A 56,659-nucleotide genomic window follows, 5' to 3' on the forward strand; every position below is an offset into this window, starting at 1 on the left:
AGGGGTGAGGTGGAGGCCGGCGGCGGTGGCGGCTTCGGCGAGGACGGTGTCGAGCATGGCGGGGGTGAGGCGGCCGGTGAAGGTGTTCTGCTGGCTGACGTGGTAGCTGCCGAACAGTTCGAGGCGGTGGCGGCCGGGGCGGGCGGGTTCGATCGAGTAGTGGACGCCGTGGCCGAATTTGGGGCGGGGGCGGGGGACCTGCCAGCCGGCCGCGGTGAGGGCGGGCATGAGTGCCTGCCAGCCCCAGGCGCCGAGGACGACGACGGAACGGACTGTGGGGGAAAGCAATTCGAGTTCGTTGATCAGCCAGTGCCGGCAGCGGTCGCGTTCGTCGATGGTGGGTTTGTTGTCCGGGGGCGCGCAGTGCACGGGGGAGGTGACGCGGGTGCCGATCAGCCGGAGGCCGTCGTCGCGGCGGGTGGCGGTGGGCTGGGTGGCGGCGCCGATGGTGTAGAGGGAGGCGAAGAGTACGTCGCCGCTGCGGTCGCCGGTGAACATCCGGCCGGTGCGGTTTCCGCCGTGGGCGGCCGGGGCGAGGCCGACCAGTAGCATGGCGGCGTCGGCGGGCCCGAAACCGGTCACCGGGCGGCCCCAGTAGGTTTCGTCGCGGAAGGCGGCGCGCTTCTCGCGGGCGACCTGTTCGCGCCAGGCGACCAGTCGCGGGCAGGCGCGGCAGTCGGTGAGCGCGGTGTCCATGGCGTCGAGGTCGGGGTAGTCGGCCGACGCGGTTGCGGCGGTGTTGGGCGTTTCGCCGTGGGCGGTGCGACGCACCATCGGTCCTCCGTTCGGTCGGGGCCCCTGCGAGTCTGCCCTTTCTGCGGTTGTGTCACACCTACCGCTGTCGATAGCTGTCTGTTTGCGAGACTCGGCACGCCGTCCGGTACATGCTGATTCGTGCCTTGTGGGCGATTCGTTCGATCCGGCGCGAGGTGTTCGCGGCGGCGAGGAGAGTCGCCGATTTTCGGGATGGGGGCGGCTGTCGGTCGAAAAGCCGACAGGTCGCTGGAACCGGACCGGTCGGATGATCAGCTGTCCCGGCAGCAGACGTGCAGGTCCGTAGCTTTCGATGTTGATAGCATGGCGTTTCCGGCCGGACGGTCCGCCGCAGCACCGGTTGCGCGGCCCGACGCGATCACATCGAGAGAGTTCTTGCATGCAGTTCGAAATCGTCGAGCGGGACGAGACGTGGGTCGCCGGGCTACCGGTGCGCAGTCCGAAACGTGCGCTCGGAGAACTGCGCGACCGGGATCTCGAGGCGGCCTGGGCCGCGGTGCTGCATCAGGAATTGGGCGGCCCGCTGGCCTCCTCGTACACCGATTACGCCCCCGATCTGGGTACCTTCAACACGCAGATCGTCGGCTACGAATGCACCTCGTTCGACCGGGTGACCCGCGGGCATATCGTGTCCCGTCTGCCCGCCGGCGCCTATGCGCGTTTCTCCGCGGTCGGCAATTTTCCGCAGATCATGACCGACCTGTGGACTCAGATCGCCTATGCCGAGGAACACAACCAGATCAAACGCACCTTCACCGGGGATTTCGAATGCTATCCGCACGCGTACAAGATCGATTTGTACCTGGCGGTAGACCCCCGATGACGTATTCGATCGTGGTCCGCGACGCGGCCATCTACGGCGGCCTGGTGGTGCCGCGGGTCCGGCCGAGTTTCAAGGTCAGCAACAGTGAGCTGATCGAATTCCTGCGTGACCGGCTGCGTGATCGCGAGATCGGCGGCCCGCTGTACACCGTTTACGTGCCGGATCCGGCCGGAAATTACAACGTGCTGGTCAGCTACGAATATCACGCACCCAAAGAGGTCCCGGTCGGTGATGTGATGATTCGTGTCCCGAAGGGCGTATATGCCCGATTCGAACCCAACGGTGATTATCACGATCCGGTCGAGGATGTCTGGGCTCAGGTCGACGACGCCACCGCGTCGGCCGAGATCACCCGCGCGTACCGCGAGGAGATCGAGGTGTGGCGTGGTCCCGACCGGTTGGAGTTGTTCATCTCGATTCTGGTGTGATATTCGATTGCCAATGGGTAACCAAATGTGAACCGGGCGGTCTTTTTGTTCTGTGTGGTGCAGGACACCGACTGGATGACCTCGATCGATACCGCGCGCCACGCTCGGGTTTCGGAAGATTTGCCGGACGTCTGGTCAATTTCGGAGGGATGACGGATACTTCCCTAGGTGGCCATACCCGACACCGGCGGTATCGCGTGCCGAGCGGAGGTGGCCGAAAGATCGCGCCGCGCCGCGCAGCAACAGAGTAGGAACCGTATGACTGGGCTGGATGTCGCACCGGAGGCGCTGCGTCGATATGGCTGCTGACCACCCTGTGCGACCCCGCCGTACGGCCCTCGTGCCGGCCCTCGGCGAATTCTCCGCCGCACCTCTCCGCGAACTCGCCGCGATTTCATCGCAATACGTCGATACACTAACGTCGGTTCAGGGCGGATTCATCGATGCTCGGGGCGTGGACGTCCTTCCCTTGACATGCCGTGGATAGCGCGATCGGAGACAAGGTGCCTCGGCGAACGCTCGACTCGTTGGTGACCCAGGTCGCCGCGGAGTTGATGGGTGTCGACGCCACGACGATGGTGGCGGCGACCGAACGAGTGCTGGCCAAACTGGTCGACTACTTCGACGTCGATTTCAGTTTCGTCCGCCATACCGACCGGGAACGGCGGGCGACGGTGCTGGTCGCCGAATGGCCGCCGCGCCAGGGCGTGCCCGACCCCGACCCACTGCGTGTGGTGTATTTCGAACAGGCCGATTCGGTGTTCCGCGCCGTCGAGCACGCCACCGAACCGATGATCGCCCGCCCCACCCCGGAATTCTCCGATTATCAGGAGACGATTCGCCGTTCCGGACTGACCGACGTGACGACAGCGACGGTTCCGCTGATGTCGCGCGGTGAGCCGACCGGATTACTCGGATTCATGAAACAGGGCGACCGGCAGTGGAGCACCCGGGAAATCAACGTCCTGAAGGCGATCGCGGCGCTGCTGGCGCAATTGCAGGCCCGGGTGGTGGCCGAGGAACGGCTGCGCTACATCGCCCTGCACGACGACCTCACCGGATTGGCCAACCGTCGCGCCCTGCTCGAACATATGGAGGAGCGATTGCGTCCGGGCAGTTCGGGGCCGGTCGCCGCCTTCTTCCTCGATCTCGACCGGCTCAAGGCGCTCAACGATTTCCTTGGGCATACCGCCGGTGACAATTTCATCCGCACCCTGTCGTCGCGACTGAAGGAACATCTCGATCCGAACGACATGATCGCGCGGCTGGGTGGCGACGAATTCGTCATCGTTCCGGCCAAACCCGTGGATCCGGTCGCGGCGGAACTCGAGGCCACCAGGATTCAGCAGTTGATCACCCGCCGGGTGTCGGTCGGCGGGGAAACGGTGAGTCGCGGCGCGAGTGTCGGTGTGGCGCTGGGTATGCCGGGAGAGACCACCGTCGCCGATCTGCTGCGCCGGGCCGACCATGCGCTGTTGTCGGCGAAATCCGGTGGCGGCAACGGCGTCGCGGTGTTCACCGATGCCATGCGCGCGCAGTTCGAACTGCAGGACGACGTCGAGCTGAATCTGCGCGGCGCGGTCTCCGACGGTTCGCTGCTGCTGCACTATCAGCCCGAGGTGGATCTGCGGACCGGGCGCATCGTGGCGCTGGAGGCGTTGGTGCGCTGGCAGCATCCCACCCGCGGACTGCTGCCGCCCGGTGCGTTCGTCGGGGTGGCTGAGGCGACGAATCTGGCCGGCGAACTCGGTCGCTGGGTATTGCGCACGGCCCTGGCGCAATTCGCGAAATGGCGGCGCGCCGGGCTGGCCTCGAACGTGGTGATCCGGATCAATGTCTCGCCGGTGCAGTTGGTGAGCCTGGACTTCGTGGAATGTGTCGAGGATGTGCTGCGCCGGCACGGAATCGACGGCAGTTCGGTGTGTCTGGAGATCACCGAACACGTCGTGGTCTCGGATCTGACCCGCACGCAGGTGACCTTGCGCGGACTCAAGCGCATGGGTGTGCAGATCGCGATCGACGATTTCGGCACCGGCTACAGTTCGCTGTCGCATCTCAAGGCCCTGCCGGTGGACGCGGTGAAGATCGACCGCGGTTTCGTGCAGCGGCTCGGCGCCAGCACCGACGATCTGGCGATCGTGAAATCGATTGTGGGGCTTGCCGGTTCGTTCGGTCTCGGGGTGGTCGGCGAAGGGGTGGAGACGGCGGTGGCCGCACGCACCCTGGTCGGGCTGGGCTGCTACCGGGCGCAGGGCTTCCTCATCGCGCGGCCGATGCCCGCCGACGAGGCCGAACCGCATCTGGTGGAGGGGCGGATCCCGCTCGACCTGGAACTCCCGCGGGTTTCCCGTGGGGCGCATCGGATCTGATTTTCCGGGTATGGCCGTCGCCGAATCCGTGGGTTCGCCATGGCTCCTGGTGGAAACGCTCGGGCCCGCGAGTGCGCCGACGATCGTCGCCGACGGGCCTCGCATCCGGGAATGGACGAGTCTTTCGCGCGCCGGACGTTCCCTCGGGGCGGGTGCCTCCGCGCTGGCAGCCGCCGCCGTCGAGTCAGCAGCAGCGGCCGTTCCGTCCGGCTCGGTGGAGTCGGCGGACGGCCGGATCGTCCTCTCCGAGGGCGGCTGGACCGCGATCGCGGTGCCGGTCTTCTGCTCGTTCGGGACAGTGCACGGGGTGCAGGTATGGGTGGGTGGCGCGGGACAGCAGCCGCCGCCCCGGCGCGCGGTCGCGGCATGGGACTGGGATTCCGGTACCGAACTCGCCCACCACGGCCCCGGCCTGGAGGAACTCGCCTTCGCCCGCGCCCCCGAATACGTGAGGGTGGTGCGCACGCCGCCGGAGGTGTTCGGGCGGATGGTGCGCTTCGACGAGCGGATGGGCTACACCGCGGTGGTGGCGGGCACCGACCCGGCCGGTCGCTGGCAGGGGGAACTGGCGATTCGCGGTGACGACGAGATCGTGCGCAACTTCCAGCTGGTCATCCGGGTGCATCGCGAGGATCCGCATCTGGCCGTCTCGACCCGGACCGCGCATGTCACCCGCGCGCTGTTGCACGAGATCACCGACGTCAGCCCGCCACGTCCGGATACCGATCTGGCGATCACCCGGGCGGTGTCGCGGTCGCCGGATGCCGGTGTGGGGTTCGTCGAATTGGCGATGGGGCTGGTGTACGAGTGGGCCAGTCCGCCGCCACCGCCGCTGGAACGCTGGAGCACCGAACGGCCGATCGTGCATCCCGATGATCAGCGGGATTACCGGGCGGCGTTCGCGGCCGTCTTCGCTGATGAGATCGATTCGCCGGCAAGGGAATTCGTATTTCGCATCCGATTCGCACACTCGGACTGGACCGTGGTGCGGGCGCAATTGTCGAGGCTCGGTTCGGAGCGCGCGCACGGCATGATCCGGGTCGTAGCGGCCGGCTGAGCTGCGCGCGCCCGCATACCGAACGTCGCGGTACCGAACTCCACCCGCGCCGGGAGCCGGGAAGACCGAGGACGCGGCATTGGTTCAGGCTTTCGCGAGCATTCATCCCGTGTTCGTCCCGCCGGTTCGCGGGACGGGGACGATCAGCGCGTGCGCATCGCTCAGCTGGCGAACTTCTACGGGCCGCGTTCGGGCGGACTTCGCACGGCGCTGCATCACCTCGGCGCCGGATATGTGGCGGCCGGGCACGAAGTGGTGCTGATCGTGCCGGGCGCGCGCCGAGGCGAGGAAGTGCTACCGAACGGGGTGATGCGGATGACCGTGCCGGCAGTGGGGATTCCGTGGACGGGCGGATATCGCGCGGCCGATCCGCGCCGCGTCGCCGATCTGCTGGCGGGGCTGGCGCCGGATGCGCTCGAGGTGTCGGACCGGCTGACGCTGCGCGGTTTCGGACGGTGGGCCCGCCGCCGGGACATCGCGTCGGTGATGATCTCGCACGAGCGTCTCGACCGGTTGCTCGGCCAGGTGCTGCCCACCTCGGTCGCCCGCCGAGCCGCCGATGTGGCCAACCGTCGCACGGCCGCCGATTACGACATGGTCGTCTGCACGACCGCGTTCGCCCGTGCGGAATTCGACCGGATCGACGCCCCGAATGTCGCGCTCGTCCCGTTGGGGGTGGATCTGGAGCTGTTCGCGCCGCATCGTCACGATCGGGCCCTGCGGGCGCGGCTCGGCGGTTCGCATCTGGTGGTGCACTGCGGGCGGCTGTCGGTGGAGAAGCGAGTCGATCGCAGTATCGAGGCGGTGGATCATCTGCGCCGGGGCGGGGTGAACGTGCGCCTGGTGGTCGCGGGGGACGGCCCGCGCCGCGACGCGCTGGTCCGGCAGGCGCGCAGTGTGGCGGCGTTGCCCGACGGGCGTCCCGGCGTCCATTTCACCGGATTCATCGACGACCGAACACATTTGGCGACCCTGCTGGCCAGTGCCGACATCTCCCTCGCGCCCGGTCCGCACGAAACCTTCGGACTGGCGGCGCTCGAGGCGCTGGCCGCCGGCACCCCGGTGGTGGCGAGTCGTTCCTCGGCGCTGGCCGACATCGTGACCGCCGAATGCGGTGCCGTGGCCGCCGATCACCCGTCCGCCTTCGCCGAGGCCGTCACCGATGTGCTGGCCCGCCCGGCGGCGCAGCGACGGCGTGCGGCGCGCTCGCGGGCCGAACAATTCCCGTGGCCGGTCGCGGTCGCCGGGATGCTGTCGGTATTGCGCGGATCGTCGTAGCCGAGACGTGCCCGTGCGGCCCGGTACGGATGCGGTGTGTCGGGGAACACGTATGCTCCAGGGCGACGGAGATAGTCAGTCCGGATGCCGGCCCAGCACCGACATCACACCGCAGAGCATTCGAGGAACGGCGTGCGTGATCGCTTGAAGTCCGTGAGCGGCAAGAAGACTCTGGTCACCGGCGCGGCCAACGGAATCGGTCGGGCGACCGCGATTGCCGCCGCCGCGCAGGGGGCCGAACTCGTCCTGACCGATATCGACGCCGCCGGGCTCGCGGAGACCGTCGAGGAGATCGGGCGCACCGGCGGCAAGGTGCTGGAATCGCGGGCGCTCGACATCAGCGATTACGAGGCGGTCGCCGCCTTCGCGCGGGATGTGCACGCTCGCCACGACAGCCTGGACGTGGTGATGAACGTGGCCGGCATCTCGGCCTGGGGCACCGTCGAGAATCTCGAGCACCGGCACTGGCGCTCGATGGTCGATGTGAACCTGATGGGCCCGATCCACGTCATCGAGAGCTTCGTGCCGGAGATGGTGCGGGCCGGGCGCGGCGGCGCGCTGGTCAACGTGTCCTCGGCGGCGGGGCTGCTGGCCTTTCCCTGGCATGCGGCCTACAGCGCGAGCAAATACGGGTTGCGCGGCGTATCGGAGGTGCTGCGCTTCGACCTGGCCCGGCACGGGATCACGGTGCATCTGGTGGTGCCGGGCGCGGTGAACACCCACCTGGTGCAGACCGTCGAGATCGCCGGTGTGGACCGCGACGATCCGCGAATCCAACGGTATGTGAAGCGTTTCCAGTCGCACGCCGCCTCGCCCGACCAGGCCGCGCGAGCCATCTTCCGGGGCATCGAGAAGAATCGCTTTCTCGTCTACACCTCGTTCGACGTGCGGTTCGGGTATTGGTGGGCGCGAAAGTTCGCCTGGCCCTACGAGTTCACGATGCGCCGCGCCAACGACCAGTTCAATCGCTTCCTGCGCTGAGCTCGGCGAAATTCACCCGCACATCTTCTCGGCGCACGCCGTCACATCGGCATCCGTGAGGTTTTCGCGGCCCGCCGCGGTGGAGTTTTCGCGGCCCGCCGCGGTGACGTTTTCGCGGCCCGCCGCAGTCGGTTCCTCGCATCCCTCGGCCCGCGTGCAGTCGATGCTCACATCGAGCGTGCGCGCGCCGGGGCCCTCGTCGCCGAGCCGGTCGTGATAGTTGACGATGCGGCAGCTGCCCAGTGACAGACAGCCACAGCCGATGCAGTCGGTGAGGCTGTTGCGCAATCGGGTGAGCTGTTCGATCCGCTGATCGAGATCGGTGCGCCACGTTACCGACAATCGTTCCCAATCCTTCCGATTGGGAGTACGCCCCTCCGGTAAGGTGTCGAGAGCCTTGCGAATTTCGCTGAGCGGAATTCCGACGCGCTGCGAGATCCGGATGAATGCCACCCGGCGCAGCGTTTCCCGGGAGTAGCGGCGCTGGTTTCCGCTGGTGCGGCGGCTGGCGATCAGGCCCTCGCGTTCGTAGAAATGCAGTGCCGACACCGCGACGCCGCTGCGTTCCGACAGTTGGCCGGGGGTGAGCTCCTTGGCTTGCCACGTCGTATGCTGCATACCTCAACGATACTTCAGGTTCTGAGTGGCCGGGCGAGAACCGGGAACTTCGCCGCCGCGCAGCGGCGACAGCGTCCGGCGCCGGATACGGCGTGGTCGGCGAACAATTTCGTGCCAACCCGGCGGGAGCCCATTACGGTCGGGATATGGGAACAGAGGCTGTGCCCCCGGCGCGACCGTTTTCCGTGACGACCGAGGTCGGGACGCTGCGCGCGGTACTGCTGCATCGCCCGGGCGATGAGCTGCGCCGACTCACGCCGCGCAACAACGATCAACTGTTGTTCGACGCCATTCCCTGGGTGGAGCGGGCCCAGCAGGAGCACGAGATCTTCGCCGATGTGCTGCGCGGTCGCGGTGTCGAGGTGCTGTTGCTCGCCGATCTGCTGACCGAGACGCTGGCGGTCAGCGGCGCCGGACGCAGTATGGGCATCACCGCGGCCGTCGACGCCCGCCGCATCGGCTACGCCCTGGCCGAGGAACTGAAGACCTATCTGCGCGCGGTGCCCGCGCCGGATCTGGCGCGAATCCTCATGGCCGGCATGACCTTCGACGAATTGCCGTTCGAACCGGACGCCGCCTCACTGGTGCGGCGGATGCACCACGGCACCGATTTCGTCATCGAACCGCTGCCGAATCTGCTGTTCACCCGCGACTCCTCGTTCTGGGTGGGGCCCAAGGTGGCTATCACCTCCCTCGCGCTGCCGGCCCGCGCCCGCGAAACCTCGCTCACCGACCTGGTATACGCGTTCCATCCGCGATTCCTCGGCGTGCGCCGGGCCTACGAATCGCACACCGCGCCGATGGAAGGCGGTGACGTGCTACTGCTTTCGCCCGGCGTGGTCGCGATCGGGGTAGGGGAGCGCACCTCCCCGGCGGGTGCGGAAGCGCTGGCGCGCAGTCTCTTCGACGATGCGCTGGCCCACACCGTGCTGGTGGTGCCGATCGCGCAGAACCGGGCCACCATGCATCTGGACACCGTGTGCACCATGGTCGACCGCGATGCGGTGGTGATGTACCCGGGTGTGCAGAATTCGTTGCGCGCGTTCACCATCCGGTCCGACGGCGATTCGGTGCGGATGAGCGGTCCGGATCCGTTCCTGCCCGCCGCGGCCGAGGCGATGGGTATCGACAAACTCCGGGTCATCGACACCGGGCTGGACGGGGTGACCGCCGAACGGGAACAGTGGGACGACGGCAACAACACCCTCGCACTGGCGCCCGGGGTCGTGGTGGCCTATGAACGCAACGAGAATACGAATACACGGCTGGCCGATGCGGGCATCGAGGTGCTGACCATTCCGGGATCCGAACTGGGTTCCGGGCGTGGCGGGCCTCGCTGCCTGTCCTGCCCGCTGTCGCGTGACGAGGTGTGAAAACCGATGCTGGATATCCCGGTCGACCATCAATCGACGGTCCCGCCGTACGAACAACTGCGGCTGGGCATCGTCGCCCGGGTGCAATCCGGCGAACTCACCGCCGGAACCAAGATTCCGACGGTGCGCGCGCTGGCCGTTCGGCTCGGCTTGGCGCCGAACACCGTCGCGCGCGCCTACCGCGAACTCGAACAGGACGGTGTGCTCGAGACCCGGGGGCGGCTCGGGTCGTTCATCGCCTCCTCCGGTGATCCGACTCGCGACGCGGCCGGGCGCGCGGCCACGGAATACGTTGCGGCGGTACGCCGATTGGGGCTCGACGACGAGGCGGCGCTGCGCTACGTGCGGGCGGCGCTGGGCGAGACCCCCTAGCCGCATCGAACCTCAGCGCCAGCTGGGTAGCCAGAGGTGGTCGTGCCAATTGGACGGCGTGATCGGCAGGGCGGTGAGAATGGGCCACAGCCAGATGAAGTTGGCGATCACCAGACCCAGATACAGGCACACCAGAAGTAGTCCGAGACTTCGGCGTTCGCCGGCCAGCGCGAACCACCGCCCCGACCGGGCCCGCACCAGCGGCGCGGGGCCGAGGATATCGCCGAGCGTCAGGGCCAGGCCCATCGCGAGGAACGGCGCCATCGGGACCGCGTAGAAGTAGTACATCTGCCGGTCCAGATCCGCGAACCACGGCAGCAGCCCGGCGCCGTAGCCGACCAGCATCGCCGCGTACCGCCAGTCGCGGCGGGTGGCGGTGCGCCACACCGCCCAGGCGAGCATCGGCAGCGACAGCCACCACATCGCCGGCGTGCCGATCAGCATCACGGCCTTCACACAGACCGCCTGCCCACATCCGGTGACACCGTTGTCGGCGTAGTAGTACAGCATCGGGCGCAGGCCCATCGGCCACGACCACGGCTTGGATTCCCACGGGTGATGGTTACCGGCCGAATTGGTCAGGCTCTGATGAAATTTCAGCGATTCGGCCTGGTTGTGCCACAGCGAACGCAACGCGTCCGGAATCCACGACCAGGTGCCGCCGGCGCCGACGGCATTGCCCACCGAATAGCGGTCGTAACCGTCCTCGCTGGCGAACCAGCCCCAATAGGTGGCCAGGTAGACCAGCAGCGGAATCGCCACCAGCGCATACAGAGCCGGACCGATATCGCGGACCGCCGTGCCGGCCCAGGGGCGCGGCACCCCGTAGGCCTTGCGCGCGGCCACATCGAAACACACCGTCATCAGCCCGAAGAACAGGATGAAATACAGGCCCGACCATTTCGTTCCGCACGACAGCCCCAGCAGCAGACCCGCCCCGAACCGCCACCACCGCACCCCCAGTCGCGGGCCGAACACGCTGAGCGCTATCCGGCCTTCGGCGTCGGCCCGGGCGAGGCGGGCCCGCACCTCGTCGCGATCGACGATCAGGCAACCGAAGGCGCCGACGACGAAGACCGCCTGGAAGATGTCGAGCATGCCGATGCGCGAGGAGACGAAGGTCAGGCCGTCGGCGATCAACAGCACACCCGCGATCGCGCCGATCAGGGTGGAACGGGTCATCCGGCGGGTGATGCGGATGACCAGCAGGATCAGCAGCGATCCGAAGATCGCCGCGGTGAATCGCCAGCCCCAGCTGGTGTATCCGAACAGCGCCTCACCCAGCGCGATCATCTGCTTACCGACCGGCGGATGGACCACCAGCCCGTAGGCCGGATTGTCCTCGACCCCGCCGCCGGTGAGCACCTGCCAGGCCTGCGGTGCGTAGTGCTTCTCGTCGAAGACCGGGGTGCCGGCGTCGGTCGGGTAGTTCAGCATGGTGAACCGGGTGACCGCGGCGACCACCGTCAGGAATAGCGTGACCAGCCAGCCCCGGGCCCGGTCGGTCGGCCCGAAATCGGGTGCGGGGCGCAGCGGCGCCGGACTGGACAAGGCCGGGCCCGCGCCGATCGCCGGTCGCGTATCGGTCAGCTGGGTCACGCTCCGATCGTATGCGGTGTGCGGCGGTGGGCTGCGCGGCGGTGAGCCGACCTGCGGACTCGGGCGCGGTCCGCCCCCAGGGGTAGCGTTTGCCCGGACCGGGCGCGGGTGCGCGGTGGTGGCCGGTCGGATGGGTCGGCCGGCGGTGGAAAGGACGGCGATGGGCGAGCACGGCGGGCGGTTGGTGCTGGCGGCGACGCCGATGGGCGATATCGGTGATGCGTCGCAGCGGTTGCGCGACGCCCTCGCGAGCGCGGACGTCGTGGCCGCCGAGGACACGCGCCGGACCCGGGCGCTGGCCAAGGCGCTCGAGGTGGAGATCACCGGGCGGGTGGTGAGCTTCTACGATCATGTGGAGGCCGCGCGAATTCCGTTGCTACTGGACGAGATCGAATCCGGAAAGACTGTGCTGCTGGTCACCGATGCCGGGATGCCCTCGGTCAGCGACCCCGGTTACCGGATGGTCGCGGCATGTATCGAGCGGGACCTGCCGGTGACCTGTCTGCCCGGTCCCTCGGCCGTCACCACCGCCCTGGCCCTGTCCGGACTGCCGATGGAACGGTTCTGCTTCGACGGCTTCGCCCCGCGCAAGTCCGGGCAGCGCAAGCAGTGGTTCGCGACCCTGGTCACCGAGCCGCGCGCCGTGGTGTTCTTCGAGGCCCCGCACCGGCTCGCCGACTGTCTGGCCGATGCGGCGGAGGTCCTCGGCCCCGGACGCCGGGCCGCGGTGTGCCGGGAGCTGACCAAGACCTACGAGGAGGTCGTGCGCGGCGGACTCGGTGAGCTGGCGGCATGGGCCGTCGAGGGCGCGCGCGGAGAGATCACGGTGGTGGTCGAAGGGGCGCAACCGGTTTCGGCCGACCCCGTCGATCTGGTGGACGAGGTGGAGGAGCTGGTCGCCGACGGAATTCGTCTCAAGGACGCGTGCGCACAGGTCGCCGCGCGTGCGGGCGGGGTGTCGCGCCGCGAACTCTACGATGCGGTCCTGGCCGCCCGCGCGGAATAGTCCCGGGTCGCCCGGTCGCCGCGGTTGGGTGGCACCGTCGCCGCCGTGCCCGGCGCGGAAACAGAAGCCTCGCTCGCTACGCGTGCACCGGTGCCGGCGCCAACCCCAGCGCGGCGTTGGCGAATTCGATGAAGGTGGGGGCTAATTCGGGTACGCGCTGTGCGCCGTCGCGCACCAGGACACGGCGGGTGCGCTCGCCGATTGCATCGGGCACCAGCGCGATCAGCTCGTCCGACAGTTCCGGTATCGCAGGGTCGGCGGCGCGGGCCTTGTCGTGATATTTCCGGTACATGGTCGCGAACCGGTCCAGCGCCATGTCCCGGAAGTCGGTGCTCGCTTCGCCGACCAACAGAGATTCCACCAGGATCAGCCGCGCGAAGTCCGGTTCGGACGCGATCACCGCGCAGAACGTGGTGATCACGGTGGCGATGCGGCAGCGCGGATCGGCATCCCGGGGCAGTTGTGCCAGTTCGTCGACGATCCGGGCGCGGATCATCTCCATACCCGTGTGGACAGCCTCGACGAAGCAATGCTCTTTGTTGCCGAAGTGTTCGTAGAAGGTGCTTCGCGATACGTGGGCACGGGCGACGATATCGGTGAGTGTCGTCGCGGAAAAGCCACGGGCGCCGACACATTCGACCATCGCGCCGATGAGCCGGCCCCGGGGGGTGCCGAGCGCGTGGGCGCGAACGCTGCGGTGGCGCTCGGCGAAATCCACATCCATAACCGGCTCCGGTCGCCTGCTTCTACTTCGGTTCGATGTACTTCGGGAACACCGGTTCCGGCGCGGGTAGGGCCAATCCGGCCTCGATCGGCGTCGCGAGATCGGCGAAGGTGCGCGCGGTCTGACCGAGCTGATCGAGAATCCGCCCGGCCGAACCCGGGATCACCGGCTGCACCAGGATCGACACGATCCGCAGCACCTCGAGGGTCACGTACAGCACGGTCGCCTCGCGGGCCACATCCTCGGGCGTGCCCGACTTGGCCAGCGCCCACGGCTGCTGCGCGGAGAAGTACTTGTTCGTCTCGCCGAGAGTCAGCCAGATCGCCTCGAGCGCCAGATGCAGCTGCTGCCCGTCGAATTCGGTGCGGCAGCGCTCCAGCAGGCCGTTCGCGCGATCGAGCAGTTCCCGATCGGCCTCGGTGAATTCGCCGGGAGTCGGTACGGCGGAATCGAAATCGCGCGCCACCATCTTCAGGCTGCGCTGCACCAGATTGCCGTATTCGTTGGCCAGGTCGGTGTTGATCCGCCCGACGATGGCGTCGTGACTGTAGGAACCGTCCTGGCCGTAGGAGATCTCACGCAACAGGAAGAACCGCACCGCGTCGAGACCGTACTGGTCGACCAGCGCCAGCGGATCCACCACGTTGCCGACCGACTTCGACATCTTCTCGCCCTTGTTGAACAAGAAGCCGTGCACGAAAACGCGTTTCGGCAATTCGATACCCGCCGACATCAGGAATGCCGGCCAGTAGACGGTGTGGAAGCGGGTGATGTCCTTGCCGATGATGTGCACATTCGCCGGCCAGAACCGCTGGAAGGCCGCCGAATCGGTATTCGGGAATCCGACACCGGTCAGATAGTTGGTGAGCGCGTCCACCCACACGTACATCACATGCGCCGGATCACCGGGCACCGGCACACCCCAGTCGAAGGTGGTGCGCGAAATCGACAGATCCTTCAGACCGGCCTTCACATAGCTGACGATTTCGTTGCGCCGGGTCGCGGGCAGGATGAAATCCGGTGTGTTCTCGTACAGTTCGAGCAGCCGGTCCTGATATTTCGACAACCGGAAGAAGTAGTTCGACTCCTCGGTCCATTCCACCGGGGTCCGGGTTTCGGTCGCCAGGCGCGTCCCGTCCTCGGCGACGGTGGTCTCCTCCTCGGTGTAGAAGGCCTCGTCGCGCACCGAGTACCAGCCCGAATAGGTGTCGAGGTAGATATCGCCGTTGGCCTGCATGCGCTCCCAGATCGCGATGCTGGCGGCGAGGTGATCCTCGTCGGTGGTGCGGATGAACCGGTCGTAGGAAATGTCGAGCGCCTTGTCCATGCGTTCGAACACATCCGAATTGCGCGCGGCGTATTCCTCCACGGAGACGCCGGCGGCACGCGCGGCCTGCTGCACCTTCTGGCCGTGCTCGTCGGTGCCGGTCATGAAGAACACGTCGTAGCCGTCGAGCCGCTTGAACCGCGCCAGCGTATCGGTGGAGATGTACTCGTAGGCATGGCCGATATGCGGCGCGCCGTTGGGATAGGCGATCGCCGTGGTGATGTAGAAGGCCGGTGAGGTGCGTTCGGGTGCGCTCATGGTGTGTCCACTCTAATCCGCCGCCGATAATCCCTCGCGTCGATATCCCGTCGTCCACTCGGCGCTCCCGCCGGGTTCACCTGCCGTCGGTGCGGTATGTCTAATCTGGTCCGATGCCCGGTAAACGACCCGCACCCGAGCCGCCCGAACCGCTGTCGCCGTTGATCGACGCGCACACCCACCTCGACGCCTGCGGCGCCGAGGACGCGGAATCGGTTGCCGCCATGGTGGATCGGGCCGCCGCCGTAGGTGTCGGCCGGGTGGTGACCATCGCCGACGACCTCGATGCCGCCCGCTTCGCCGTCGACGCCGCGCACTGGGATCCGCGCGTGTACGCGGCGGTCGCACTCCATCCGACCCGGGCGAACGCCCTGGACGATGCCGCCCGCGCCGAACTGGAGAAGCTGGCCGCCGACCCCCGGGTGGTCGCCGTCGGCGAGACCGGGCTCGACTACTACTGGCCCGGCAAACTCGACGGCTGCGCCGATATCGAGGATCAGGTCGAGGGCTTCCGCTGGCATATCGACCTCGCGAAACGACTCGGTAAGCCGTTGATGATCCACAACCGAGAGGCCGATCACGACGTGCTGGCGGTCCTGCTGGACGAGGGCGCGCCGGAGACGGTGATCTTCCACTGCTTCTCCTCCGACGCCAATATGGCGCTGGCCTGCGTGGCCGAGGGGTATCTGCTCAGCTTCTCCGGGACGGTGAGTTTCCGGAACGCGCACGAACTGCGCGAGGCCGCGAAGCTGGTGCCGGACGAGCTGATCCTGGTGGAGACCGATGCGCCGTTCCTGACCCCGCACCCGTTCCGGGGCGCGCCGAACGAGCCGTACTGCCTGCCCTACACCGTGCGGGCCCTGGCCGAGCTGCGCGAACAGGATCCGGCGGCGCTGGCCGAGATCACCACCGCCAATGCCGAGCGGGTCTACCGGTTGCCGAGGCGCTGAGCCCCGCGCGTGCGGTGCGTCACATAAAACGCGACCGGAATGCGAGGTGTGCTCCAGTTCACTTACGATTGCGCGGTCGTGATATTTCCGGATCGTCGATATCGAATCGTGATGTGGAAATCCCCTGTTCCACGGCATGCAGTTGCCAGGGACTGACCCCCTCGTTATCGTATTGTGACCATGCCGGAGTTTCGGATATCCGCTCTCCAGCGGATCAACGCGTCGCGCTCGCCGCTGCTGTATGCGGCGATCGCCGCGATGCTGATCACCCTGATCATCGGGGCGAGTCTGGCGATCGTCAGCCGCAAGACCGTCACCCTGGTCGTCGACGGTCAGCGCACGACCGTCACCACCATGGCCGCCAGTGTGAAGGGCGTGCTCAAGGCCGGTGGCTACAAGCTGGCCGGTAAGGATTCGGTGTCCCCGTCCGGGGATGCCGACGTCACCAACGGCGCCACCATCACGCTCAACCGTGCCCGGCAGATCGCGTTGACCTTCGACGGCAAGACCAAACAGGTGTGGACCACCGCCTACACCGTCGCCGACGCGCTGACTCAACTGCAGCTGCCCGGCGACGTCTTCGTCTCGCCCTCGCGTCCCACCCCGCTGCCGCTGCAGGGCGCCGCGCTGGCCGTCACCAGCCCGCGCACCGTGCAGCTGTCCGACAACGGCGAACCGATGAGCTACGTGCGGCTTGCCGCACCGACGGTCGGGGAGCTACTGCAGGTGCAGGGCGTGCCACTGACCGGCGAGGACACCGTGCAGCCCGCGGCCGTCACCCCGCTGCACGACGGTATGAAGATCACCGTCACCCGCAAGCGCACCGAGAAGGTCACCGAACGCGAACCGCTCGATCCGACCGAGAATGTCATCGAGGACACCGACCTCAACATGAGCCGGACCGTCGTCGAGAATCCCGGCAAGGCCGGGGTGCAGGACGTCACCTACGCGGTCTCGATCGTCAACGGCAGGGAAGAGTCGCGCGAGGCCGTCGGGCACACCGTCGTCGTGCCCGCTCAGCCCAAGACGGTCCGCAAGGGCGCCAAGCCCGGCACCGAGGTGCCGCCCGTGCGCGACGGTGCGGTCTGGGACGCGCTGGCCAAATGCGAATCGGGCGGCAACTGGGCCATCAACACCGGCAACGGGTACTTCGGCGGCATTCAGTTCGACCAGAGCACCTGGTCCAGGCAGGGCGGTCTGAAGTACGCCGAGCGGCCGGATCTCGCCACCCGGGAAGAGCAGATCGCGATCGCCGAGGTGACGCGGGCCCGGCAGGGCTGGGGTGCCTGGCCCGCGTGCACGAGTCGCTTGGGAATCAGCTAGTTCACATGAGCGCCCCGCCGTCGACGCGGATCTCCGAGCCGGTGATGTAGCGGCCGTCCTCGGAGGCGACCATGGCGACCACGCCCGCGACGTCGGCGGGTTCGCCCAGGGCGCCGCCGTTGAGCCAGCCGGTCAGCCGGGAGAAGAGGTTCCAGTCGGCGTCCTCGGGGGTTTGCAGGTTGTTGGTGATACCGCTGGTGATGCCGCCCGGGACGATGTTCACCGCGCGCAGGCCCTTCTGTGAATACTCCAGCGCGACCGCATGGGTCATCGCGTTCACGCCGCCCTTGGATGCGGCGTAGGCGGCCATGTACGGGTTCGCGCCGAGTGCGGCGGTGGAGGAGAAGTTCACGATCACCGGATGATCGGACTGCAGCAGGGCCGGGATGGCCGCCTGCATCATCAGGAAGGTGCCGGTGAGATTGATGCCGATCACCTGATTCCAGCTCTCGAACGCCATCTCGTGGGTATGCGCGGTGCGCATGATCCCGGCCGCGTTGACCAGCACGTCCAATCCGCCGAGATGATCGACCGCCGCGGCGACGGCGGGGCGCACCGATTCCGGATCGGCCACGTCGACGGTGACGGTATGCAGTCGATCGCGGTCCGAACCCACCTCCGCCACAGTCTCTTTCAGCCCGGGCTCGGAGATGTCGGCGCCGACCACGTGCGCTCCCTCGGCGAGCATGCGCACCACGATGCCCCGCCCGATGCCGGAGCCCGCCCCGGTCACCACCACCCGTCGTCCCTCGTGCCTGCGCATCATTGCGGCCGTCCTCTCCTGCTGCGTCGCGCGCGGTGAGACCGGATGTGCCACCGCTTGTTCCGCGAGTACACCGAAACTAGAACGTGTATCAATTGACGTCAACGCTCCGCGACGCCCCGGCCTGGGGATCTCCGGACCGTGCGGTGTGTGCACCGTAAAATCAGCAGATCCCGACGATGTGAGGTGGCCCCATGCGGTTGTCGAAATGTTCCGCTCGGATCCGTCGGCCGCTGACGGCCGCGGCCATGTTCACCGCACTGGCGGCCGCCTCGGTCGTCGCGGTGCCGCAAGCCGCGGCCGAGCCGGCCGCAACGACGATGTCGGTCACCGCGCAGCCGGACGGCTGGCACGGTATGACCGGAGGGGCGTTGCTCGACTATCGGACGACGACTTCGCAGGGGGCGTCTGTTCCGGCCAGCGGTGCGGTGTTCCTGCCGCCGGGTGAGCCGCCGGCGGGTGGCTGGCCGGTGGTCGCCTACGACCACGGCACGAGCGGACTCGGCGTGGGCTGCAGCGGCATCTCGAATCCGGGTACCGCGCCCTATCCGTCCGGTCGCGCCAAGGAAGACCGCATCCTGCAGTACTTCCAGTCCAAGGGTTTCGCGGTGGTCGCGCCCGACTATCTCGGGCTGGGCGCGTTCGACACCGGGCCGCATCCGTATCTGGAGCGGCAATCCGAGGCGACCGCCACCATCGACCTGCTGCGGGCGGCGCGGGCGACCTATCCGCAGTTGTCGCGCACGTGGATCGCCGTCGGTGCGTCGCAGGGTGGTCAGGCCGCGCTGGGCACGGGCCATCTCCAGCAGAGCTATGCGCCCGAGCTCGACTTCCGCGGGACCATCGCGGTCGACCCGGAATCGGATCTGGAACATGTGCTGCCCATCGCCGGGCCGTGGGTGCGGAATATCCCGCAGCTCGGCGACGGCAGTACCGCCTTCATCGCGGGGGTGCTCGTCGGGATGCGGGAGACCCGGCCGGATGTCGATGTCGACAGCTATCTGAGCCCGCGTGGGCGCCAACTGCTCGACAGCATCGGCACCCTGTGCCTGGACGGGATGATCGAACAGGTCAACGGCGCCTCCCTCGGCGATCTGCTGTCGCGACCGCTGGGTGATCCGCGGTTCACGGCCGCCCTCACCGACTATCTGGCCGTGCCCACGAGCGGCTACGACGCGCCGATTCTGTTGCTGCTCAACGCCACCGACCGCACCGTGCCGTCGCCGCTGCACGCCGCACTGGCCGCCCAGCTGGCCGCGAACGGCGTGGATGCGCGGTCGGTGGTCGGCACCGGGCAGCATTGCGACCTGAATCCGCAGATGTGGGCGGCGATGGACGCGTTCGTCGCGCGAGTGCAGTCCACGCCGTACGTGCCCTGACCGCACTGATACCTTGTCGGGCGTGTCCGAACCTGTGAGCGAAGCCCGTGGCCTGGCCGAACTGCTCGGCCCCGCCGAAGTGCGGGTGCTGGCGGAACGGTTCGGCGTGCGCCCTACCAAGCAGCTCGGACAGAACTTCGTGCACGACGCGAACACCGTACGGCGAATCGTCGCGACCGCCGGCGTCGGACGCGACGACGTGGTGCTCGAGGTCGGCCCCGGGCTCGGGTCGCTGACACTGGCACTGCTCGACGTTGTGGACCGGGTGATCGCGGTGGAACTGGATCCGGTTCTCGCACAGCACCTTCCGGAAACCGTGTCCGACCGCGCCCCCGAGCTCGCCGGCCGGCTGACCGTGGTTCCCGGCGATGCGCTGCGCGTGTCGGCCACCGATATCCCCGGTGAACCGACGGCACTGGTGGCGAACCTGCCCTACAACGTAGCGGTACCCGTGTTACTGCACCTGCTCGCCGAATTGCCCAGCATCCGAACGGCTTTGGTGATGGTGCAGGCCGAGGTGGCCGACCGCCTCTCCGCCGAACCCGGTTCCCGCATCTACGGCGTCCCCAGCGTGAAGGCCGGCTTCTTCGGCACCGTCCGCCGCGCGGGAGCCGTCGGCCGCCAGGTGTTCTGGCCCGTCCCCCAGGTGGAGTCGGGACTGGTCCGCATCGAACGATTCACCGAACCACCCTGGTCACTGGACACCGCCCACCGCGAGCGGGTCTTCGCCGTGGTGGACGCCGCATTCGCCCAGCGCCGCAAGACATTACGCGCCGCCCTCGCGGGCTGGGCCGGATCCCCCGCCGAAGCGGAACGCCGCTTGCTCGCCGCGGGAATCGCCCCCACCGCCCGCGGCGAAACACTCGACACCGCAGCGTTCGTCCGCCTCGCCGAGCAGGGCTGACCCTGACGCGCGTTGGACCGCGGTGCACCCTCAACTTTTCGTGCAAACCTCCACGGAATTGCCGGAAAACCGCATAAATCGGCGAAGTTTGCACGATGAGTTCAGGCCGCCGACCGTCTCGTCATGAAAGGAATCGAGGCATTCGCGGTGCCCATGGACCAGCACGTCGCATCCGGTGGTAGGTGGCCCGCATCGTTCGTTCGGTGCGCGAGGGAGTTATCGGCTGTCACTACTATCGGTCTGGACGACGGCTTCGTCTGTCAGGGTGAGATTTCCGCTGTGGGTTGCGGATTCGATGCGGATCGAGAGCGGTCCGGTGGCGGGAATGTCCTGATCGGTGGGGAACCAGATTCGGCCGGAATTCGCCAGGACGAGTAATCCGTCGTGGCTGCCGACCGGGGCGAATCCGGGCAGTTGCGGTGGGAAGGGTGGGAGTTCGAACGCTTCGGCGAGGTGACGGACGGTCTGGCGGACATCGGGCACGCCGATGCCGACCTCGCTGATCGACAACAGGCGCGGGGTTTCGTCGGCGCTGCCCGGGGCGGCTCGGTCGGCCTGGCGGGCGATCAATTCCAGCAGGATCCCCTCGGGCCCTCGGAAATACAGGGATCGGGAGTCCCATCCTTCCGGGCCGTCGATGATGTCCGACCCGGCGACGGTGATCAACTCGGTCCGCTGCCGTAACCATCGGCGGGCCGAGTCGAAGTCGAGCGGGGAGATGCCGAAGGCGAGGTGATGCACTCCGTCGAAAGTGGTGCCCGCCCGCACTGTCAGTCTGCTGGAGCCGATGTCGACGACGATGGCCTCGGGTTGCGTGGTGACCGGAAGGCCGAGAAGGTCGCGGTAGAACTCGGTCGAGGCGGCGAGATTCGTTGTGGTGAGCTCGACTTCGAGGATCTTCATCGCGGTTCCCTTCGGTGGACGACTGTCGTTTCGACGCTAGAACCTCAACTACGATTCAGATCAAGTGGTCGTCGGGGTGCGGCGGCCGGTGATTCATAGCGAGTCCTACGGTTGTCGGCGCCCCGGTGGGAGCCGTCGCGGGTGGTGTCGTCGGTGCGGTCGCGGGTACTTTCGCCGGGTACTACGCCGGGGTCGCGGTGGGAACCGTTGTGGCGGAACAGGCGCCGCAGATCGTCCCGGACATTCTGCCCTGATTCGGAACCCGGCCACGAGCTACTGGATCGCGGGCCCGCGAGCACCTCGCGGATCGTCTGGCCCTGCCGGCAGTAGCGGTCCGGATGCAGCAGCGGCCCACCCACGCGCGGTGGTGCCGCCACCTCCTGGATCGCGCCGGGCGCGCGGCGAAACGTACTGGGCGCCTCGGCGTGCTCGGCTGAACTATTCGTGCAAACCTGCGTGAAAATGCGCGAAATCCGCAAAATCGGGGGCGGTTTGCACGCTCAGTACACGGTCAGCCGCGAAGAGTGCCCGACTTGCGCACGCGCACCGGCGAACTCGTCGTTGTGCGTGCCCGTGGTGCAGCCATTCCACGGGCCGGTGACTCGCCGCCCTCCGTGAGGTGAGCGCGCCTTACTCGGCCTATGCGGTACGACGCTGGTCACATGCGACTCGGATCGTGGGGGCGGGAGTCCGCGGCGGGGACGCGGGTCTGCGAGTCCTGTGACGGGGGTTGCGGCGCATCGGTGGGGTTGTCGCTCGGCGGGGTGAACGGGATCGGCAGCGGAACCGGGGGAGTGGCGGGCCGGTGGCGCATGATCACCACCGAGTAGGCGCACAGGGTCGTCATCACGACGAATCCACCGCTGACCAGGATGTTCTTCCCTGTCGAATTACCGCTGACGAACGGCGTGCCGATGGCGAGGAGGAGCGACCCCACCGCGCACATTCCCAGGCTCGCTCGGAAGGCCTGCTGTCTGAGGTCGTCGAGGGCGCGTGCGAGAAACATCGCGGCGATGCTGACGAACCAGATCACCAAACCGATCCCGAACAGGATGCTCATGTGGTCCCTGCCTTGTCCTCGTGCGCGGCGTCGGGTGTCCGGTCGACGCGGCGGCGCATTCATCTCTTCGGACGGAAAGTATGGCGGACCGGCGCGGGAACGCCGAATGTCCCGTCCGACCGGACGGGACATTCGGCGGATTCGTTCAGCGGAAGCGCCGCAGGCGCAGGCTGTTGCTCACCACGAACACACTCGACAGTGCCATGGCCGCACCCGCGAGCATCGGGTTGAGCAGTCCGGCCGCGGCCAGCGGGATCGCCGCCACGTTGTAGCCGAAGGCCCAGAACAGGTTGCCCTTGATGGTGCGCAGGGTGGCCCGGGAGAGCCGGATGGCCGTGCCCACGGTCCGCAGATCGCCGCGGACCAGGGTGATGTCGCCGGCCTCGATCGCCACGTCGGTGCCGGTGCCCATCGCCAGACCCAGGTCGGCCTGGGCGAGAGCGGCCGCGTCGTTGACGCCGTCGCCGACCATCGCGACGACCTTGCCCTGATCCTGCAGGCGCTTCACCACGTCGAGCTTGTCGGCGGGCAGCACCTCGGCGATCACCTCGTCGATGCCGGCCTGATCGGCGACCGTGCGAGCCGTGGCGGCATTGTCACCGGTCAACAGCACCGGCGTCAGTCCCAGCGACCGCATATCCGCGATGGCTTCGGCGCTCGAGGCCTTGATCGCATCGGCGATGACCAGCACGCCGCGCGCCTGCCCGTCCCACGCCACCACGATCGCGGTGCGACCGGCGGACTCGGCCTCGGACTTGGCCTGCGCCAACGACTCCGGCAGCGTGATCGACCAGTCCGCGAGCAGTTCGGTGCGGCCGATCACGACCGCGCGCTCACCGACCAGGCCCTGCACGCCCTTACCGCCGTGGCTCACGAACTGCTGCACCGGCTCCTCGGTCAGACCCCGTTCGGCGGCGCCGCGGACCACGGCCCTTGCCACCGGATGTTCGGATCCGTGTTCCACCGCCGCGGCCACGGCCAGCAGCTCGTCGCGATCCTGGCCTTCGGCGGGGATCACCTCGGCCAGCGACATGGTGCCGGTGGTGACGGTGCCGGTCTTGTCCAGCACGACGGTGTCGATGCGCCGCGTCGATTCCAGCACCTGCGGACCCTTGATCAGGATGCCGAGTTGCGCGCCCCGGCCGGTGCCGACCAGCAGTGCGGTGGGCGTGGCCAGGCCGAGCGCGCACGGGCAGGCGATGATCAGCACCGCGACCGCCGCACCGAAGGCCACCGCCACCGCGGCGCCGCTGCCGAGCCAGAAGCCCAGCGTCACCACCGAAATCGCGATCACGATCGGCACGAACACCCCGGCGACCCGGTCGGCGAGGCGCTGCACGGGCGCCTTGCCGTTCTGCGCGTCCTCCACCAGTGCGGCCATCTGGGCCAGCTGGGTGTCGGCGCCGATGCGGGTGGCCCGCACGGTCAGTACACCGCCGGCGTTGACGGTCGCGCCGATCACGGAATCGCCCGGACCGACCTCGACCGGCACCGATTCGCCGGTCAGCATGCTCATGTCGACGGCCGAATTGCCGTCGGTGACCACGCCGTCGGTGGCGACCTTCTCACCCGGACGCACCAGGAACAGATCGCCGACCCGCAACTCCGACACCGGGATTCGATGTTCGGCGCCGTCGCGCAGCACCGCCACATCCTTGGAGCCGAGTTCCAGCAGCGCTCGCAGCGCCGAACCGGCGCGTTCCTTGGCCCGAGTCTCGAAATAACGCCCGGCCAGGATGAACACGATCACACCGGCCGCGACCTCGAAGTAGATATTCGACGCCGAGGCGGAGCGTTCGACCGCGAAACTGAAGCCGTGCTTCATTCCCGGCATCCCGGCATCGCCGAAGAACAGCGCGTACACCGACCACGAGTACGCCGCCAGGGTGCCCAGCGAGATGAGGGTGTCCATGGTGGCGGTGGCATGGCGCGCGTTGATCCAGGCGGCGCGATGGAACGCGGCGCCGCCCCAGAACACGACCGGCGTGGCCAGCGTCAGCGAAAGCCATTGCCAGTTCCGGAATTGCAGTGCCGGAATCATCGCCAGCGCGATGACCGGAAGCGCCAGTGCGAGGCTGACCAGAAGTCGATGCCGCAGCTGCCGCAACGGTGAATCGGTCGAAACCTCCTCGGCCGCAGCCGTTTCCGCGGGCCGGGTGTCGTGGACGGTGGCGGTGTAGCCGGTGTCGACGACACGTTCGATGAGCTGATCCGGCGTCACCGTTTCCGGGAAGCTGACCTTCGCCTTCTCGGTGGCGTAGTTGACCGTGGCCGTGACGCCTTCGATCCGGTTCAGCTTCTTCTCGATGCGTGCGGCGCACGAGGCGCAGGTCATCCCACCGATATCCAGCTCGACGGAGCGCTCTGTCGTGGGCGCGCTCATTGGTGACCTCCTCCGTGCTGTCCGTTGTGCTCGTTGTCGTGTTGCCCGTTCTGCTGCCCGGCTACCGCCTCGGTGGTGAATTCCGCCGTGTGCACGGCGCCGCCGTGGGCGAAGTCCAGGTAGAGCCGGAAGGCGCCGGCGCTGGGCGCTTGGGCATGGAAGGCGACCCGCGGCCCGGCGGGAGTCGAGCCGACCTCTCCTTCGGGATGAACATGAAGGTAGGACAGATCGTTCCCGCGCAGTGCGACCAGATGCCCGTAGGCACCCAGATAGGGTTGCAGATCGGTGACCGGCCGTCCGTCGCGGGTGACGGTGAATCCCACCTCGCCGCCGCCGGTCGACAGATCGCCGTCCAGGCGGACCTGGTAGCCGTCGACGGTGGTGGTGCGGGATACGGGCGGCAGGGGCCGATCGGCGGTCGCGCCGGCCACGGTGACCGTGCGGCTGAGCACCAGTTCATCCGGTGCGGTGGCGGGCCGGGAATCGGCGAAGATGCGGTAGGTGCCCGGCTGGGCCCACTGCCAATCGATCGACCAGGTGCCTGTGTCGTCGCGGACCGGGTGCACGTGCCGGTATTCGGTGGCATCGGAGCGGACCACGATCAGATGCAGGTCGCGCTCGTGCAGATCGGTGTACCGGGTGACCGGTGCGCCGTCGGGGCCGGTGATCCGGAATCGGAGGGTGCCGGGGGTTCGAGGTTCGGTAGGTGCGGCCACGTCGGAGAGGGTGTAACCCTCCTGAGTGGCCTGGAGTCCGGTGCCGTGCCCGGGGGCCGGCTCGGCCGGATCGCCCACCAGGGCGCCGATGCCGAGCGCGGCCCCGAACAACAGGACCAGTCCGCCGCCGAAGGCCGCGAACTTCAGTCTGTCGTTCATTCAGCTCGCCACCTGATATCCCGCCTCGTCGACGGCGGCGAGGACCTCGGCGTCCGTCAGCGGTGCGGCGGATTCGACCTGGACGCGGCCGGAGGCGAGGTCTACGTCGACACTGGTGACACCGTCGATCTTGCCGATCTCCTTCTGCACCGACGCCACGCAGTGGCCGCAGGTCATCCCGGTGACGGTGTAGGTGCTGGTAGCCATGATCGCTTCCTTCGCTCGCTCTTATACGGTGCGGGGGTATCCCCTGACATGACTGAACATACCCCCCACGGGTACCTGACGCAAGGGTGAGGGCGAGGAATTTCGGCCGCGGTGATGCGCATCTCCGCCGAAACCTGTCTGCCCTGGTGGCGGCCTGTCATCGGCCACTGATCCGGCGCCGCCGGTCCGCGGCAGCCGCCCGGCATCGGCGAGTTCCCGGCCGCGGGAGCCCCGCGTCGCGCGGCAAACCGACCGTTTGCCGCGCGGCCGGATAACCTAGCCCCGTGCTGTCTGTAGTACCCAGTTCCGTGGTTGTGCGCGCCCCCTCCAAGGTGAACCTTCATCTAGGGGTCGATGACCTGCGTAGCGACGGATACCACGAACTGACCACGGTGTTCCAGGCACTGTCGCTCGCCGACGACGTGCGGATCGCCCCGGCCGGATCGCTGGCCGTGAGCGTGCACGGGGAGGGTGCCGCCCAGGTGCCGACCGATCGCACGAATCTGGTGTGGCAGGCGGCGGTCCGGCTCGGACATCTGGCCGGCCGCGCTCCGCTGGTGGAGATCGAGATCGAGAAGGGTATTCCGGTTGCCGGGGGGATGGCCGGCGGCAGCGCGGATGCCGCCGCGACGCTGGTCGGACTCAACGAGTTGTGGAGTCTGGAGATGTCGCGCGACGAATTGGCCGATGTCGCGGCCGAACTCGGCAGCGATGTGCCCTTCGCCCTGCACGGCGGCACCGCACTGGGGCGCGGCCGTGGCGAGAAACTGCTTCCGGTATTGTCGCGCAACACCTTTCACTGGGTGCTGGCGCTGGCGAAGGAGGGGTTGTCGACGCCGAAGGTGTTCGGCGAACTGGACCGGCTGCGGGAGAACGGCGAACCGCCGCGCCTCGGCGATCCGCAGGAACTGTTGCAGGCTTTGGCCTCCGGCGACGCCACCCAGCTCGCACCCTTGCTCGGCAACGATCTGCAGGCCGCCGCCCTGTCGCTGAATCCGGCTCTGCGCCGCACCCTGCGGGCCGGCGTCGAGGCGGGCGCCCTCGCCGGAATCGTCTCCGGTTCGGGGCCCACCTGCGCCTTCCTGTGCGGTAGCGAAGCCGACGCGGTGGCGGTATCGGCCGAACTCTCCGGCGCGGGTGTGTGCCGCAGCGTCCGCATCGCGACCGGGCCGGTGCCGGGTGCGCGGGTACTAGCCGACGGGCGGCACTGACAGCCGATTTCGACCGCGCTCAGCGTTGCTCGGATGTCTCCACCGCCGACCTGACGGGCCGGCGCTGATCCGCGCGCGAGTGGCGTCGTTCGCCCCCGGCCCTACCCGATGACGTCCCTCAGCCGAGGGCGTCGGCGAGGCGGTCGACCTGTTCCGGGTCTCGCCCGTAGCAGTAGAAGATCACTTCGTCGGCGCCGAGATCGGCGAATTGTTTTGTGACCGTGCGGATCTGCTCCGGCGTGGTGAGCATGCCCTCGACCATGTTCGCGCCGTAGTCGCTGAAGGCGTAGTACGCCGACATGGCGGCGCGAGCGTCGTCGATGACGTGCTGCGGACCCAGGGCCACGTTGACCTGCGCGACGATGCGAGGCGCGCCCGGGCGATCGTATTCGCGCCAGAAGCGGTGCACGGTGTCGAACAGGCCCGGCGCCCACCAGGGTGCGGCGGCGGCGAGGAATCCGCCGCCCCAGCGCGCCACGCGTTCCAATGCGGCGGGCTGGAATCCGCCGAACAGCAACTCCGGGCCGCCGGGGGTCTGCGGCTGCGGGCCGATCGCGGCGCAGCTGTCGCTGTAGGGTTCACCGGACCAGAGCCTGCGCATCGTCGCGACCTGCTCGTCCAATCGCTTTCCGCGCGTGCGTAATTCGGTGCCGGACGCTTCATGGTCGTCGGCGCGGCCGCCGACACCGAGACCCAGTGTGAACCGGCCGCCCGAGAGCCGGTCGAGGGTGGCGGTTTGTTTCGCGAGCAGCGCGGTCTCGCGCAGCGGCGCGATGAGCACTTCGGTCTGCAATCGGATCCGCTGCGTCGCACCGGCCAGAAGGGCAAGTGCCACAAGGGGTTCCGGATTGTCGTAGACCAGCCGGTCGAGCAGTCCGAGGGTGGAGAACGGGCCCGATTCGGCCCGCTCGGCCCATTCGACGAGTGATTGTGGATCGGCGATCGGCAGCCCGATGCCGACCTCGACGCCGTGGGCCGCGCGCATCGCGTCCGGCAGCCCGGAACTCCTGGGGACACGGTCGTGCGACGTCGAAACGGACGACGAGGCGATGGCAGATGACGATTCGGTCATGAGAATCCTCCGAATGTGGGGTCGACAAATCAGCGCCGCCCACTCCGCGCCTCATGAGGCGGGGCTCCCGCACTACGGCCATACTTCTGGAGAACCCATTTGGATTGCCAGCAGACTACCTATGCCTCAACACGTTTCGCAACTGCGGTGCCTTCTGCGACGTCTTTCGCGACCGGCAGCGCCCTCCCGGTTGTCGCGACCACACGGCGCTGAGCCACTGCTGGCCACGACCGACCTCTGCGCGGCCGCGCCCCGCATCGACACTGCCCCAGAAAACGCCTGGACCCTATCCGCGCGACTTCTGGCGCTCGACCGACATCGCGCGGTCGTTGCACACGAGATGCTACTTCGAGCGCAGCCGAGGTGACCGGCTCCTCCGCGCGACCCGCGCCCGCGCGCCGATATGTCCTTCGGGCAGCGGAGACCGAGCGTGCCGGTGATCCGGTGGGGGAGATGTGGCTCGTCTTCGGGCCGTTCACCCGCGCCGGAAGGGTGCATCCTCGTGCCGTAATGTTCACGGGTGAAGCCGACGGGCGTGGTCCCGCCGCTGCGAAAGCGCAGCCGGCGCGCGCGACGCGGCCGGACCTGCGCCGAGCTCGTGGCACACCCGAAGGCCCCGCCGTACTCGGAGAGGACTGACCCCTTGGCGAATCTGATCAATCTGGAGCAGGTCGACAAGAGCTTCGGAATCACCCCGCTGCTGGACACGGTGTCCCTCGGCGTGCAGGAGGGTGAGCGGATCGGGGTCGTCGGTCTCAACGGAGGGGGCAAGACCACACTGCTCGAGGTGCTGACCGGGATCGAGCAGCCCGACAGCGGACGGGTGAGCCGCATCAACGGCCTGCGCATGGCGGTCGTGACCCAGCGCGGTGTGCTGCCGGAAGGGGCCACGGTCGGGGAGGTGGTACTGGCCGGGCTCGCCGAAGACGCGCGCACCGACGGTGTCGCCGAGCACGAGTGGGCCGCCAACCCGCGCATCCGCAGTGTGCTCGACGGTATCGGCATCGCGGATCTGGGGATGGACGCCTCGGTCGCGAATCTGTCCGGTGGCGAGCGCCGCCGGGTCGCGCTGGCCGCCGCGCTGGTGCGCGAACTGGATCTGCTGGTGCTCGACGAGCCCACCAACCACCTCGACGTCGAGGGCGTGCAGTGGCTGGCCGAACATCTGCTCGCGCGCCGCAGCGCACTGGTGGTGGTCACCCACGACCGCTGGTTCCTCGACACCGTCGCCACCCGCACGTGGGAAGTGGTGGGCGGCAAGGTCGAAAGCTACGAGGGCGGCTACAACGACTGGATCTTCGCCCGCGCCGAACGGGCCCGCCAGGCCGATGCCACCGAGGCGCGCCGGCGCAATCTGGCCCGGAAGGAATTGGCGTGGCTGCGACGCGGCCCGCAGGCCCGCACCTCGAAGCCCCGCTACCGGGTCGAGGCCGCCGAGGCGCTGATCGCCGATGTGCCGCCGCCGCGCGACACCGTGCAGCTGGCCTCCTTCGCGCGGAAACGCCTGGGCCGCGTCGTGATCGAACTCGAGGACGCCACGCTCACCACTCCCGACGGCCGCGAACTGGTGCGCGATCTGACCTGGCGGTTGGCGCCGGGTGAGCGCGTCGGCCTGGTGGGCGTGAACGGGTCGGGCAAGACCACCCTGTTGCGCGCTCTCGCCGGTGACGCGGAACCGGCCGCGGGTAAGCGAATTCAGGGCCAGACCGTCCGGATCGGCTGGCTGCGGCAGGAACTCGACGATCTGCCCACGAATATGCGGGTGCTGGAAGCGGTGGCCGAGGTCGCCGAGCGAACGATGCTGGGAGACAAGGAGATCAGCGCCGGGCAGCTCGCCGAGCGGCTCGGGTTCACCCCGGCCAAACAGCGCACTCCGGTCGGTGATCTGTCCGGCGGTGAGCGCCGCCGTCTGCAGCTGACCCGCATCCTGATGGGCGAGCCGAACGTGCTGCTGCTCGACGAGCCCACCAACGACCTCGATATCGACACCCTGCAGCAACTCGAGGATCTGCTCGACGGCTGGCCCGGCACTCTGGTCGTGATCTCCCACGACCGGTATCTGATCGAGCGCATCAGCGATTCCACCTGGGCCCTGTTCGGCGACGGCAAGCTCACCAACCTGCCCGGCGGCATCGAGGAATACCTGCGTCGTCGCGCGGCACTCGCCGACACCTCTCGGCGTCCCTCCGGAGCCTCGACTCAGGCCGAAACGTCCGCTCCCGCAACGGATTCCGCGGCCTATCGGGCGGCTCGTAAGGAGTTCGGCCGATTGGAGCGGGCGCTGGAGAAACTCACCGAACGGGAGGAGCGCCTGCACACCGCGCTGGCCGAAGCCGCCACCGACCCGGAGAAGCTGGTGAGCCTCGGCGCCGAACTGAAGCAGGTGCAGGCCGAGAAGGAATCGACCGAGATGCGCTGGCTCGAACTCGCCGAAGAGGTCGGCTGAGCGTATGTGGTGCGGTCGGCCCCGGGCGGGCCGACCCTCGCAGAACGTGTCCCAGTTTTCAGAGGGCGTGGCCCAGGGGCGGCACCGGCAGGCACGCACACGTGAAATCCGTGCCGAACGAGGTGAGCGCGATGCTGCGGTAGGCGACCTTGGTGCCGAATCCGCGCTTGAGCAACCGCCGCACCTCCGGCTGTGATTCCAGCAGCTGATAGCGGACCGGATTGTCCAGCTGATCGCCGTCGACGGTGATGAGTCCGAGGCGGCGCAGATTCGTCAGATAGGTGATCGCGCGGTCGGCGAAGCGCAGCGCCGCGGTCTCGCCGATCAGCGACATGCCGACCTCGATGCGCTGGGTGCCCGAACTCAGCGGCCGCCCGGTGCGGATGTCGAGCGCCGGCTGCGGCCCGTCGAGATACAGGAAGCGCAGGATCCGGGCCTCGTCGGGAGCCAGTTCGGCGAGGATGCGCGCGAAGGCCGGATGATCGCTGTCCTCGCAGTGCACATCGGCCGAGCGGCGCAGCAGTTCGGCGCCGCGATCGCGCAGGCTCGGCGCCGTCGGGGCGGGGGCGCCGCCGGAGGTGGCATCGATGCCGAGTGCGCGCCGCAGCGAGTCGCGAACCTGCTCACCGGCCTCGGAGAGCACATGCCGCGGCGGCTGCCCGGACATACTGCCGCGCACCACCGTGGCCGTCACGCCGACCGCGGTGCCCAGGCTCCAGGCCGCGGCCTCGCTGACGGCGGACAGCGCCACCCGCACCACACCAGACGTGGTGCGCACGGGACCGGCCCAGCCCGGGCGGGCATCCTCGGGCAGCATCAATTCGGCCGACCGGCGTGCGACGAGGTCGGTGGTGCGGGCGTCCGGTTCCGGGGAGACCGTCTCGATTTCGGTCGCACCGGTACCGGCCGCGACGTCGCCGGACTCGGCGACCACCTCGGCGTATTCGATCGAAAACTCGGCGCCGTCACCGTTTTCCGGTGCGGATCCGCTCACAGCCATACGTTCGCTACTTCCGTTCCGAAGATCAGAAGATGAGCGTAACCGGCGATGAGCCCCAGCACACCGCCATGGACGAACAAAAGCCACTCGTCCTGTTTGATCGCCGCGCGCAACATGTCGACGAAGTCCGGCGGCTTCAGCGCCGCCATCTGTTTGGCGATGTACTGGCTGACCTGCCGGCTCTGCTGGGCGTTGAACCCGGGATCGGCGAAGGCGGCCGGCGCCAGCGATTTGGCCTCGTCGGTGAAGCGGGTCTGCAGGGTCGCGTAGTCCCGGCTGCCGATCATGAACTTCAGCGCCCCGCGCATCGGCCCGAGCGCGCGGTCGGTGGCCGGGCGCAGGGTGTCCTCGAGGACCTGCATGGTGCGGTCCGAGCGCGGCCCGTTCAGCAGCTCGTCACCGACGTTGGCGATCGTGATGATCTGGGTGGCCACCAATTCGGCGTAGCCCTCCGTGATTTCGGGTTGCCGCTTGATCAGCAAGCCCTGCCGCCACGGGCACCACCACTTCGGATAGGCGGGCTCGAAGATCATGTTGAGCCCGATCCAGTTGACCACCCAGCCGATGATCACACCGCCGACCGGCAGCACCACCAGCGGCGACCAATGCGTCAGATGCAGCACCGCGACCAGCACCAGACCCATCGGCGCGCCGAAATAGAAGCCGAAGTTCTGCATGAACCGCAACTCCTTGGCGCCCAGCACCTGAAAAACGGTGTTGAGCAACTGCGGCCGCGACTGGAAATACCGGATCACCATCTGTTTGACATCGAGCAGTTGTTCGATGTTCGACCCGAGTTCGTCGGTCAGTTCCTTGAGGATCTCGGGAAGTTGTTCCCGGACCCGCTCGTGCACCAACTCCCGGACCTGCGCGGGCAGGTTGTACCAGAGCTGCGGATGTTCGCGGCGGGCAATCTCCTCCACGATGTCGCGGATCTGCGATTGCGCCATATCGGTCAGATGCGCGGCCAGTTCATCGGGCTCGAGTTCGCGATAGAAGTCGGCGACGCTACCCAGTTTCGAGAGTCCTTTGTCGACCGCGATCGAGGCCATCTTGTCCGCGCGCGAGGGCACGATTCCCTGCCAGCCCATGCGCCCGTCGTACTGCAGCAACGGCAGCACCTGAATGCGCTTGGGAAGATAGGGGAACAACCATTTCAGACCCGGTACCCGAAACCCGTGAAAGCGTAGCGGCTTGAACAGCATCAGGATGCCGGTCCAGTTGGTGATATAGCCGATGACACCCGTGAAGAGGGGGATCGTGATCAGTTCCAGCAAAATCGTCGGGTGAAAACCCAGCAAACTATCCAGCACGACACCCTCCTGCCGACCCCTTACCGGTGACCGCCGTCACACCGGCACTACAACGTACCCCGTCGGCCAGGCGAACCTTACTGTGAATTCCGGAAACGGGTCCAATTGGCGACTGTAGCGACGCGGCCGGAGGCGGGAGCTTGCGTAACCACGGAGGCCGCCGCGGAAGTCGCGATCCAATTCGGGTGGGAATGCTGGTACGCGGTAGCGTATGGCGGAGACTTCGATCACATGGCGTGATCGGAATGTCGCACCGGACAGCGGCAGCCGCAAGAATGACCGGAACCACATTCATGCCGCTATCGCTGGGCGGGTGTCGGCGCTCATGGCCGAGAGCCGCCGAACATGGCCGGTGGCCTTCGGGGTGCGGTAAGAATATGTGAGCGGACTCGTTCACCTGGCGATATTCGGAGAATGACGTGACAGACGACAGGACCGGACAGGATGTGGTCCGACCCGGTTCCCGCGCTGTGGAACGCAGCTCGGACGTGGAGAAGCGGCAGATCAGCAACGAAGCCCGCATGATCCGCGGCGTCTTCCGGGCTGCCGGCCTGGCTGCCGGGACCGCGGTCCGCGGCGGCCAGTGGGCGGTCGGCACCGGCCTCGAGGTCACCAAGCAGATCGCCCAGGCCGCGCTCGACGGTGAATCCTCCACCGAGATCGCCGAACGCACCGGAGCCGCACTGCAGTCCGTCGCCCGCAGCGTCCTCGGCGTCACCGAGGGTTCGGTGCGCGAGATCGTCAGCTACGTCCCCACCAACGGCCAGGCGCCCGGCCCGTCGGCCGGCGGGCTGGTCCGCTCGTCGACCCTGGTCGATCTGCGCCGCCGCGGCGACAATCTCCTCGCGCGCTCGGCCGACGTGTACTTCACCGAGGAAGTGCATCCGGCCTACGACCGCATCCTCGATCAGCTGTCCTCGGACGAGGCGCGGATTCTGCGGTTCATGGCCATCAACGGGCCACAGCCCTCGGTCGACGTGCGCACCAACCGGCCGCTGGGGATCGGTTCCGAGCTGGTCGCGGGAGATCTGACCTCGGTCCCGGAGCAGGCCGGCGTGCGGTATCCGGACCGGTCGCGGCTGTATTTGATCAATCTGAACCGGCTCGGTCTGCTGACCACCTCCGACGATCCGGTGGTGCTGAGCCGTTATATGGTGCTCGAGGTGCAGCCGATCGTGGAATCGGCGCTCAAGCAAGCCGGCCGGGTGCCCAAGATCGTGCGAAAGAGCTTGCGCCTCACCGAATTCGGCGAGGACTTCTGCAAGACCTGCTTCACCATCAACGGGTCCTGACCTGCGACTGCCGGTCAACGGTGTGTAGCGATCCGATACCTATTTTCCGATCTGCGCAGATTCGCCGGATCCGGTGGGATTGTTGAGGTATGGATTCCGATGCCGTCTCCGCGATCAGCCGGCTGAAGTTCCGGTACCTGAGAGCGCTCGACACCAAATCGTGGGAAGACTTCGCCGACACGATGATCCCGGAGGCGACGGCGACCTACAGCGAGTACCTGCAGTTCGAGTCGCGTGATGCGTTCCTGGCGTTCATGCGCAATACCCTCGGGCCCCACGTCATCACCGAACATCGGTGCGACCATCCCGAGATCGATATCGACGGCGATGCGGCGACCGGCACCTGGTACCTGGCCGACACCGTACTCATCCCCGGTCACAACATGCTGCTGCGCGGGGCGGCGTTCTACAACGACCGGTATGTGCGCTGCGACGACGGCCAGTGGCGTATCGCCCACACCGGCTACGAGCGGACCTACGAGGTCGTGCTGTCGCTGTCGGACCTGCCGAGTCTGCGCCTGACCGCCAGCCGGTGGGGTGTGATCACCGGGGAGACGGGTTCGGTGCCCGATATCCCGGCCGTGGTGTCGAATATCGAGGACACTCCGGGCGGGCCGGTCGAGGAAGAACCGGACGAGGCGATCGGGTAATCGCCTCCGGCCGACCCGTCAGTCCGCGGTCGCGACGAGCGGTTCCAGCGTCAGTTCCGGCATTTCCTTCTCGATGTACTGCAGCCGCCACTTGTCGCTGAACAGGGCCAGGATGACGCCGTCGCTGCGGGTGAAGACCTCGACCCCGCGCTGGCGGTCCAGCTCCGTCGACGAGGCGGCGTCGGTGCGCCGGGCCAGCTGATAGGGCAGGAAGTCCAGCTGCGTTTCGACGTTGAATTCGGCCTGCATGCGGGCGGTGACCACCTCGAACTGCATCGGTCCGACCGCCGCGAGGACAGGGGAGGCGTCGCCGCGCAGGTCGTTGCGCAGCACCTGCACCACGCCCTCGGAGTCGAGTTGATCGATGGCCTTGCGGAACTGCTTGTACTTGCCCGCGCTGCGCGCGCGCAGGGTGGCGAAATGTTCCGGCGCGAAGGACGGAATCGGCGGGAACTCCACCTTCTTGTCCACGAACAGCGTGTGGCCCGGAGCGAGCGCGGTCGCGTTGACCAGACCGACCACATCGCCCGGATAGGCGGTGTCGACGGTGGCGCGCTCGCGGCCGAAGACGGTGAGCGCGTATTTGGTCGCGAACGGGCGTCCGGTCTGAGCGTGCGTGACGACCATGCCGCGCTCGAATTCCCCGGAAACGATGCGCATGAACGCCAGCCGGTCGCGATGCGCGGCGTCCATACCCGCCTGCACCTTGAACACGACCGCGCTGAACGGGTCGGCCGGCTCCCGCGGCGAGCCGTCGACGTCGGCCCGGGAACCGGGCGGCGGGGCCAGCGCCACCAGCGTGTCGAGCAGTTGCCGCACGCCGAAGTTCAGCATCGCCGAGGCATAGATGACCGGCGAGGTCTGCCCGGCGAGGAACAGTTCCTGATCGTGGTCCTGGCCGGTGGCCGAGAGCAGTTCGCTCTCCTCGGCCGCGGTCTCCCACGGTTCGCCTTCGCGGGTGGCGGCCTGGTCGGGCGTGTACGACTCCTCCGGCGCGATGGTCGCGCCACCCGCGGTCCGGGTGAAGTGGATGTATTCGGTGGCGGCGCCCTCGGGACCGCGGCGCAGCAGCCCGCGGAAATCGCCCGCGATGCCGACCGGCAGGAACAGCGGCGTGGGGGTCAGGCCGATCCGCTCGCTGATCTCGTCGAGCAGTTCCAGCGGCGCCCGTCCGGGACGGTCCCACTTGTTGATCACGGTGATCACCGGGATGCCGCGGTGGCGGCACACCTGGAACAGTTTGAGCGTCTGCGGCTCCAGGCCCTTGGCGGCGTCGATGAGCATGACCGCGGCGTCGACGGCCGTCAGCACCCGGTAGGTGTCCTCGGAGAAATCGGAGTGGCCGGGCGTGTCGACCAGATTGATCACGCATTCGCCGTATTCGAACTGCAGCGCCGTCGAGCTGACGGAAATACCGCGCGCCTTCTCCATTTCCATCCAGTCGGAAACGGTGGATTTCCGGCCGGATTTCCCGTGAATGGCGCCGGCCTCGGAAATCATCTTCGCGTGCAGGGCCAGGGCCTCGGTCAGCGTCGATTTGCCCGCGTCCGGATGCGAGATCACCGCGAAGGTGCGCCGCCGTTCCGCCTCCTGCGCCACCCGCCCGGATGTGGTCGTGCTGGCTGAGGGGGAATTCACCGATCGGCTCCTCTTCGCGGGACAGGGCAAAGCATCAGAATACGTGAGTGAGCGGCTTCGGCTCGCACCGGGGACAGCGGCGGTTCAGGGAAACTGCCGGTCAGGATGGGTGCGCAGGCCCCGTTGCGGTCTCGATCAGTCGGAGAGGTGTTGGGCAATTGTGCGCAGCACGAGCCGGTCCAAGTCGACGCCCGGCGCGATCAGTTCCACACTCCGGTTCGCCACGAGGGTGGCGATGCCGTGCAGATTCGTCCACAGTCCGAAGGCGCGTTCTTCCGCACGGTCACGCACGCAGTTCGCGACCAGCTCCGCCCAGGTCCGATAGATCGGAATCGTCTTGCGGCGCAGGTTCTCTCCCGAGCCTTGCAGCAGATCGTGGCGGAACATGAGGGTGAACATCTCGGGCCGCCGTGCCGCGAAGTCGATGTATTCACCGGCCATCCGGTCGATTCGCACCCGCGGGATCTCGCTCTCGTGTGCTGCGAAACGCTCACTCAGATCTGCGAATCCGTGCACCGCGACGGCGGCCAGCAGGGCGTTGTGGGTCGGGAAGTACCGCCGCGGCGCGCCGTGCGACACCCCCGCCTCCCGGGCGATGGCCCGCAATCCGAGCTGTGCGGCACCGACCTCCTCCAGCAACCCCACACCCGCACTCACCAGCCGTTCCCGCACCGGTTCGTCCACACCCATGCCGCACATTGTCGCGTGCGGGTACCGCGTCCGTTCGGCAGCGGTGCCGGTCGCATGGCGATTCGTGATTCGCGGGCGGGTGCGTGGGTCGAGTGACGGGTCCACGGCACGGCACCGCTCACCGGGGCTCGCCTCCCCCTGAACGGAGTGTGACGAGTAGCAAGGTGACCGCGTAGACATTGTCTACTAGACTTCGGGTAGATAGTGTCTACGATCCGGCCCTCGGAGGGTGTGTATGTGGTATCGGCTTTTGAAGTTCGTCCTGATCGGACCGGTGCTGCGGATCCTGGGGCGGCCGAAAGTCGAAGGGCTGCATCATGTTCCGAAGGACGGTCCGGTGATCATCGCGGCGAATCATCTGGCCGCGATCGACTCCCTCTATCTGGCGCTCGTGCTGCCGAGGCGGATCACCTTTCTCGCCAAGAGTCAGTATTTCGACGAGCCGGGGTGGCGCGGGCGGATCAATCGCTGGGTGATGACGGCGACCGGACAGGTGCGCGTCGATCGCTCCGGTGGTTCCGCATCGGCGGATGCCCTCGCCGCGGCGGTCGGGATTCTGGAGTCGGGCGGGGTGTGGGGCATTCACCCGGAAGGGACCCGCTCGCCGGACGGCCGGGTCTATCGCGGCCGCACCGGGGTGATCCGGGTGGCGATGCAGACCGGAGCGCCGGTCGTGCCGGTGGCGCTGAACGGCACCGATCGGGTGAATCGGCGTGGGCGGCGGCTACTGCGTTTCGGCAAGGTTCGCATCGTCTTCGGTGCGCCTCGCACCTTCCTTCCGGTCGATCGGGACGCGGTCCGCACCGCGACCGACGACCTCATGGTGGAATTGGCGATGCGTTCGGGCCGCCGCTACGTGGATTGCTACGCGGCGCACTTCCGCGCCGAATCCGCCTGAACCGGCCCGGGGCCGAGGGTGCGGGAGTTTGCCCGTCCGGCGTGCATTACCGCATCGGGGTGCTGCGCGGAAGCGATTTCCGCTACATGCTATTGTTCTCAGGTTGTCTCGGCGAGGGTGTCGCACCCAGTGCACACCGTGATCGACGCGGCTCGGCTTCCGGCCGTTGTCGTGCGGTCATCGCCCGACGAGCAGACCCTTTCGTCAGGGCCGTCCGAATTCAGGACAGTACCTGGCCAGCACACCGTCCGCCCCGGAAAGCCGTAGGAGAGTATTTCAGTCATGTCCGACGTCAGCGTTCTCGCAGCTCAGACCCGCACCGAATTCGGCAAGGGCGCCGCGCGCCGCACCCGTCGCGACGGCAACGTTCCCGCCGTCCTGTACGGCCACGGCGAGTCGCCGAAGCACCTGGCCGTCAACGCCCAGGCCTTCGCCGCGATCCTGCGTGAGCACGGCACCAACGCCGTCCTGAACCTGGAGATCGACGGCAAGAAGCAGCTGGCCATGACCAAGTCCGTGGTCGTGCACCCGATCCGCCGCTACATCGAGCACGCCGACCTGCTGATCGTCAAGCGTGGCGAGAAGGTCGTCGTCGACGTGCCGGTCGCACTGGCCGGCGACGCGGGCCCGGGCACCCTGGTCACCCAGGAGGCCACCACCGTGTCGATCGAGGTCGACGCGCTGAACGTTCCCGAATCCATCGAGGTCTCGATCGAGGGCGCCGAGGCCGGCACCCAGATCACCGCCGGTCAGGTCGAGCTGCCGAAGGGCGCCGCCCTGTCCGGTGACCCGGAGGCGCTGATCGTCAACATCATCGTCGCTCCGGCCGCCGAGGCCGTCGAGGCCGAGGGTGAAGGCGAGGCCGAGGGCGAGGCCGAGAGCGCCGAATAATTCGGTCGTGCAACGGGTTTCGATGACGGAATCTACTGCCCCCGCGCTCGTGGTGGGGCTGGGTAATCCCGGGCCCGAATACGAGCGCACCAGGCACAATGCCGGTTTCCTGGTCGCCGATGTGCTCGCCGAGCGCATCGGCGGCCGGTTCACCGTGCACAAGAAGTCGGGCGCCGACCTCGTCGAGGCCCGGCTCGACGGGCGCAAGGTGCTGCTGGCCAAGCCGCGCACCTATATGAATCTGTCCGGCCGCCCGGTCGCGGCGCTGGCCCGGTTCTTCTCGGTCCCGCCCACCGAGGTCATCGTCGTGCACGACGAACTGGATCTGCCGTTCGGCAGCATCCGGCTCAAACGTGGCGGCGGTGAAGGTGGTCACAACGGGCTGCGTTCGATTTCGAATGCCCTGTCCACCAAGGACTATCTGCGGGTGCGGTTCGGTGTGGGCCGTCCGCCCGGCCGGCAGGATCCGGCCGATTTCGTGCTCAAACCGTTCTCCGCGCCCGAACGCAAAGAGGTTCCGGTGCTGGTCGAACAGACCGCCGACGCGGTGGAGTTGCTGCTGCGCGTGGGTCTGGAAACCGCCCAGAACCAACTGCACTGAGCGATCCTCTGCGAAGATCGGTGGCCGTGCAGGACTACACGACGATTTTCGATCGGTATCGGGGCACCCTGCTGGGCGGGGCGGTCGGTGATGCGCTGGGCTGGCCGATCGAATTCCTGAAACTGGAACAGATCCGCGACCGGTTCGGGCCCGACGGGCTCACCGGATTCGCCCCGGCGGCAGACGAATCCGCGCCCAGGCAGATCACCGACGATACCCAGATGACGCTGTTCACCGCCGAGGGACTGCTGCGGTGTGCGCCGGGGGCGGATCCGGCGCCGGTGCTGCGCCACGCCTATCTGCGCTGGCTGCGGACTCAACGCGAACACGCGCCCGACCCGCGTCCCGACGGCTGGCTGGCGAGTCTGCCCTATCTGTACGCGGTGCGCGCACCGGGCAACGCGTGTATGGGCGGGCTGAACCGGCAGGCGCAGAGTTTTCGCGAACCACATCCCTTCGGCGTCCCGGGTCCGGTGAACGAGGATTCCAAGGGATGCGGCACGGTCATGCGGTCCGCGCCGTTCGGATTGGCCGCCCTGGGTCCCGAGGCCGCCTTCGAGGCGTCGGCGCGGTGTGCCCAGCTCACCCACGGCCATCCCACCGGATATCTGGCCGCCGGGGCGTTCGCCGCCCTGATCGACCGGCTCGTGAACGGCGCGGATCTGCGAACGGCGGTGCAGGACACCACGAGTCAGGTCGAGGCGGTGGCCGGTGGCGCGGAAACCGCCGCCGCCCTGCGCAAGGCCGTGGCCGCCGCCGACGCGGGCGCCGGAACCTCGGAGGGCGTGGAACAGGTGGGCGCGGGCTGGGTCGCCGAGGAATGTCTGGCCGTCGGGGTCTACTGCGCGCTGGATGCCGAGCGGACCGGGGATGTGCGCCGCGCATTCCTGTTGTCGGTCAACCACTCCGGTGATTCCGATTCCACCGGTGCGGTGGCCGGCAATATCCTCGGCGCCCGCCACGGCCTCGACGCGCTGCCGCTGGATTGGTGCGGTGCGGTCGAGGGCCGCGACGATCTGGCCCGCGTCGCCGACGATCTGGTCGCCGCTTTCGTGTACCGGGACCGGAACCCCCTCGGCGATCGCTATCCGGTGGACGCGTCGGAAGATCCGGTACCGCGGTAACTCTCGTGCGATCAGGTCAGATGCGCCGCGGTGGCGGAGCGGCGCAACTTGCCGGAGGACGTCTTCGGCAGTGCGCCCGGGCCGAGGACGGTGACGCTGCGCGGGCGGGCGCCGACCGCGGTGAAGACCTCGTGCACGACGTCGTGCTCGATCCGGCGCACCGTCTCGGGATCCTGAAAGTCGTTGCTCTCCACCACGACCGCGAAACTCTCGCGTTTCTGCCCGGCGTCCAGGCGCACCGCGACCGCGTTGCCCGGCCGCACCCCGGCGACGCGCAGCGCGGCCCGTTCGATATCGGTCGGGAAGATGTTGCGCCCGCCCATGATGATCACGTCCTTGATCCGGCCGCAGACCACCACGGATCCGTCTTCGGTCACGTAGCCGATATCGCCGGTGTCGAGCCAGCCCTCGGCGTCGCGAGCGGGCCGGAAGCCCTCGACGGTCACATATCCGGCGGTGACCGCGGGCCCCCGCACCTCGAGCACGCCCACCGTTCGGGTCGGCAACGGCCGGTGTTCGTCGTCGACCACCCGGATCTCGAGATTGTCCACCGGGCGGCCCAGCAGCGGCAGCCGGCGCAGATTGCCGTGATGGGCCGCCGGATCCGTCGCCGGAACCGCCTTGCCGAGCGCCTCGAGCAGATCCGCGTCGACGATGTCGACGACCTGCCCGACGCCCGGATCCGGAATCGACACCGCCAGCGTCGTTTCGGCCATGCCGTACACCGGCGTGAGCGCGGACGCGCTGAGCCCGAAACGTTTCCCGGCCGCCGCGAGGGCGTCCATCGTGTCGGGATCGACCGGTTCGGCGCCGTTCCACATGTACCGTACGCTGCTCAGATCCACGATGCCGTCCTCGGCGCGCGCCAAGCGGCGGGTCAGCAGCGAATAGGCGAAATTGGGTGCGGCCGTGACCGTTCCGCGGTATTTCGAGATCAGTTCGGCCCACAGGATCGGCCGTTTCAGGAAATCCATCGGCGTCACACAGACCACCTCGGCGCCCAATTGCATCGGCACGCTGAGGAATCCGACCATGCCCATATCGTGGAACAGCGGCAGCCAGCTGACCATCACGTCCTGATCGAGCTGGAACTTCACCCGATCGAACATGGCATACGCGTTGACGTAGAAGTTCTCGTGGGTGATTCGCACCGCCTTCGGCGATCCGGTGGAACCGGAGGTCAGCTGCTGGAGCGCGATATCGGATTCCTCGGTCGGCACCGGATCGGTGTCGGGTCCGGTGGCCAGCTCGTCGGTCAGGACCACGGTGATGCCGCGTTCGGCCAGCAGCGGCGCCGCCACCTCGAACGGCGCGCCCAGCACCACCGCGCGGGCCTCGATCATCCGCAGCACGGTCTCGGTGTCGCGGGCCCACAGTTGCAGATCCGTGCGCGGCGTCGGCTGATGCAGCATCGTGATCGACGCCCCGCGCATCCAGATCGCCTGGCAGGCCGGCGCGATATCGGCGGGCATACCCGCCAGCACACCGACGGCGTCGCCGTGCTCGATCCCGGCCGCCGCGAGCCCGCCGGCCATTCGCCGGGCGAGGCGGTGGATCTCGTCCCAATCCCGGCGTAGCGGCGTCTCCGGCTCCCCGGTGATCAGCCCCCGGCGGGAACGTTGTGCGGTCGCGAACATTTCCTCGGTGAACCGGCTCACCCTCGAACTCCCGTCTCCACCCGACCGGCGGTCGGCACATCTGCACTATCTCGGTGCGCGGGCGCGGCGTTAGCCGGCGCCGGAGCGTGATCGTTTCAGCGTCGCACTACGAATAACACGATGAAAATCGGAACTCGGTTCGGCCGCCTCAACCCGCGAGGCGGTCGACGGCCTCGAGGAAGCGATCGAGCTCCTCGAGGGTGACGAAGCAGTGCGGCGAGGCTCGCACCACCGATTCGAGCCGCCGCGCGGACATGTCGAGCAACGTGGAGCTACGGTAGCTGACCGTCACCGTGATGTCGGCGGCACGCAGCGTCTCGCGCACCTCGCCCGGATCGACGCCGTCGACGGTGAACGAGACGATGCCGGAATGTTCGGTTCCCAGGTCCCGCACCGTGATTCCCCGGATCGACGGCAGATTCTCGCGCAGATGCCGCGCCTTGGCGGCGACATCGGCATAGACGTTCTCCGGTCCCAGATCCAGCAGGTAGTTCACCGCCGCGCCGAGGCCCAGTCGCGCCGCCACGTCGCATTCCCAGAATTCGAAGCGGCTCGCATCGGAGGCCACACGGTAGTCCTGCGGCCCGGTCCACGCGGCGCTGTGCAGATCGAGACGGCTGGGTTCGAGTTCGCGGCAGACGTCCGGGTGGACGTAGAGGAAGCCGGTGCCGCGTGGGCCGCGCAACCACTTCCGGCCGGTGGCCGACATGGCATCGACGCCCAGCTCGGCGACGTCGATGCCGATCTGACCGGCGGATTGGCAGGCGTCCAGCAGGACCAGCGCACCGACGCGATGGGCGATGCGGGTGGCCTCGGCGACCGGGTTGACCAGCCCGCCGTTGGTGGGGGCGTGCAGCAGCGAGACGATCTTCACACGGTCGTCGAGCATGCTGTCGAGGGCCACCAGGTCGATCTGCCCGGTCTCGTCGCTGGGAATGGCCTCCACGGTCGCACCCGCCGCCCGCGCCCGCTGCAGGGCCGCGATCACATTGCTGGCGTAGTCCGAACCCGAGACCAGAATGCGATCGCCGGGCCGCAGCGGTACGGCGTAGAAGAAATCCGACCAGGAACGGGAGGCGCTGTCGCTCAGGGCGATCGCCGAGGCGTCGGCGTTGATCAGCGTGGCGATCGCGGTCTTGACCGCCGCCAGATCGTCGAGCCGCTCCGAGGCGGCGCGATATCCGCCGATCTCGGCCTCGCGCCGCAGATGCGCCACGGCGGTGTCCACGACGATCCGCGGAGGTAGCGAGGACCCCGCGCTGTCGAGGAAGACCGGCGGCGGTCCGGCGGTGTCGTAGGCGGGGATATCGGCGCGCAGGCGGTCGCTATCGAGCACCCTGTCGACGGTAGGCCATCACCGACCGTCGCCGCCCGACGCCGTCCCGAGAACGGCCCGTATCAGCTGCGCGGACTCCGCGGCCATCTGTTCCGGCGGGCACGGCCGGCCGTTGTCGAGCCACCACACGATCGACTGGACGAACATCGCCGCGACGATGCCGGGCACGAACGCCGTCGCGGACTGTCCCGGGAGATGGGTGCTGGACATGGCCGCGAGGGTGGTGCGCATGCGGTCGGCGAACCACGGACTTCCCTTGCGGCCCAGCAACGCCGCGTACAGCCGGTGATAGCGGTCGATATGGGCGAAGAATCCGGCCCAGCGCTGTTCGGGCGTGCGCTCCGCGTCCGGATCGCCGGCGGTCATCTCCGCCATCGCCTCGTCGAAGATCTGCTCGACGAGTTCGTACTTGTCGCGATAGTTGCGGTAGAACGCGGCCCTGCTGACCATCGCCCGGGTGGTGAGTTCGCCGACCGTGATCCGGTCGAAGCCACGCTCTTCGATCGCCTCGATCAACGCCTGCCGCAGCAGGGTGCGAGTGCGCACGACGCGCACGTTCTGCTGAGACATTTTCGGCTCCTTGTCTGTTTCGGGACAGATCCGCCGAGATGAATCTTGTCGTGACACAGGGAGTTTCGGAGGCTGGACAGTGCGTTCGGAACGAGACAGGTTGTCTCGTTCCGAAACCCTACCTGCGAAACGAGAGAAGATGCCATGCGTGCTGTACGGGTGACGGAGTTCGGCAATCCCGAGGTGCTGGTTCTGGCGGAAGCCGCGGAACCGGAACTCGCTGCCGGGCAGGTCCTGGTGGAGGTCGAGCGGGCCGGTGTGGCCTTCGGCGACGTGATCGTGCGATCCGGCCGGTATCCGCTACCGCTGCCGTGGATCCCGGGGCTGGAGGTCGGCGGGCGGGTCGTCGGCCTCGGTGCGGGGGTTGATCCGGCGCTGCTCGGCCGGACGGTGGTGGCGACGACGGTCGGCCAGGCCGGCGGATACGCCGAACTGGCCTTGGCCCCGGCGGCATATACCTTCCCGGTACCGGACGGTCTGCATCCCGAGGTCGCGCTCACCGTGTTCCAATCCGGTGCGGTGGCGCGCGGCCTGCTCGCGGCGATGGCGGTGCGGCCCGCGGAGACGGTGCTGGTCACAGCGGCCGCGGGCCGGATCGGTTCGATGCTGGTACAGACCGCGAAGGCGGCGGGCGCGCGGGTGATCGGCGTGTCGAGTGCCGCGAAGACGGCCGCCGTCGCGGAATTCGGCGCCGATCACGCCCTGGATTACGGGTCCGGGGACTGGGCAGAGGGGGTGCGCGCGCTCACCGGCGGCCGGGGCGTGGATGTCGTGCTCGACGCGGTCGGCGGCGCGGTCGCCGCGCAGGCCATTGCCGCGGCCGCCGATGGGGCGGGCCGGATCGGCCTGTACGGCTTCGCCTCCGGCGACCGGGCGGCACTCGACGCCCTCACCGTGGCCCAGCGGGGGCTGACGGTGACCGGTGCGCTCGGTGTCGTCATTCGCAAGTCCGATGCCGAACAGCGGGCCGACGCCGAACAGGCCCTTGCCGCGGCGGTGCGCGGCGAACTCGTACCCCGCATCCACGCCCGGCTGCCGCTCGCGGCGGCCGCGACCGCGCACAGGGAGCTGGAACAGCGGCGTTCGGTGGGGGCGGTGGTACTGGTGGTACGGCCGTGACCGGCATGTTCACCGTTTCGACGGATTCTGTGTCGGTGGGCGCGGCTACCCTGGTTCGAGCGACGGAAGAACCGGGCGCGGTCTCTCGTTGCACTGCTACACGCAATACCGGCACTCGGTCGATGCGGCACTGTCGCCGATATCGGCTCCGGGTGGGCGGAACGCGGTGGGTGATCCCCCGCAGGCTCGAGCGGAGGTTGGCATGGCGGTAACGGTGGACAAGGCGCCGGCCGGGTTGGGTGCCGGTTTGTCTTCGCGCGCCGCGGCGGAGGCCTATGTGGGAGGTGTCTGTTTCAAACAGGGCCCGCCCACGTTGATCGGTGCCGAACTGGAGTGGCTCACCGCTCGCGGGGAGCTGTCGGCGCCGGATTCGCGTCCGCGTTTGTCGATGTTCGCGGATGCGCTGGGTCCTTATGCCCCACAGTCTGTTTCGCCCGATTCACCCGCCAAAGTACTTCCCGGTGGCAGCCGGATCACCCTCGAACCCGGTGGCCAGATCGAACTGTCCAGCGCCCCCTTCGCCGATGCCGCGCAACTCTGCGCCCGGCTGCTCGAGGATTCTCGCTTTCTCTCCGACTTGCTCGAAACCCGATCCATCCGAACGTATTCCGCGGCCGCCGATGCCGGTCGGCAGGCCCGCCGGGTGCTTCGCCTGCCGCGTTATCGCGCGATGGAACGGGCGTTCGCGGGCGTCGGCCCGTACGGCAAGCTGATGATGTGCAATACCGCCGCCACGCAGGTCAGCGTGGACGCGGGGGCCGATCCCGCCGAGATCGCGGCCCGCTGGAACGCGCTGTATGCGGTCGGACCGGCCCTGGTGGCGGCCTTCGCCTGTTCCCCGGATCTGCACGGTGCTCCCACCGGCGCCTGGGCGTCGCAGCGGATGCGCACCTGGCTGCGGCTCGATCACGCCCGCACCCGGCCGCCCGTCCGGAGCTGGGCCGATCCGCTCACCGACTACGGCCGCTGGGCGCTGGACACCCCGCTGCTGTGCGTGCGGCGCGGCCCCGCCGAGGCGGATTGGACGGCGCCGCCGGGTGCCACCTTCGCGGATTGGCTGTGCGGCGCGCTCGACGACGAGATCGGTCGCCGCCCGGAGGTCGAGGACCTCGACTACCACCTGACCACGGTCTTTCCTCCCGTGCGGGCGTCCGGGCATCTGGAGGTCCGCTATCTGGACGCACAGCCGGGTGATCAGTGGACCGTGCCGGTCCACGTCGTCGATGCGCTGATGTCGACGCCGGCGGTGGTCGCGGAGGCGACCGCGCTGGCCGAACCGGTCGCCGACGAATGGGCCTCGGCCGCCCGCTGTGGCCTGGCCGACCCCCAGATCCGTTCCGTCGCGGTCGAACTGCTGACCCTCGCCACCGAGCATGCCCGCAGCGACGAGGCCATCGAGCAGATCTGCGCCGCGGTGCGGCGATGTCGCGGCGGCCGGATGCCGGACGGGGAGGTCGCCCGTTGCGCACCCGCCGAGACAGCCGAATGAGTACGACCGGCGACGCGCACCGCAGGACGGTGCGACGAGGCAGCCGGGCACGATCCCTGGGAGAGCACCGATGACCCTTCACACCGGAACCGATCACGCCGCGACGGAGCGATTACGCGCACAGATCGCGGAGGTCTTGATCCGCGCCCGCGCCCGCACGACGATCCTGACCGAGGCGGTGGACGAGGCCGAGCTGGTGGCCCAGCATTCGCCGCTGATGAGCCCGCTGGTGTGGGATCTTGCGCATATCGGCAACCAGGAGGAACTGTGGCTGGTCCGCGATGTCGGCGGGCGTGAGCCGGTCCGGGCCGATATCGACCACCTCTACGACGCCTTCCGGCATGCCCGCGCCGACCGCCCCGCGCTTCCGCTGCTGGATCCGGCGCAGGCACGTGGGTACGTGGGCACCGTGCGGGACAAGGTGCTGGATGTGTTGAATTCCAGTCCGTTGCACGGAAACCGACTGGTGGACAGTGGTTTCGCCTTCGGCATGATCGCCCAGCACGAACAGCAGCACGACGAGACCATGCTCGCCACCCATCAGCTGCGCGCCGGCGCCGCGGTGCTGACCGCCGCGCCCGCACCGGCCGCGCGCGTGGCGGTCGGCGACGAAGTCGTCGTTCCCGCGGGCGAATTCACCATGGGCACCTCCTCGGATCCGTGGGCCCTCGACAACGAGCGGCCCGAACATCGCGTGCACCTGCCCGGCTTCGCGATCGATGCGGCGCCGGTGACGAATGCGCAATATCTGGCGTTCATCGAGGACGGTGGCTATCACCGGCCCGAGCTGTGGTCACAGCGGGGCTGGGCCCACCGGGTGGAGGCCGATCTGACCGCGCCGCAGTTCTGGGAGCGCGACAGCGACAATCGCCGGTGGCGACGAACTTTCGGAACGCCGGCGCCGGTGCGCCCGCAGCAGCCGGTGGTGCACGTGTGCTGGTTCGAGGCCGAGGCCTACGCCAACTGGGTGGGTAAGCGCTTGCCCACCGAGGCCGAATGGGAGAAGGCCGCGCGGTTCGATCCGGCCACCGGGCGATCCCGTCGATATCCGTGGGGCGACGCCGAACCCGACGACACCACCGCCAATCTGGGGCAGCGCCATCTGGAACCGGCCGATGTCGGCGCCTATCCGGCCGGTGCGTCGCCGTCCGGGGTGCATCAGCTGATCGGCGACGTATGGGAATGGACCGCTTCGGGTTTCGAGCCGTATCCCGGATTCGCCGCCTTCCCCTACCGCGAATATTCCGAGGTGTTCTTCGGCGGTGACTACCGCGTCCTGCGCGGCGGATCCTTCGGCACCGACCCGGTCGCCTGCCGCAGTACCTTCCGCAACTGGGACCACCCGATCCGCCGGCAGATCTTCTCCGGCTTCCGCCTCGCCCGCGACCTGCGACCGGACGAGCGCTGATGTGCCGACATCTCGGCTATCTGGGACCACCGGCTCCGGTCGGTGAACTGCTCACTCGCGGAACGCATTCGCTGCGCACCCAGTCGTGGGCGCCGAACGATATGCGTCACGGGGGAACCGTCAATGCCGACGGTTTCGGGGTCGCGTGGTGGACCGGCGAAGGAGCCGCGAGCCGCTACCGCAATGCCGCGCCGATCTGGACCGACCCCGCGGTGGAGGAGGTGCTGCCGCAACTGTCCTCACCCGCGGTGCTGGCCGCGGTGCGTTCGGCCACGATCGGCATGCCGGTGGAGCGGACCGCCTGCGCCCCGTTCACCGACGGCGGATGGGCGTTCAGTCACAACGGCGTGATTCAGAACTGGCGCACGGTGTTGCCCGTGGTGGCAAAGCAATTCGGGTCGCCGGATCTGCTGGATGCCGAATCCGCGACCGATTCCGCCGCGCTCTGGGTGGTGCTGCGCGCCGCCTTGGACGGAATCGGCGCACTGTCGTCGTCGTTCGAGGGACGCAGCGAGTCCGACGCCCGGCTCCGGGCCGTCGCGGCGGCCGTGTCGGCGACGGTGCGCGCCGTACTGGCGCAGGCGCCGAGCGCGCGGCTGAACCTGCTACTCGGGAACGGCGAAACACTGTGGGCGACAACTATTCACCACTCGCTGTCGGTGCTGGTCACCGACGAGGTCGCGGTGGTTTCCTCCGAACCGTACGACGACGATCCACGCTGGCAGGCCATCACCGATCGGCAGATGGTGACGGTGCGGCCCGGTCTTCTCGTGGTCGAGCCGCTGGACGCAGCACAACCCACTCTCTCCGCAGGACCTGATGAATCCGAAAGGGCCCGTTCATGAGCGAACCGACGCTGGACATCCATCTCACCGACGACGATCTCGACGCAGCCCTGCGGTCGGACGCTCGGACCGGACTCACCGCCGATCCGAAGACGTTGCCGCCGAAGTGGTTCTACGACGCGCGCGGTAGCGAACTGTTCGAAGCGATCACCGAACTTCCGGAGTACTATCCGACCCGCACGGAGCGCGCGCTGCTGGAGCGCGTGGTCGGCGATATCGCGCGCACCGCCCAGGCCGAGGTGCTGGTGGAGCTGGGCGCCGGCTCGGCGGCCAAGACGCGTCTGCTGCTGTCGGCCCTGTTGTCCGAGGGTCCGCTGAAAACCTACGTGCCGCAGGATGTGTCGCTCTCCGCACTGCGCGGTGCCGCCGAGCAGATCGGTACCGAATTCCCGAATCTCGCGGTGCACGGGGTGGTCAGTGATTTCACCGAAACCCTGCACAATCTCCCCCGCGGTGGTCGGCGGATGATCGCATTCCTGGGCGGCACCATCGGCAATCTGGTCCCGCAGGAGCGAGCCGAATTCCTGGCCGGCATTCAGCAGGTCCTCGAGCCGGGTGAGCAGCTGCTGCTCGGGGCCGGCCTGGTCACCGATCCGGCGGTGCTGGTGCCCGCCTACGACGATGCCGCGGGCGTGACGGCCGAATTCAATCGAAATGTCCTGCATGTGTTGAACTCTCGGCTGCATGCCGACTTCGACCCGGAAGCCTTCGCGCACATCGCGCATTGGGACGCGGAGAACGAGTGGATCGAGATGCGGTTGGCGGCGACCCGGGATATGACGGTCACCGTTGCCGATCTGGACCTGGTCGTGGACTTCGCGCAGGGTGAGCAGATGCGCACCGAGATCTCGGCCAAGTTCCGCGTGGACGGCCTCGGCCGGGAATTGGACAGCGCCGGATTCGCCACCGAAGAGGTATGGACCGATTCGGCCGAGCGTTTCGTGCTGGTCCTGGCCGAACGACGCTGATCGCCCGGCCCGGATTGTCCGTCGAGGTCAGTTGCCGATGACCGCGGCCAGCCACTCGACGACGGGCCGCAGATCCTCCCACGCGGCCCGGACTTCGGTGGCGGCGCGGGGTGTTTCCAGCCAGGGCGGTGCGCCGAAGTCCTTGTGGACCACCAGGGATTTGTGACGTAGCAGGTCGATGCGTGGATGGTCGGCGGGAAAACCCTTGGGCCGGGTCTTCAGTTGCTCCCCGCCGATCACATAGCCGACCGCCGCCACACCGTCCAGCAGCGCCCGCAATTCGTGACCGCGCACCTCGTCGTCGATGGTGGTGCGCAGTCGCGCCAGCTGCTCGGGGGTCGGCGCGTACACCCCACCGGCCACGTACAGTCCGGGCGCGCCGATCTGGACGTACCAGCCCGCTCCCGGGGCGGTGCGGACCACCGCGCCCTGATGGTCCTTGTAGGGCGCCTTGTTCTTGGAGAACCGCACATCGCGATACGGCCGGAAGATCTTCGCCGGTCCGAAGTCGTTCTCCAGTTCCGTGGTCAGTGCCACCATCGGCGCCCGCACGGACTGCTCGTAGACATGCTTGTTGGCGGTCCAGAAAGCCTTCGAGTTGTCGGCTTCCAGATCCTCGTAGAAGTCGAGCCCGGCGAACGGGAACCCCGCGAATCCGCTCATACCGCCAACTTAGCGACCGCCGCGGACATGGTCCGCCGCACCCGCTCCGACCGGCCGCCGCTCAGTCACCCGGTTCGTCGACCACCTCGATGGCGGCGACTTCGGCGGGCCGCTCGTCCTCGTCGCGCAATTCCTGACGATGCCGGCGCCGAGTCCATTCCTGGTCGAGTTCGCTGCGGATCCCCAGGCGACCGTCGTCGTCGTTCTCGTGATACCGGATCTCCAGATCGGCAGGCGGATCGTCGATGTAGCGCTGATATTCGCGGATCTCGTCGGCCTGTTCATCGTCCCCGAGGTCGTAATCCAGGTCTTCGCGCTCGTCATCGCCCATCTCGAACACCTCGTCCATCAACGGGTAAGTGTCGTCGTCGGCCATCCTCAGCCCACCTCTCTCGCAGGCCGGCGCACCCTGCACATTCGCGGTGCACCCTACAACCAACGCTACCGCTGATCCCGAAAGAAGAGGAGGGAACAACCGCCAATACAAATCAGTCGCCCCGACGGATAGTCACCCGACGGAACGACTGATTTCACAAGAACATGGGTAACTCCCCGGGCACGCCCGAAAACCGACACGCACCCAACGAGAGACCGACGGCCAACCCATCGCCCACCCAACGACACGCTGAATACGCGGAGAGGCGGGGGAGCGAGGCGGGGGAGCTAGGCGGAGCCGTTGAACAGGCCGGTGACCGAGCCGTTCTCGAAGACCTCCCGGATCGTCCGCGCCAGCAGCGGGGCGATCGACAGCACGGTCAGCGACGGGAACTTCTTGTCCTCGGTGATCGGCAGGGTGTTGGTGACGATGACTTCCTTGGCGCCGCAGGAGGCGAGGCGCTCGGCCGCGGGGGAGGACAGCACGCCGTGGGTGGCGGCGATGACCACATCGCCGGCTCCGGCCTCGCGCAGCACGCGTACGGCCTCGGCGATGGTGCCACCGGTGTCGATCATGTCGTCGATCAGGATGCAGGTGCGGCCCGCGACGTCACCGACGGGACGATGCGACTTGACCTGGTTCGGCACCAGCGGATCGCGGGTCTTGTGGATGAACGCCACCGGCGCGCCACCGAGCGCGTCGGCCCACTTCTCGGCCACCTTCACGCGACCGGCGTCGGGCGAGACGATGGTGACGTTCTCGGTGCTGTAGTGGTTGCGCACGTACTCCGACAGCTGGACCAGGGCGTGCATGTGGTCCACCGGGCCGTCGAAGAAGCCCTGGATCTGATCGGTGTGCAGGTCGACGGTGATGATGCGGTCCGCACCGGCGGTCTTGAGCAGATCGGCGACCAGGCGGGCGGAGATGGGCTCGCGACCGCGGTGCTTCTTGTCCTGGCGGGCGTAGGGGTAGAACGGCAGGACGGCGGTGATCCGCTTGGCCGAACCGCGCTTGAGCGCATCGATCATGATGAGCTGTTCCATCAGCCACTGGTTCAACGGAGCCGGAAAGCTCTGCAGCACAAAGGCATCCGAGCCGCGCACCGACTCTTCGAAGCGAACGAAGATCTCGCCGTTGGCGAACTCGCGGGCGGTTTGCGGCGTGATCGCGACGTCGAGTTCCTTCGCGACCTGCTCGGCCAGTTCGGGGTGAGCGCGCCCCGAGAACAGCATCAGGTTCTTCTGGTTATCGGTGGAGAACGCGGTCACTCTGTGTTGCCATCCTTTTGCTCGGTTGCCTGACTCGCTCTGTCATCGGCCGCGATCGCCTCCGCCGCCGCCTGCGCCGCGGCCGTCCCGGGACGATACCGCTGCACCCAGCCCTCAATGTTCTTCTGTGCCCCGCCGGATACTGCCAGCGCTCCCGGCGGAACATTTCTACGCAGCACAGTACCCGCTGCCGAATATGCGCCATCGCCCACGGTCACCGGCGCGACGAACATCGTGTCGCTGCCGGTGCGCACATGCGAACCGACGACGGTGTGGTGTTTCTTCACGCCGTCGTAGTTGACGAACACGCTCGATGCGCCGATGTTGCTGTACTCGCCGATGGTGGCGTCACCGACGTAGGTCAGGTGGGGGACCTTCGAATGCGCGCCGATCGAGGCGTTCTTGGTCTCCACGAAGGCGCCGATCTTGCCGGATTCGCCGACGATCGTCCCCGGGCGCAGATAGGCGAACGGCCCGATCGTGGCGGCGGCGGCGATGGTGGCGCCCTCGCCGTGGGTCCGGACCACCTTCGCGCCCTCGCCGACGAGCACATCGGTCAGGGTCGAATCGGGTCCCACCTCGGCATCCTCGCCGATCACGGTGTTACCGAGCAGCTGGACCCCGGGGCGCAGCACCGCGTCGCGGCCGATGCGCACACTCGCGTCCACCCAGGTCGTGGCCGGATCGATGACGGTGACTCCGGCGCGCATATGGCGCTCGAGGATGTAGCGGTTCAGGGTGCGGGCCGCCTGAGCCATCTGCACCCGGTCGTTGACGCCGGTGACCTTGGCGGCATCGACCAGGCGCGCGCCGTGCACCGGATGGCCGGCCTCGCGTGCCAGCTTCAGGACATCGGTCAGATACAGCTCGTGCTGGGCGTTGGCGGTCGTCAGCCGGTTGATCATCGTCCGCAGCACGGTGACGTCGAAAACGTAGACGCCGGAATTGACTTCGTTGATCGCCGCCTGCTCCGGGGTCGCATCGGCGTGTTCGACGATCTCGAGGACGCCGCCGTCGGGATCGCGCACGATCCGGCCGTAACCGTTCGGATCCTCGGGAACGAAGGTGAGAACCGTGACCGCGGAACGCGGTTGATAACTGCGATGCTCGTCCAGCAGCGCCGAGAGAGTGTGCCCGTCCAGCAGCGGCACATCGGCGGAGGTCACCAGCAGATCCCCGGTGAAGTCCGCGGGCAGCGCCGACAGGGCGCACTGCACCGCGTGCCCGGTACCCAGCTGCTGTTCCTGTACCGCGGAGGTGATCTCGCGACCCAGTTCTGCCGCAACGGAATTCACCGCGGCGCCGACCTGTTCGCGGTCGTGGCCGATCACCGTGATCAGGTCGGTGGGGTCGATCTCGTTCGCCGCGTGCAGGGCGTGCTCGAGCATGCTGCGCCCGGCGAGCGAATGCAGCACTTTCGGTGTCTTGGACCGCATTCGAGTTCCGGCACCGGCGGCAAGAACGACGACGGCGGTCTGCTGTGGCATGGATCTCCCTCGGCTGCCTGTCATCGTGCTGGTCTGCGCTGTCTTTTGCCTGCGGCTGTCTCTGCCCGCGCCGGGCCTTCGCAGGCTCGGTCTGCGGCGGGCTCGGCGGCTGGCCGTCCGCCCACACCCTAGTCCACCCGGGCCTGAGCACCGGCTCGGGGCTTTGCCCGATATTCACGCAGGTCACAGCCCCATCGCCAGCTCCGCCGCCAGGACTCGAACCTGAACTAACTGAACCAAAATCAGTGGTGCTGCCATTACACTACGGCGGATCGTCGCACCGATGAACCCCATGGATCCACCGCTGCGCCACGGCATGCGCGCAATATCCTCGCACGTTTCCCCACCGCTTCGCGAATTACGGGCAGATTTTCCCGCGCGGGTCGCGGGTCGGCAAGAGTGCCCGGTCGCGGTCGGGTAAATTTGCGCAACGCAACATCTGATTTCGAAAGCACATGGGTAACTCGTCGGGCACGCCCTGACCTCGGGTCGTCGCCGACCGCCGGCCCGGCCGAGAAATCTCCAGACACCTACGACCGGCAAGATTCCCGGAGAGGCGGGGGAGAGAGGCGGGGGAGATGACTTCGGGCGACCCGATACGGGCGCCGCGTCCGCGGATGACCGGAACGCAGCGCCGGCAGCAGTTGATCGAGATCGGCCGGGCGCTGTTCGCCGAACGAGGCTACGACGCCACCTCCATCGAGGAGATCGCCCAGCGCGCCCAGGTGTCGAAACCCGTTGTGTACGAACACTTCGGCGGTAAAGAAGGCCTCTACGCGGTGGTCGTCGACCGCGAGATGTCGACGCTGCTGGACATGATCACCTCGTCGCTGACCCAGAACCGCTCCCGCGTCCGGCTGGAACAGGTCGCCCTCGCGCTGCTGACCTATATCGAGGAGCGCACCGACGGTTTCCGCATCCTGATGCGTGATCAGCCCGCCTCGGCCGCCGCCGGCACCTATTCGAGCCTGCTGAACGAGGCGGTCAACCAGGTCGCGCACATCCTCGCCGGCGATTTCGAACGCCGCGACTTCGACACCAGTCTCGCCACTCTCTACGCGCAGGCCCTGGTGGGCATGGTCGCCACCGCCGCCACCTGGTGGCTCGACGAACGGCAGCCGTCCAAAGAGGTGGTAGCCGCGCATTTGGTGAACCTGTGCTGGAACGGGCTCACCCACCTCGAGGCCGATCCGCAGCTCGGCTCCGAATGGCCGAGCACGACACCCGGCTGACCGGCGGTGGCCACGCCGGGGGGTAATAGGGGACCGAACTGGACGGTTAGCCCATTGTTTGCGAAGGAGACTGGTCTTAATGCTCGATTCCGCTGGCGACGGCCGGTCGGATGGTACGGTTCACCCATCCTTCAAGTGCTGTTCGAGCTGTGATGTCGGTCAACTTCGGGATATCGGTCTACTTCAGGATGGCTGGTTTGAGGACAGGCGGATCTGATGGCTAGGCAAGCGCGTGCGGAAATCACCCGCGATTCGGTGCTGGCAGGCGCGGCCGACGTCTTTCTGCGACTCGGTTACGCGAATGCGAGCCTCAGCGAGATCATCTCGCAATCCAACGTCACCAAAGGCGCACTGTACTTCCACTTCGGATCCAAGGAAGAACTGGCGCGCGCCGTGGTCGACCAGGGCAACGAACGACTGCGCGGCGCCTGTCAGGGCTTCTTCGACCCGCGCGTACCCGCACTCGAAGCCGCCATCGGCATCACCTACGTCGTCGCCGACCTCACCATGAACGATCCGATGGTCGGCGCGATGCTCAAACTCACCCACCAGATCGGCGACTACCGCGGCGCCTCGGGCGAGAACATCACCAAGACCTGGGGCGAAACCCAGATCCTGCTCGCGGAGCGGGCCATCGCGCAGGGCGACCTCAAACCCGACCTCGACCCCGAAACGATCGGTCTTCTCCTGCAGGAGATGACCGCCGGAGTCCACATCACCGCCGTCGGCACCGAATCCATCGACCAGATGGCGGTGCGCATGGAACGCATGTGGTACTTCCTGCTGCCCTCGATCGTGCCGGACGAGAAGGTGGCCTATTTTCGGGAGTTCGCGGCGCGGCGGTTGCGTCGCTACGTGCCGTAATTTTGGCCTGCGCTTCGCTCCGGCGGGGTCTCGGCCCTCTGGGCCTCGATTTTTCACTTCTCCGCTCAGTCGCTGCGCTCCCTCGCTCCGTCGCTCCAAAATCGAGGCGGGCCGAGACCCACCAAGGTGTACGGCTCGTAGAAGTACGCCTTGGTGGTATTTCTTCGGGTATTGGTGTGCCCCGCACGCGCTGGTCGCGCGGACGGTGGCGGGGACCACCGTGCTGGCGGCACATTCGCGTGACTAGACTCGATTGGTCGCTCTGAAATCGCCGATCTGTGCAGCGGGAGTTTCTTTCATGCCGAGCCATCGCCCACCTCTTGCGGGACTGGCCGAGGTGGCCGGTGCCGATGCCGCGCTGAGCCAGGTTCGGGAACTGATCGGGCGCTCCTCGGTGCAGCTGGTCGCGCCGTCGGCGGTCCGGCCGTTCGTGGCGGCGACCGTCGCGGCCGCGCGGCCGCTGGTGGTGGTGACCGCCACCGGGCGCGAGGCCGACGATCTGACCGTCGAGTTGAGCGAGATCATCGGCGATCGGGTCGCGCTGTTCCCGTCCTGGGAGACACTGCCGCACGAGCGGCTGTCGCCCAGTGCCGACACCGTGGGCCGGCGGTTGCAGGTGCTGCGGCGGCTGGCGCATCCGGAGGATCCGGGCCATCCGGAACCGCTGCAGGTGGTGGTGACCACGGTCCGGTCGCTGATGCAGCCGATGGCCCCGGGACTTGGTGAGATCGAACCCATCGTGCTGCGCGTCGGTGCCGAATTCGATTTCGACGAATTGACCACGCGGCTGGTCGAATTCGCTTACGAGCGCGCCGA

General features: G+C 67.9%; 53 protein-coding genes and 1 tRNA gene (1 of these 54 cut by a window edge). 30 read left to right on the forward strand and 24 right to left on the reverse strand.

Annotated elements, in window-relative coordinates:
- The coding region (locus tag C8258_RS28985; protein WP_369974828.1) for a uracil-DNA glycosylase at positions 1 to 774 on the reverse strand (774 nt) is incomplete at its 3' end.
- A gap of 379 nt (positions 775 to 1,153) precedes the next feature.
- On the opposite strand from C8258_RS28985, the gene C8258_RS28990 reads away from it, so the two are divergent.
- The 6 genes from C8258_RS28990 to C8258_RS29015 all read left to right on the forward strand — a co-directional run bounded on the left by C8258_RS28990 (position 1,154) and on the right by C8258_RS29015 (position 7,710).
- Entirely contained in the window at positions 1,154 to 1,597 is a 444-nt protein-coding gene (locus C8258_RS28990; protein WP_039780728.1) for a GyrI-like domain-containing protein, read from the forward strand.
- Positions 1,594 to 2,025: an effector binding domain-containing protein gene (locus C8258_RS28995; RefSeq protein WP_063006705.1), complete on the forward strand. Its 432-nt coding sequence runs from the start codon at positions 1,594 to 1,596 to the stop codon at positions 2,023 to 2,025. The genes C8258_RS28990 and C8258_RS28995 overlap by 4 nt, the downstream gene beginning before the upstream one ends.
- A 554-nt stretch (positions 2,026 to 2,579) precedes the next feature.
- A complete protein-coding gene (locus tag C8258_RS29000; protein WP_106957905.1) occupies positions 2,580 to 4,394 on the forward strand; it encodes an EAL domain-containing protein in 1,815 nt (604 codons plus the stop codon).
- 10 nt (positions 4,395 to 4,404) lie between these two features.
- On the forward strand, positions 4,405 to 5,451 hold the full coding sequence (locus C8258_RS29005; RefSeq protein WP_106957868.1) for a GAF domain-containing protein: 1,047 nt from the start codon (positions 4,405 to 4,407) through the stop codon (positions 5,449 to 5,451).
- A 150-nt stretch (positions 5,452 to 5,601) separates the two neighbouring features.
- On the forward strand, positions 5,602 to 6,729 hold the full coding sequence (locus C8258_RS29010) for a glycosyltransferase (RefSeq protein WP_106957869.1): 1,128 nt from the start codon (positions 5,602 to 5,604) through the stop codon (positions 6,727 to 6,729).
- 84 nt (positions 6,730 to 6,813) lie between these two features.
- On the forward strand, positions 6,814 to 7,710 hold the full coding sequence (locus C8258_RS29015; protein WP_106957870.1) for an SDR family oxidoreductase: 897 nt from the start codon (positions 6,814 to 6,816) through the stop codon (positions 7,708 to 7,710).
- A 12-nt stretch (positions 7,711 to 7,722) separates the two neighbouring features.
- Here the strand turns inward: C8258_RS29015 and soxR are convergent, their stop codons facing one another.
- On the reverse strand, positions 7,723 to 8,328 hold the full coding sequence (gene soxR / locus C8258_RS29020) for a redox-sensitive transcriptional activator SoxR (RefSeq protein ID WP_106957871.1): 606 nt from the start codon (positions 8,326 to 8,328) through the stop codon (positions 7,723 to 7,725).
- Positions 8,329 to 8,474: 146 nt separating this feature from the next.
- Here soxR and arcA point away from each other — a divergent pair, with 146 nt between their 5' ends.
- Positions 8,475 to 9,701, forward strand: a complete 1,227-nt coding sequence (arcA, locus tag C8258_RS29025; protein ID WP_106957872.1) for an arginine deiminase — start codon at positions 8,475 to 8,477, stop codon at positions 9,699 to 9,701.
- Positions 9,702 to 9,707: 6 nt separating this feature from the next.
- The gene (locus tag C8258_RS29030) at positions 9,708 to 10,073 is read left to right on the forward strand and encodes a GntR family transcriptional regulator (protein WP_036505276.1); all 366 of its coding nucleotides are present in this window, start codon (positions 9,708 to 9,710) and stop codon (positions 10,071 to 10,073) included.
- 12 nt (positions 10,074 to 10,085) lie between these two features.
- Here the strand turns inward: C8258_RS29030 and C8258_RS29035 are convergent, their stop codons facing one another.
- Positions 10,086 to 11,672, reverse strand: coding sequence for a dolichyl-phosphate-mannose--protein mannosyltransferase (locus C8258_RS29035; protein ID WP_106957873.1), 1,587 nt, complete (start codon positions 11,670 to 11,672; stop codon positions 10,086 to 10,088).
- 160 nt (positions 11,673 to 11,832) lie between these two features.
- Between C8258_RS29035 and rsmI the strand changes: the two genes are divergently transcribed.
- Positions 11,833 to 12,678 carry a 16S rRNA (cytidine(1402)-2'-O)-methyltransferase gene (gene rsmI / locus C8258_RS29040; protein ID WP_106957874.1) on the forward strand — a complete coding sequence of 282 codons (846 nt, stop codon included), beginning with the start codon at positions 11,833 to 11,835 and terminating at the stop codon, positions 12,676 to 12,678.
- 76 nt (positions 12,679 to 12,754) lie between these two features.
- On the opposite strand, the gene C8258_RS29045 is transcribed toward rsmI, so the two are convergent.
- Positions 12,755 to 13,402 carry a TetR/AcrR family transcriptional regulator gene (locus tag C8258_RS29045; protein ID WP_106957875.1) on the reverse strand — a complete coding sequence of 216 codons (648 nt, stop codon included), beginning with the start codon at positions 13,400 to 13,402 and terminating at the stop codon, positions 12,755 to 12,757.
- 22 nt (positions 13,403 to 13,424) lie between these two features.
- Positions 13,425 to 14,987, reverse strand: coding sequence for a methionine--tRNA ligase (gene metG, locus C8258_RS29050; RefSeq protein ID WP_106957876.1), 1,563 nt, complete (start codon positions 14,985 to 14,987; stop codon positions 13,425 to 13,427).
- Positions 14,988 to 15,100: 113 nt separating this feature from the next.
- Here metG and C8258_RS29055 point away from each other — a divergent pair, with 113 nt between their 5' ends.
- Together C8258_RS29055 and C8258_RS29060 are read left to right on the forward strand one after the other, a co-directional pair.
- Positions 15,101 to 15,937 carry a TatD family hydrolase gene (locus tag C8258_RS29055; RefSeq protein ID WP_036505201.1) on the forward strand — a complete coding sequence of 279 codons (837 nt, stop codon included), beginning with the start codon at positions 15,101 to 15,103 and terminating at the stop codon, positions 15,935 to 15,937.
- A gap of 195 nt (positions 15,938 to 16,132) precedes the next feature.
- Complete coding sequence (locus C8258_RS29060) at positions 16,133 to 17,260, forward strand: resuscitation-promoting factor (RefSeq protein ID WP_106957906.1); 1,128 nt, start codon at positions 16,133 to 16,135, stop codon at positions 17,258 to 17,260.
- 1 nt (position 17,261) lies between these two features.
- On the opposite strand, the gene C8258_RS29065 is transcribed toward C8258_RS29060, so the two are convergent.
- Entirely contained in the window at positions 17,262 to 18,023 is a 762-nt protein-coding gene (locus C8258_RS29065; RefSeq protein ID WP_106957907.1) for an SDR family NAD(P)-dependent oxidoreductase, read from the reverse strand.
- 194 nt (positions 18,024 to 18,217) lie between these two features.
- Here C8258_RS29065 and C8258_RS29070 point away from each other — a divergent pair, with 194 nt between their 5' ends.
- Together C8258_RS29070 and rsmA are read left to right on the forward strand one after the other, a co-directional pair.
- Entirely contained in the window at positions 18,218 to 19,402 is a 1,185-nt protein-coding gene (locus tag C8258_RS29070) for an alpha/beta fold hydrolase (protein ID WP_233225417.1), read from the forward strand.
- A gap of 22 nt (positions 19,403 to 19,424) precedes the next feature.
- Positions 19,425 to 20,306, forward strand: coding sequence for a 16S rRNA (adenine(1518)-N(6)/adenine(1519)-N(6))-dimethyltransferase RsmA (rsmA, locus tag C8258_RS29075; RefSeq protein WP_106957877.1), 882 nt, complete (start codon positions 19,425 to 19,427; stop codon positions 20,304 to 20,306).
- A gap of 216 nt (positions 20,307 to 20,522) precedes the next feature.
- Here the strand turns inward: rsmA and C8258_RS29080 are convergent, their stop codons facing one another.
- Positions 20,523 to 21,209, reverse strand: a complete 687-nt coding sequence (locus tag C8258_RS29080; RefSeq protein ID WP_106957878.1) for a VOC family protein — start codon at positions 21,207 to 21,209, stop codon at positions 20,523 to 20,525.
- Positions 21,210 to 21,334: 125 nt separating this feature from the next.
- Here C8258_RS29080 and C8258_RS33535 point away from each other — a divergent pair, with 125 nt between their 5' ends.
- The gene (locus C8258_RS33535) at positions 21,335 to 21,463 is read left to right on the forward strand and encodes a hypothetical protein (RefSeq protein ID WP_255420475.1); all 129 of its coding nucleotides are present in this window, start codon (positions 21,335 to 21,337) and stop codon (positions 21,461 to 21,463) included.
- Between the two features lie 404 nt (positions 21,464 to 21,867).
- Here the strand turns inward: C8258_RS33535 and C8258_RS29085 are convergent, their stop codons facing one another.
- The 4 genes from C8258_RS29085 to C8258_RS29100 form a co-directional block, all read right to left on the reverse strand.
- A complete protein-coding gene (locus tag C8258_RS29085) occupies positions 21,868 to 22,269 on the reverse strand; it encodes a hypothetical protein (RefSeq protein WP_106957879.1) in 402 nt (133 codons plus the stop codon).
- 145 nt (positions 22,270 to 22,414) lie between these two features.
- Positions 22,415 to 24,652: a cation-translocating P-type ATPase gene (locus C8258_RS29090; protein WP_106957880.1), complete on the reverse strand. Its 2,238-nt coding sequence runs from the start codon at positions 24,650 to 24,652 to the stop codon at positions 22,415 to 22,417.
- Positions 24,649 to 25,527 carry a hypothetical protein gene (locus tag C8258_RS29095; RefSeq protein ID WP_106957881.1) on the reverse strand — a complete coding sequence of 293 codons (879 nt, stop codon included), beginning with the start codon at positions 25,525 to 25,527 and terminating at the stop codon, positions 24,649 to 24,651. Before C8258_RS29095 ends, C8258_RS29090 begins: the two co-directional genes overlap by 4 nt.
- Positions 25,528 to 25,734 (reverse strand): heavy-metal-associated domain-containing protein, encoded by a 207-nt coding sequence (locus tag C8258_RS29100; RefSeq protein ID WP_106957882.1) that lies wholly within the window; start codon positions 25,732 to 25,734, stop codon positions 25,528 to 25,530.
- Between the two features lie 284 nt (positions 25,735 to 26,018).
- Between C8258_RS29100 and C8258_RS29105 the strand changes: the two genes are divergently transcribed.
- Positions 26,019 to 26,945 (forward strand): 4-(cytidine 5'-diphospho)-2-C-methyl-D-erythritol kinase, encoded by a 927-nt coding sequence (locus tag C8258_RS29105; protein WP_036505192.1) that lies wholly within the window; start codon positions 26,019 to 26,021, stop codon positions 26,943 to 26,945.
- A 118-nt stretch (positions 26,946 to 27,063) separates the two neighbouring features.
- On the opposite strand, the gene C8258_RS29110 is transcribed toward C8258_RS29105, so the two are convergent.
- On the reverse strand, positions 27,064 to 28,017 hold the full coding sequence (locus C8258_RS29110) for an LLM class flavin-dependent oxidoreductase (protein ID WP_233225418.1): 954 nt from the start codon (positions 28,015 to 28,017) through the stop codon (positions 27,064 to 27,066).
- A gap of 643 nt (positions 28,018 to 28,660) precedes the next feature.
- Here C8258_RS29110 and C8258_RS29115 point away from each other — a divergent pair.
- Positions 28,661 to 30,463, forward strand: coding sequence for an ABC-F family ATP-binding cassette domain-containing protein (locus C8258_RS29115; protein ID WP_106957883.1), 1,803 nt, complete (start codon positions 28,661 to 28,663; stop codon positions 30,461 to 30,463).
- A 58-nt stretch (positions 30,464 to 30,521) separates the two neighbouring features.
- Here the strand turns inward: C8258_RS29115 and C8258_RS29120 are convergent, their stop codons facing one another.
- A complete protein-coding gene (locus C8258_RS29120; protein WP_233225419.1) occupies positions 30,522 to 31,463 on the reverse strand; it encodes an Abi-alpha family protein in 942 nt (313 codons plus the stop codon).
- On the reverse strand, positions 31,454 to 32,776 hold the full coding sequence (locus tag C8258_RS29125) for a hypothetical protein (protein WP_083871237.1): 1,323 nt from the start codon (positions 32,774 to 32,776) through the stop codon (positions 31,454 to 31,456). Before C8258_RS29125 ends, C8258_RS29120 begins: the two co-directional genes overlap by 10 nt.
- Positions 32,777 to 33,195: 419 nt before the next feature.
- Between C8258_RS29125 and C8258_RS33420 the strand changes: the two genes are divergently transcribed.
- Together C8258_RS33420 and C8258_RS29135 are read left to right on the forward strand one after the other, a co-directional pair.
- Complete coding sequence (locus C8258_RS33420) at positions 33,196 to 34,068, forward strand: DUF4393 domain-containing protein (RefSeq protein ID WP_062995501.1); 873 nt, start codon at positions 33,196 to 33,198, stop codon at positions 34,066 to 34,068.
- An 89-nt stretch (positions 34,069 to 34,157) separates the two neighbouring features.
- Positions 34,158 to 34,718, forward strand: coding sequence for a nuclear transport factor 2 family protein (locus C8258_RS29135; RefSeq protein WP_233225420.1), 561 nt, complete (start codon positions 34,158 to 34,160; stop codon positions 34,716 to 34,718).
- An 18-nt stretch (positions 34,719 to 34,736) separates the two neighbouring features.
- Here C8258_RS29135 and C8258_RS29140 read toward each other — a convergent pair whose 3' ends face one another.
- Both C8258_RS29140 and C8258_RS29145 read right to left on the reverse strand, forming a co-directional pair.
- Positions 34,737 to 36,356: a peptide chain release factor 3 gene (locus C8258_RS29140; protein ID WP_106957884.1), complete on the reverse strand. Its 1,620-nt coding sequence runs from the start codon at positions 36,354 to 36,356 to the stop codon at positions 34,737 to 34,739.
- Positions 36,357 to 36,491: 135 nt separating this feature from the next.
- Positions 36,492 to 37,046, reverse strand: coding sequence for a TetR/AcrR family transcriptional regulator (locus C8258_RS29145; RefSeq protein WP_106957885.1), 555 nt, complete (start codon positions 37,044 to 37,046; stop codon positions 36,492 to 36,494).
- Positions 37,047 to 37,281: 235 nt separating this feature from the next.
- Here C8258_RS29145 and C8258_RS29150 point away from each other — a divergent pair, with 235 nt between their 5' ends.
- The 4 genes from C8258_RS29150 to C8258_RS29165 all read left to right on the forward strand — a co-directional run bounded on the left by C8258_RS29150 (position 37,282) and on the right by C8258_RS29165 (position 40,560).
- The gene (locus C8258_RS29150) at positions 37,282 to 37,944 is read left to right on the forward strand and encodes a 1-acyl-sn-glycerol-3-phosphate acyltransferase (protein WP_106957886.1); all 663 of its coding nucleotides are present in this window, start codon (positions 37,282 to 37,284) and stop codon (positions 37,942 to 37,944) included.
- Positions 37,945 to 38,226: 282 nt separating this feature from the next.
- Positions 38,227 to 38,835, forward strand: a complete 609-nt coding sequence (locus C8258_RS29155) for a 50S ribosomal protein L25/general stress protein Ctc (RefSeq protein ID WP_106957887.1) — start codon at positions 38,227 to 38,229, stop codon at positions 38,833 to 38,835.
- 22 nt (positions 38,836 to 38,857) lie between these two features.
- Positions 38,858 to 39,436 (forward strand): aminoacyl-tRNA hydrolase, encoded by a 579-nt coding sequence (gene pth / locus C8258_RS29160; protein WP_036505176.1) that lies wholly within the window; start codon positions 38,858 to 38,860, stop codon positions 39,434 to 39,436.
- A 26-nt stretch (positions 39,437 to 39,462) separates the two neighbouring features.
- Positions 39,463 to 40,560, forward strand: coding sequence for an ADP-ribosylglycohydrolase family protein (locus C8258_RS29165; RefSeq protein ID WP_106957888.1), 1,098 nt, complete (start codon positions 39,463 to 39,465; stop codon positions 40,558 to 40,560).
- 11 nt (positions 40,561 to 40,571) lie between these two features.
- Here the strand turns inward: C8258_RS29165 and C8258_RS29170 are convergent, their stop codons facing one another.
- From C8258_RS29170 to C8258_RS29180, 3 genes are all read right to left on the reverse strand, one after another.
- Positions 40,572 to 42,218: a fatty acyl-AMP ligase gene (locus tag C8258_RS29170; RefSeq protein WP_106957889.1), complete on the reverse strand. Its 1,647-nt coding sequence runs from the start codon at positions 42,216 to 42,218 to the stop codon at positions 40,572 to 40,574.
- A gap of 148 nt (positions 42,219 to 42,366) precedes the next feature.
- Positions 42,367 to 43,554 (reverse strand): aminotransferase class V-fold PLP-dependent enzyme, encoded by a 1,188-nt coding sequence (locus tag C8258_RS29175; protein WP_106957890.1) that lies wholly within the window; start codon positions 43,552 to 43,554, stop codon positions 42,367 to 42,369.
- An 18-nt stretch (positions 43,555 to 43,572) separates the two neighbouring features.
- Positions 43,573 to 44,124, reverse strand: a complete 552-nt coding sequence (locus tag C8258_RS29180) for a TetR/AcrR family transcriptional regulator (protein ID WP_106957891.1) — start codon at positions 44,122 to 44,124, stop codon at positions 43,573 to 43,575.
- Positions 44,125 to 44,268: 144 nt separating this feature from the next.
- Between C8258_RS29180 and C8258_RS29185 the strand changes: the two genes are divergently transcribed.
- The 5 genes from C8258_RS29185 to egtD all read left to right on the forward strand — a co-directional run bounded on the left by C8258_RS29185 (position 44,269) and on the right by egtD (position 49,953).
- Positions 44,269 to 45,243: a zinc-binding dehydrogenase gene (locus C8258_RS29185; protein WP_106957892.1), complete on the forward strand. Its 975-nt coding sequence runs from the start codon at positions 44,269 to 44,271 to the stop codon at positions 45,241 to 45,243.
- Between the two features lie 202 nt (positions 45,244 to 45,445).
- Positions 45,446 to 46,732 (forward strand): ergothioneine biosynthesis glutamate--cysteine ligase EgtA, encoded by a 1,287-nt coding sequence (gene egtA / locus C8258_RS29190; protein ID WP_106957893.1) that lies wholly within the window; start codon positions 45,446 to 45,448, stop codon positions 46,730 to 46,732.
- Between the two features lie 70 nt (positions 46,733 to 46,802).
- The gene (egtB, locus tag C8258_RS29195; protein WP_106957894.1) at positions 46,803 to 48,140 is read left to right on the forward strand and encodes an ergothioneine biosynthesis protein EgtB; all 1,338 of its coding nucleotides are present in this window, start codon (positions 46,803 to 46,805) and stop codon (positions 48,138 to 48,140) included.
- Positions 48,140 to 48,985 (forward strand): ergothioneine biosynthesis protein EgtC, encoded by an 846-nt coding sequence (gene egtC, locus C8258_RS29200; RefSeq protein ID WP_106957895.1) that lies wholly within the window; start codon positions 48,140 to 48,142, stop codon positions 48,983 to 48,985. Before egtB ends, egtC begins: the two co-directional genes overlap by 1 nt.
- A complete protein-coding gene (gene egtD / locus C8258_RS29205; RefSeq protein WP_106957896.1) occupies positions 48,982 to 49,953 on the forward strand; it encodes an L-histidine N(alpha)-methyltransferase in 972 nt (323 codons plus the stop codon). Before egtC ends, egtD begins: the two co-directional genes overlap by 4 nt.
- Positions 49,954 to 49,980: 27 nt before the next feature.
- Here egtD and C8258_RS29210 read toward each other — a convergent pair whose 3' ends face one another.
- The 5 genes from C8258_RS29210 to C8258_RS29230 form a co-directional block, all read right to left on the reverse strand.
- Complete coding sequence (locus C8258_RS29210) at positions 49,981 to 50,616, reverse strand: DUF2461 domain-containing protein (RefSeq protein WP_036505166.1); 636 nt, start codon at positions 50,614 to 50,616, stop codon at positions 49,981 to 49,983.
- A gap of 61 nt (positions 50,617 to 50,677) precedes the next feature.
- Positions 50,678 to 50,992 (reverse strand): hypothetical protein, encoded by a 315-nt coding sequence (locus C8258_RS29215; protein ID WP_051025008.1) that lies wholly within the window; start codon positions 50,990 to 50,992, stop codon positions 50,678 to 50,680.
- Positions 50,993 to 51,279: 287 nt separating this feature from the next.
- Entirely contained in the window at positions 51,280 to 52,260 is a 981-nt protein-coding gene (locus tag C8258_RS29220; protein ID WP_030515237.1) for a ribose-phosphate diphosphokinase, read from the reverse strand.
- Positions 52,257 to 53,747: a bifunctional UDP-N-acetylglucosamine diphosphorylase/glucosamine-1-phosphate N-acetyltransferase GlmU gene (gene glmU, locus C8258_RS29225; RefSeq protein WP_106957897.1), complete on the reverse strand. Its 1,491-nt coding sequence runs from the start codon at positions 53,745 to 53,747 to the stop codon at positions 52,257 to 52,259. Before glmU ends, C8258_RS29220 begins: the two co-directional genes overlap by 4 nt.
- 201 nt (positions 53,748 to 53,948) lie before the next feature.
- A tRNA-Gln gene (locus C8258_RS29230) sits at positions 53,949 to 54,019 on the reverse strand.
- Between the two features lie 306 nt (positions 54,020 to 54,325).
- Here C8258_RS29230 and C8258_RS29235 point away from each other — a divergent pair.
- From C8258_RS29235 to mfd, 3 genes are all read left to right on the forward strand, one after another.
- Positions 54,326 to 54,979 (forward strand): TetR/AcrR family transcriptional regulator, encoded by a 654-nt coding sequence (locus C8258_RS29235; protein WP_063006735.1) that lies wholly within the window; start codon positions 54,326 to 54,328, stop codon positions 54,977 to 54,979.
- A 216-nt stretch (positions 54,980 to 55,195) separates the two neighbouring features.
- A complete protein-coding gene (locus tag C8258_RS29240) occupies positions 55,196 to 55,843 on the forward strand; it encodes a TetR/AcrR family transcriptional regulator (protein WP_040721767.1) in 648 nt (215 codons plus the stop codon).
- A 298-nt stretch (positions 55,844 to 56,141) separates the two neighbouring features.
- On the forward strand, positions 56,142 to 56,659 hold the start of the coding sequence (gene mfd / locus C8258_RS29245; RefSeq protein WP_106957898.1) for a transcription-repair coupling factor. It continues 3,097 nt past the right edge of the window; the window shows 518 of its 3,615 coding nt (coding positions 1-518); the start codon lies at positions 56,142 to 56,144; the stop codon falls past the right edge of the window.

Origin of the sequence: Nocardia sp. MDA0666 (genome assembly GCF_003023875.1) — a bacterium.
GTDB classification, from domain to species: Bacteria; Actinomycetota; Actinomycetes; order Mycobacteriales; family Mycobacteriaceae; genus Nocardia; species Nocardia aobensis.

Excerpts from the sequence above, each read along its gene's own strand:
- rsmI (WP_106957874.1), top strand. The coding sequence starts at position 11,833 with ATGGGCGAGCACGGCGGGCGGTTGGTGCTGGCGGCGACGCCGATGGGC.
- C8258_RS29210 (WP_036505166.1), bottom strand. The coding sequence starts at position 50,616 with ATGAGCGGATTCGCGGGGTTCCCGTTCGCCGGGCTCGACTTCTACGAG.
- metG (WP_106957876.1), bottom strand. The coding sequence starts at position 14,987 with ATGAGCGCACCCGAACGCACCTCACCGGCCTTCTACATCACCACGGCG.
- C8258_RS28995 (WP_063006705.1), top strand. The coding sequence starts at position 1,594 with ATGACGTATTCGATCGTGGTCCGCGACGCGGCCATCTACGGCGGCCTG.
- egtC (WP_106957895.1), top strand. The coding sequence starts at position 48,140 with ATGTGCCGACATCTCGGCTATCTGGGACCACCGGCTCCGGTCGGTGAA.
- C8258_RS29045 (WP_106957875.1), bottom strand. The coding sequence starts at position 13,402 with ATGGATGTGGATTTCGCCGAGCGCCACCGCAGCGTTCGCGCCCACGCG.
- arcA (WP_106957872.1), top strand. The coding sequence starts at position 8,475 with ATGGGAACAGAGGCTGTGCCCCCGGCGCGACCGTTTTCCGTGACGACC.
- soxR (WP_106957871.1), bottom strand. The coding sequence starts at position 8,328 with ATGCAGCATACGACGTGGCAAGCCAAGGAGCTCACCCCCGGCCAACTG.
- egtA (WP_106957893.1), top strand. The coding sequence starts at position 45,446 with ATGGCGGTAACGGTGGACAAGGCGCCGGCCGGGTTGGGTGCCGGTTTG.
- C8258_RS29000 (WP_106957905.1), top strand. The coding sequence starts at position 2,580 with ATGGGTGTCGACGCCACGACGATGGTGGCGGCGACCGAACGAGTGCTG.
- C8258_RS29235 (WP_063006735.1), top strand. The coding sequence starts at position 54,326 with ATGACTTCGGGCGACCCGATACGGGCGCCGCGTCCGCGGATGACCGGA.
- egtD (WP_106957896.1), top strand. The coding sequence starts at position 48,982 with ATGAGCGAACCGACGCTGGACATCCATCTCACCGACGACGATCTCGAC.
- C8258_RS29030 (WP_036505276.1), top strand. The coding sequence starts at position 9,708 with ATGCTGGATATCCCGGTCGACCATCAATCGACGGTCCCGCCGTACGAA.
- C8258_RS29180 (WP_106957891.1), bottom strand. The coding sequence starts at position 44,124 with ATGTCTCAGCAGAACGTGCGCGTCGTGCGCACTCGCACCCTGCTGCGG.
- C8258_RS29145 (WP_106957885.1), bottom strand. The coding sequence starts at position 37,046 with ATGGGTGTGGACGAACCGGTGCGGGAACGGCTGGTGAGTGCGGGTGTG.
- C8258_RS29120 (WP_233225419.1), bottom strand. The coding sequence starts at position 31,463 with ATGGCTGTGAGCGGATCCGCACCGGAAAACGGTGACGGCGCCGAGTTT.
- C8258_RS29005 (WP_106957868.1), top strand. The coding sequence starts at position 4,405 with ATGGCCGTCGCCGAATCCGTGGGTTCGCCATGGCTCCTGGTGGAAACG.
- C8258_RS29090 (WP_106957880.1), bottom strand. The coding sequence starts at position 24,652 with ATGAGCGCGCCCACGACAGAGCGCTCCGTCGAGCTGGATATCGGTGGG.
- C8258_RS29015 (WP_106957870.1), top strand. The coding sequence starts at position 6,814 with ATGCCGGCCCAGCACCGACATCACACCGCAGAGCATTCGAGGAACGGC.
- pth (WP_036505176.1), top strand. The coding sequence starts at position 38,858 with ATGACGGAATCTACTGCCCCCGCGCTCGTGGTGGGGCTGGGTAATCCC.
- C8258_RS28990 (WP_039780728.1), top strand. The coding sequence starts at position 1,154 with ATGCAGTTCGAAATCGTCGAGCGGGACGAGACGTGGGTCGCCGGGCTA.
- C8258_RS29215 (WP_051025008.1), bottom strand. The coding sequence starts at position 50,992 with ATGGCCGACGACGACACTTACCCGTTGATGGACGAGGTGTTCGAGATG.
- C8258_RS29110 (WP_233225418.1), bottom strand. The coding sequence starts at position 28,017 with ATGACCGAATCGTCATCTGCCATCGCCTCGTCGTCCGTTTCGACGTCG.
- C8258_RS29070 (WP_233225417.1), top strand. The coding sequence starts at position 18,218 with ATGCGGTTGTCGAAATGTTCCGCTCGGATCCGTCGGCCGCTGACGGCC.
- C8258_RS29100 (WP_106957882.1), bottom strand. The coding sequence starts at position 25,734 with ATGGCTACCAGCACCTACACCGTCACCGGGATGACCTGCGGCCACTGC.
- C8258_RS29095 (WP_106957881.1), bottom strand. The coding sequence starts at position 25,527 with ATGAACGACAGACTGAAGTTCGCGGCCTTCGGCGGCGGACTGGTCCTG.
- C8258_RS29240 (WP_040721767.1), top strand. The coding sequence starts at position 55,196 with ATGGCTAGGCAAGCGCGTGCGGAAATCACCCGCGATTCGGTGCTGGCA.
- C8258_RS29150 (WP_106957886.1), top strand. The coding sequence starts at position 37,282 with ATGTGGTATCGGCTTTTGAAGTTCGTCCTGATCGGACCGGTGCTGCGG.
- egtB (WP_106957894.1), top strand. The coding sequence starts at position 46,803 with ATGACCCTTCACACCGGAACCGATCACGCCGCGACGGAGCGATTACGC.
- C8258_RS29065 (WP_106957907.1), bottom strand. The coding sequence starts at position 18,023 with ATGCGCAGGCACGAGGGACGACGGGTGGTGGTGACCGGGGCGGGCTCC.
- C8258_RS29085 (WP_106957879.1), bottom strand. The coding sequence starts at position 22,269 with ATGAGCATCCTGTTCGGGATCGGTTTGGTGATCTGGTTCGTCAGCATC.
- C8258_RS29080 (WP_106957878.1), bottom strand. The coding sequence starts at position 21,209 with ATGAAGATCCTCGAAGTCGAGCTCACCACAACGAATCTCGCCGCCTCG.
- C8258_RS29055 (WP_036505201.1), top strand. The coding sequence starts at position 15,101 with ATGCCCGGTAAACGACCCGCACCCGAGCCGCCCGAACCGCTGTCGCCG.
- C8258_RS29135 (WP_233225420.1), top strand. The coding sequence starts at position 34,158 with ATGGATTCCGATGCCGTCTCCGCGATCAGCCGGCTGAAGTTCCGGTAC.
- glmU (WP_106957897.1), bottom strand. The coding sequence starts at position 53,747 with ATGCCACAGCAGACCGCCGTCGTCGTTCTTGCCGCCGGTGCCGGAACT.
- C8258_RS29155 (WP_106957887.1), top strand. The coding sequence starts at position 38,227 with ATGTCCGACGTCAGCGTTCTCGCAGCTCAGACCCGCACCGAATTCGGC.
- C8258_RS29185 (WP_106957892.1), top strand. The coding sequence starts at position 44,269 with ATGCGTGCTGTACGGGTGACGGAGTTCGGCAATCCCGAGGTGCTGGTT.